Origin of the sequence: Arthrobacter silviterrae, assembly GCF_011045165.1 — a bacterium.
Classification (GTDB): domain Bacteria; phylum Actinomycetota; class Actinomycetes; order Actinomycetales; family Micrococcaceae; genus Specibacter; species Specibacter silviterrae.
Genome location: NZ_JAAKZI010000025.1, coordinates 1 through 57671, shown reverse-complemented (window position 1 = coordinate 57671; position 57671 = coordinate 1). Strand labels below are relative to the sequence as shown.

Annotated in this window: 51 protein-coding genes and 2 tRNA genes (1 of these 53 running past the window's edge); 21 read left to right on the top strand and 32 right to left on the bottom strand. The window is 63.3% G+C overall.

Annotated elements, in window-relative coordinates; translation table 11 throughout:
- The 3 genes in view from G6N77_RS13865 to G6N77_RS13855 are tightly spaced (at most 5 nt apart) and all read right to left on the bottom strand, a layout consistent with a single transcriptional unit that may run on beyond the window.
- Positions 1-481, bottom strand: partial view of an anthranilate synthase component II gene (locus G6N77_RS13865; protein ID WP_165182760.1) — the 5' portion only. The gene continues 158 nt to the left of window position 1, outside the view; only the first 481 of its 639 coding nucleotides appear in the window; its start codon is at positions 479-481; its stop codon lies off the left edge, out of view.
- Between the two features lie 5 nt (positions 482-486).
- Positions 487-648 (bottom strand): hypothetical protein, encoded by a 162-nt coding sequence (locus G6N77_RS13860; RefSeq protein ID WP_165182759.1) that lies wholly within the window; start codon positions 646-648, stop codon positions 487-489.
- Positions 649-651: 3 nt separating this feature from the next.
- A complete protein-coding gene (locus tag G6N77_RS13855) occupies positions 652-1413 on the bottom strand; it encodes a class E sortase (RefSeq protein WP_306987541.1) in 762 nt (253 codons plus the stop codon).
- A 290-nt stretch (positions 1414-1703) separates the two neighbouring features.
- Here G6N77_RS13855 and G6N77_RS13850 point away from each other — a divergent pair, with 290 nt between their 5' ends.
- Positions 1704-1958, top strand: coding sequence for a cell division protein CrgA (locus G6N77_RS13850; RefSeq protein WP_165182758.1), 255 nt, complete (start codon positions 1704-1706; stop codon positions 1956-1958).
- Between the two features lie 3 nt (positions 1959-1961).
- Here G6N77_RS13850 and G6N77_RS13845 read toward each other — a convergent pair whose 3' ends face one another.
- Both G6N77_RS13845 and G6N77_RS13840 read right to left on the bottom strand, forming a co-directional pair.
- Positions 1962-2255, bottom strand: a complete 294-nt coding sequence (locus G6N77_RS13845) for a hypothetical protein (RefSeq protein ID WP_165182757.1) — start codon at positions 2253-2255, stop codon at positions 1962-1964.
- Positions 2256-2903: 648 nt separating this feature from the next.
- Positions 2904-5519 carry a response regulator transcription factor gene (locus tag G6N77_RS13840; protein ID WP_165182756.1) on the bottom strand — a complete coding sequence of 872 codons (2616 nt, stop codon included), beginning with the start codon at positions 5517-5519 and terminating at the stop codon, positions 2904-2906.
- An 898-nt stretch (positions 5520-6417) separates the two neighbouring features.
- Between G6N77_RS13840 and G6N77_RS13835 the strand changes: the two genes are divergently transcribed.
- Both G6N77_RS13835 and G6N77_RS13830 read left to right on the top strand, forming a co-directional pair.
- Positions 6418-7092: an alpha-ketoglutarate-dependent dioxygenase AlkB family protein gene (locus G6N77_RS13835; RefSeq protein WP_165182755.1), complete on the top strand. Its 675-nt coding sequence runs from the start codon at positions 6418-6420 to the stop codon at positions 7090-7092.
- A gap of 505 nt (positions 7093-7597) precedes the next feature.
- Positions 7598-8149, top strand: a complete 552-nt coding sequence (locus G6N77_RS13830) for a flavin reductase family protein (protein WP_165182754.1) — start codon at positions 7598-7600, stop codon at positions 8147-8149.
- Here G6N77_RS13830 and G6N77_RS13825 read toward each other — a convergent pair.
- Together G6N77_RS13825 and G6N77_RS13820 are read right to left on the bottom strand one after the other, a co-directional pair.
- Positions 8146-8877 (bottom strand): rhomboid family intramembrane serine protease, encoded by a 732-nt coding sequence (locus G6N77_RS13825; RefSeq protein ID WP_306987210.1) that lies wholly within the window; start codon positions 8875-8877, stop codon positions 8146-8148. The genes G6N77_RS13830 and G6N77_RS13825 overlap by 4 nt on opposite strands.
- 264 nt (positions 8878-9141) lie before the next feature.
- Positions 9142-9684, bottom strand: coding sequence for a peptidylprolyl isomerase (locus G6N77_RS13820; protein ID WP_165182752.1), 543 nt, complete (start codon positions 9682-9684; stop codon positions 9142-9144).
- 139 nt (positions 9685-9823) lie between these two features.
- Between G6N77_RS13820 and G6N77_RS13815 the strand changes: the two genes are divergently transcribed.
- Positions 9824-10693 carry a hypothetical protein gene (locus G6N77_RS13815; protein ID WP_165182751.1) on the top strand — a complete coding sequence of 290 codons (870 nt, stop codon included), beginning with the start codon at positions 9824-9826 and terminating at the stop codon, positions 10691-10693.
- Between the two features lie 67 nt (positions 10694-10760).
- Here the strand turns inward: G6N77_RS13815 and G6N77_RS13810 are convergent, their stop codons facing one another.
- The 12 genes from G6N77_RS13810 to dnaA form a co-directional block, all read right to left on the bottom strand.
- On the bottom strand, positions 10761-11642 hold the full coding sequence (locus tag G6N77_RS13810) for a DMT family transporter (protein ID WP_165182750.1): 882 nt from the start codon (positions 11640-11642) through the stop codon (positions 10761-10763).
- 76 nt (positions 11643-11718) lie between these two features.
- Positions 11719-11794, bottom strand: a tRNA-Ala gene (locus G6N77_RS13805).
- Between the two features lie 26 nt (positions 11795-11820).
- Positions 11821-11940: a DLW-39 family protein gene (locus tag G6N77_RS20150; protein ID WP_306987209.1), complete on the bottom strand. Its 120-nt coding sequence runs from the start codon at positions 11938-11940 to the stop codon at positions 11821-11823.
- Between the two features lie 38 nt (positions 11941-11978).
- A tRNA-Ile gene (locus G6N77_RS13800) sits at positions 11979-12052 on the bottom strand.
- Between the two features lie 123 nt (positions 12053-12175).
- Positions 12176-12694, bottom strand: coding sequence for a DUF3566 domain-containing protein (locus G6N77_RS13795; RefSeq protein ID WP_165182749.1), 519 nt, complete (start codon positions 12692-12694; stop codon positions 12176-12178).
- Positions 12691-15333 carry a DNA gyrase subunit A gene (gyrA, locus tag G6N77_RS13790; protein WP_165182748.1) on the bottom strand — a complete coding sequence of 881 codons (2643 nt, stop codon included), beginning with the start codon at positions 15331-15333 and terminating at the stop codon, positions 12691-12693. The genes G6N77_RS13795 and gyrA overlap by 4 nt, the downstream gene beginning before the upstream one ends.
- A gap of 65 nt (positions 15334-15398) precedes the next feature.
- Positions 15399-17462 (bottom strand): DNA topoisomerase (ATP-hydrolyzing) subunit B, encoded by a 2064-nt coding sequence (gene gyrB / locus G6N77_RS13785; protein WP_165182772.1) that lies wholly within the window; start codon positions 17460-17462, stop codon positions 15399-15401.
- Positions 17463-17827: 365 nt separating this feature from the next.
- A complete protein-coding gene (locus G6N77_RS13780) occupies positions 17828-18421 on the bottom strand; it encodes a DciA family protein (protein ID WP_370875222.1) in 594 nt (197 codons plus the stop codon).
- A complete protein-coding gene (gene recF / locus G6N77_RS13775) occupies positions 18411-19640 on the bottom strand; it encodes a DNA replication/repair protein RecF (protein ID WP_165182746.1) in 1230 nt (409 codons plus the stop codon). Before recF ends, G6N77_RS13780 begins: the two co-directional genes overlap by 11 nt.
- A 23-nt stretch (positions 19641-19663) precedes the next feature.
- Positions 19664-20551 carry a phosphogluconate dehydrogenase (NAD(+)-dependent, decarboxylating) gene (gene gnd, locus G6N77_RS13770; RefSeq protein WP_165182745.1) on the bottom strand — a complete coding sequence of 296 codons (888 nt, stop codon included), beginning with the start codon at positions 20549-20551 and terminating at the stop codon, positions 19664-19666.
- A gap of 64 nt (positions 20552-20615) precedes the next feature.
- Positions 20616-21740: a DNA polymerase III subunit beta gene (gene dnaN / locus G6N77_RS13765; protein WP_165182744.1), complete on the bottom strand. Its 1125-nt coding sequence runs from the start codon at positions 21738-21740 to the stop codon at positions 20616-20618.
- Between the two features lie 465 nt (positions 21741-22205).
- Positions 22206-23639, bottom strand: coding sequence for a chromosomal replication initiator protein DnaA (dnaA, locus tag G6N77_RS13760; protein ID WP_165182743.1), 1434 nt, complete (start codon positions 23637-23639; stop codon positions 22206-22208).
- 557 nt (positions 23640-24196) lie between these two features.
- Here dnaA and rpmH point away from each other — a divergent pair.
- The 10 genes from rpmH to G6N77_RS13710 all read left to right on the top strand — a co-directional run bounded on the left by rpmH (position 24197) and on the right by G6N77_RS13710 (position 33894).
- The gene (gene rpmH / locus G6N77_RS13755; RefSeq protein ID WP_011776797.1) at positions 24197-24334 is read left to right on the top strand and encodes a 50S ribosomal protein L34; all 138 of its coding nucleotides are present in this window, start codon (positions 24197-24199) and stop codon (positions 24332-24334) included.
- Positions 24335-24389: 55 nt separating this feature from the next.
- Positions 24390-24827: a ribonuclease P protein component gene (rnpA, locus tag G6N77_RS13750; protein ID WP_165182742.1), complete on the top strand. Its 438-nt coding sequence runs from the start codon at positions 24390-24392 to the stop codon at positions 24825-24827.
- Complete coding sequence (yidD, locus tag G6N77_RS13745; RefSeq protein ID WP_262454197.1) at positions 24814-25209, top strand: membrane protein insertion efficiency factor YidD; 396 nt, start codon at positions 24814-24816, stop codon at positions 25207-25209. Before rnpA ends, yidD begins: the two co-directional genes overlap by 14 nt.
- An 18-nt stretch (positions 25210-25227) precedes the next feature.
- Positions 25228-26193: a membrane protein insertase YidC gene (gene yidC / locus G6N77_RS13740; RefSeq protein WP_165182740.1), complete on the top strand. Its 966-nt coding sequence runs from the start codon at positions 25228-25230 to the stop codon at positions 26191-26193.
- On the top strand, positions 26193-26723 hold the full coding sequence (locus G6N77_RS13735) for a Jag family protein (RefSeq protein ID WP_165182739.1): 531 nt from the start codon (positions 26193-26195) through the stop codon (positions 26721-26723). The genes yidC and G6N77_RS13735 overlap by 1 nt, the downstream gene beginning before the upstream one ends.
- Positions 26724-26815: 92 nt before the next feature.
- A complete protein-coding gene (rsmG, locus tag G6N77_RS13730; protein WP_205678288.1) occupies positions 26816-27445 on the top strand; it encodes a 16S rRNA (guanine(527)-N(7))-methyltransferase RsmG in 630 nt (209 codons plus the stop codon).
- Between the two features lie 260 nt (positions 27446-27705).
- The gene (locus G6N77_RS13725) at positions 27706-28593 is read left to right on the top strand and encodes a ParA family protein (RefSeq protein WP_165182771.1); all 888 of its coding nucleotides are present in this window, start codon (positions 27706-27708) and stop codon (positions 28591-28593) included.
- Positions 28594-28691: 98 nt separating this feature from the next.
- Positions 28692-29696, top strand: a complete 1005-nt coding sequence (locus G6N77_RS13720; protein ID WP_165182770.1) for a ParB/RepB/Spo0J family partition protein — start codon at positions 28692-28694, stop codon at positions 29694-29696.
- 236 nt (positions 29697-29932) lie between these two features.
- Complete coding sequence (locus G6N77_RS13715; protein WP_165182737.1) at positions 29933-31315, top strand: 3' terminal RNA ribose 2'-O-methyltransferase Hen1; 1383 nt, start codon at positions 29933-29935, stop codon at positions 31313-31315.
- Positions 31316-31317: 2 nt separating this feature from the next.
- Positions 31318-33894, top strand: coding sequence for a polynucleotide kinase-phosphatase (locus G6N77_RS13710; RefSeq protein WP_165182736.1), 2577 nt, complete (start codon positions 31318-31320; stop codon positions 33892-33894).
- 403 nt (positions 33895-34297) lie between these two features.
- On the opposite strand, the gene trxA is transcribed toward G6N77_RS13710, so the two are convergent.
- The 5 genes from trxA to G6N77_RS13685 all read right to left on the bottom strand — a co-directional run bounded on the left by trxA (position 34298) and on the right by G6N77_RS13685 (position 39742).
- Complete coding sequence (trxA, locus tag G6N77_RS13705; protein WP_165182735.1) at positions 34298-34624, bottom strand: thioredoxin; 327 nt, start codon at positions 34622-34624, stop codon at positions 34298-34300.
- Positions 34625-34640: 16 nt separating this feature from the next.
- Complete coding sequence (trxB, locus tag G6N77_RS13700) at positions 34641-35621, bottom strand: thioredoxin-disulfide reductase (RefSeq protein WP_165182734.1); 981 nt, start codon at positions 35619-35621, stop codon at positions 34641-34643.
- A 116-nt stretch (positions 35622-35737) separates the two neighbouring features.
- Complete coding sequence (locus tag G6N77_RS13695; RefSeq protein WP_165182733.1) at positions 35738-37219, bottom strand: ABC transporter substrate-binding protein; 1482 nt, start codon at positions 37217-37219, stop codon at positions 35738-35740.
- Positions 37220-37317: 98 nt separating this feature from the next.
- Complete coding sequence (murJ, locus tag G6N77_RS13690) at positions 37318-39081, bottom strand: murein biosynthesis integral membrane protein MurJ (protein WP_165182732.1); 1764 nt, start codon at positions 39079-39081, stop codon at positions 37318-37320.
- A 121-nt stretch (positions 39082-39202) separates the two neighbouring features.
- Entirely contained in the window at positions 39203-39742 is a 540-nt protein-coding gene (locus G6N77_RS13685) for an NUDIX hydrolase (protein ID WP_205678281.1), read from the bottom strand.
- Positions 39743-39867: 125 nt separating this feature from the next.
- Here G6N77_RS13685 and G6N77_RS13680 point away from each other — a divergent pair, with 125 nt between their 5' ends.
- The 3 genes from G6N77_RS13680 to G6N77_RS13670 all read left to right on the top strand — a co-directional run bounded on the left by G6N77_RS13680 (position 39868) and on the right by G6N77_RS13670 (position 42665).
- Positions 39868-41367 (top strand): CCA tRNA nucleotidyltransferase, encoded by a 1500-nt coding sequence (locus G6N77_RS13680; RefSeq protein ID WP_370875221.1) that lies wholly within the window; start codon positions 39868-39870, stop codon positions 41365-41367.
- 96 nt (positions 41368-41463) lie between these two features.
- On the top strand, positions 41464-42063 hold the full coding sequence (locus G6N77_RS13675; RefSeq protein WP_370875269.1) for a histidine phosphatase family protein: 600 nt from the start codon (positions 41464-41466) through the stop codon (positions 42061-42063).
- Positions 42051-42665, top strand: coding sequence for a PH domain-containing protein (locus tag G6N77_RS13670; RefSeq protein ID WP_165182728.1), 615 nt, complete (start codon positions 42051-42053; stop codon positions 42663-42665). Before G6N77_RS13675 ends, G6N77_RS13670 begins: the two co-directional genes overlap by 13 nt.
- An 86-nt stretch (positions 42666-42751) precedes the next feature.
- Here the strand turns inward: G6N77_RS13670 and G6N77_RS13665 are convergent, their stop codons facing one another.
- The 5 genes from G6N77_RS13665 to G6N77_RS13645 all read right to left on the bottom strand — a co-directional run bounded on the left by G6N77_RS13665 (position 42752) and on the right by G6N77_RS13645 (position 49697).
- A complete protein-coding gene (locus G6N77_RS13665) occupies positions 42752-44458 on the bottom strand; it encodes an ABC transporter family substrate-binding protein (protein ID WP_165182727.1) in 1707 nt (568 codons plus the stop codon).
- Positions 44459-44516: 58 nt separating this feature from the next.
- A complete protein-coding gene (locus G6N77_RS13660; RefSeq protein ID WP_165182726.1) occupies positions 44517-46607 on the bottom strand; it encodes an ABC transporter ATP-binding protein in 2091 nt (696 codons plus the stop codon).
- On the bottom strand, positions 46600-47526 hold the full coding sequence (locus G6N77_RS13655) for an ABC transporter permease (RefSeq protein WP_240902156.1): 927 nt from the start codon (positions 47524-47526) through the stop codon (positions 46600-46602). Before G6N77_RS13655 ends, G6N77_RS13660 begins: the two co-directional genes overlap by 8 nt.
- Positions 47527-47528: 2 nt before the next feature.
- Positions 47529-48539, bottom strand: coding sequence for an ABC transporter permease (locus G6N77_RS13650; RefSeq protein ID WP_306987205.1), 1011 nt, complete (start codon positions 48537-48539; stop codon positions 47529-47531).
- A gap of 897 nt (positions 48540-49436) precedes the next feature.
- The gene (locus G6N77_RS13645) at positions 49437-49697 is read right to left on the bottom strand and encodes a hypothetical protein (RefSeq protein ID WP_165182725.1); all 261 of its coding nucleotides are present in this window, start codon (positions 49695-49697) and stop codon (positions 49437-49439) included.
- 173 nt (positions 49698-49870) lie between these two features.
- On the opposite strand from G6N77_RS13645, the gene G6N77_RS13640 reads away from it, so the two are divergent.
- The 3 genes from G6N77_RS13640 to G6N77_RS13630 are packed head-to-tail and all read left to right on the top strand — an operon-like array spanning position 49871 to position 53766.
- Positions 49871-50947: a LacI family DNA-binding transcriptional regulator gene (locus G6N77_RS13640; protein ID WP_165182724.1), complete on the top strand. Its 1077-nt coding sequence runs from the start codon at positions 49871-49873 to the stop codon at positions 50945-50947.
- A gap of 10 nt (positions 50948-50957) precedes the next feature.
- Complete coding sequence (locus G6N77_RS13635; RefSeq protein ID WP_165182723.1) at positions 50958-52325, top strand: hypothetical protein; 1368 nt, start codon at positions 50958-50960, stop codon at positions 52323-52325.
- Complete coding sequence (locus G6N77_RS13630; RefSeq protein WP_165182722.1) at positions 52318-53766, top strand: phytoene desaturase family protein; 1449 nt, start codon at positions 52318-52320, stop codon at positions 53764-53766. Before G6N77_RS13635 ends, G6N77_RS13630 begins: the two co-directional genes overlap by 8 nt.
- Here G6N77_RS13630 and G6N77_RS13625 read toward each other — a convergent pair.
- Positions 53763-54377, bottom strand: a complete 615-nt coding sequence (locus G6N77_RS13625) for an NAD(P)-dependent oxidoreductase (RefSeq protein ID WP_165182721.1) — start codon at positions 54375-54377, stop codon at positions 53763-53765. The two genes, G6N77_RS13630 and G6N77_RS13625, sit on opposite strands and share 4 nt — an antisense overlap.
- A gap of 89 nt (positions 54378-54466) precedes the next feature.
- On the opposite strand from G6N77_RS13625, the gene G6N77_RS13620 reads away from it, so the two are divergent.
- Positions 54467-54862 carry a winged helix-turn-helix transcriptional regulator gene (locus G6N77_RS13620; protein WP_165182720.1) on the top strand — a complete coding sequence of 132 codons (396 nt, stop codon included), beginning with the start codon at positions 54467-54469 and terminating at the stop codon, positions 54860-54862.
- A gap of 12 nt (positions 54863-54874) precedes the next feature.
- Here G6N77_RS13620 and mmsB read toward each other — a convergent pair whose 3' ends face one another.
- Together mmsB and mmsA are read right to left on the bottom strand one after the other, a co-directional pair.
- The gene (gene mmsB, locus G6N77_RS13615; protein WP_165182719.1) at positions 54875-56062 is read right to left on the bottom strand and encodes a multiple monosaccharide ABC transporter permease; all 1188 of its coding nucleotides are present in this window, start codon (positions 56060-56062) and stop codon (positions 54875-54877) included.
- Positions 56059-57579 (bottom strand): multiple monosaccharide ABC transporter ATP-binding protein, encoded by a 1521-nt coding sequence (gene mmsA / locus G6N77_RS13610; protein WP_205678286.1) that lies wholly within the window; start codon positions 57577-57579, stop codon positions 56059-56061. Before mmsA ends, mmsB begins: the two co-directional genes overlap by 4 nt.
- Positions 57580-57671 lie beyond the last annotated feature (92 nt).

The following is a 57671-nucleotide window of genomic DNA, read 5'->3' as shown; positions in this document are numbered from 1 at the left end:
GTCCCATGACCACGCCGTCGGCCGTTTCAGCCGTCACTTCCAGGACCTCCGGAATACTGGCCGGCACGGCAGCCAGTGAATGATAGCGAGTTGCCGTGACAGGGCTGGGCAGCCCGGCAAACACCCCGTCACCGTGGTGGTGGACCAGGCTTGTCTTGCCGTGCATGAGCTGTTCGGCGTGCGTGACCACGCCGCCGTAGGCCTCGGCAAGGGCCTGGTGGCCCAGGCACACGCCCAGCATGGGCTTGAGGCTGTCGCCGCACCACTTGATCAACTCAATGCACACTCCGGCCTCCGCAGGCGTGCCGGGGCCGGGGGAGACCAAAACCCCGTCACGCGCGGCCGCGAGCTCAATCGCCTCGGCCAGCGTGACGTCGTCGTTCCTGATGACAGTTGTTTCGGCACCCAACTGCTGCAGGTAGCCAACCAGCGTGTAAACAAAGCTGTCGTAGTTGTCGATCACCAATATGCGTGTGGTCATGGGGTTTAGTTCCCACCAATCGTTGAATCATTTATGGGGTTGAACTGGCTGAACCAGGGGAAGACAAACTGCATCAGCACCAGTACGGCGGCGGCAATAAACAGTGCGGCAGTGAGGATGCGGAACCAAAGCGGGCCCGGAAGGTGGCGGAAGATCCAGCCGTACATGGCTTAGCCTTTCGACTTGTTGGCGGCGACCTGGGCGGCGATGGCTGCCGGCGGGCCGGCGCTGGCGGGCTGCCACGATTCCATGACGGCGTAGGCAATGATGCGTTCCTGCGTGCCAAACCGGGGGTTGCAACTGGTCAGGGTCATAAACCGCTGCGTGGGCTTGGCGTTCTTTTGCGTGGGAACGGGCAACAAAACATCGCCCTGCGTCGGCAGCACAATTTGGTCATTGCGGAAAACGTACGTGTAGTAGCCGTCCTTCGTCTGCACGTAGATCTTGTCGCCGGGCACCAGCGTGTCAATGGCGTCCAGGACGGCTCCGTGGGTCTGGCGGTGGCCCGCCACGGCAAAGTTCCCAACGCCCCCGGGCATCGTGGAGGACTCGTAGCGGCCCAGTCCCAGGGTGTCCAGCTGTGCGCGGGCCACGCCGTCCACGAGGGGCCGGCTGTAGTCCTTTCCGAACCGGGGGATGTAGGCGACGCCAAAGACTTCACCCGGCGAGTTGATGGCCGGCATCACCACTGGCGGCCCGTAATTCTTGGGCGGAGTGCCCGCGGGCTGTGGCGCGGCTGGTGTCACCGGTCCCTGAAAGTTCCTGGCGAACTGCGACACCGCGTTTTGCTGCGTGTTGCCGGCGTCTATGTTGGTCCACCACAATTCCCACACCACAAAGAGCAGCACCACCACGCCAGCGGTGATGAGCAGTTCACCCGCGAGCTGAATGAGTGTCCGGACAAAACCTCGTCTGGTCCGGGCGGCCCGCACCCGCTTGCGGTTGCGTGCCTGCCGGGACCGGGCTGCCTTGTTCCCAGCGAGCAGTTCATCCACGCCCAGGGGGGCATCAACGTGCCCTGGCGATCGAACCACGCTGGGATCCTCCTGAATGCGTCGGGTAGGGCGTGCAGACTGCGGGTGCACTATTTACAGCTAGAATTACGTCAACAATACCGGCAGTTCAGTACCAGCTACATTTTACTGTTCGACAGCGCGTAATGGACCGCCTGCCCTGCACCGGCTGCGCCGCTGCCCCCGTTCGAGAAGCCAAGGAGCTCCAAGTGCCCGAGTCAAAACCGCGTCGCCGTCCCGCCAAGGGCCCGTCAGAGACGCCGTCTTCCAAGGCACAAAAGCCCAACGCCGTCTGGTTCCTGCCCCTGATGGTCACCTTGATGCTGGTGGGGCTGTTCTGGATCATCGTGTACTACATCTCGAACGGCGCCTACCCCCTTCCGGGGGTCAACAACTGGAACATCGGCATCGGCTTCGCCATTGCCCTGGCGGGGTTCATGATGACCACCCGGTGGCGCAGCTAGGATTCAGTCGCCGGCCCCGCCGGCCTCCCCGTAGTCCCCGGTGATGTATTCACCTTTGGGGTCCTTGTCGTCGTGCCCCGGCACATCCCCAGCCGTCCCGTAGTCCGCCTCCACGAAACGGCCCTCGGCAGCCTCCGGGTCTGCTCCTTCAGTGCCTCCGCGGCCGTAATCGCCCTCCGTGTACTGGCCTTGCGATTCGGTGGCGTGGTGTCCGGGTTCCGTACCGGCCTTCCCGTATGCCCCCTGGACGTACCGTCCGCGGTCTGTTCCACGGTCCTGGGCTTGATCTTCGGCCATTGTTCGCTCCGCCTTTCGCAGCTCGTTTTCAGCGGCCCCAGCGGCTGCTTCCCTGCCCTGCGTATCTTTCAGTCTAGGCTCGTGCCCACACTTTAGACAGGGGGCGACGAGCCCCTCCCCGGCAGTCCTGCCGTCCAAGTCGCCATGGAAACACAAAAGCCCTCACCGGGGGAGGGTGAGGGCTTTTGCTCCTAACTCAGTGGCAGTCAGCTGGGGGACTATGCTGCCACTCGTTCCCTAGGGCAAATTCGGCTCTAGAGAATACTTTCCCTGCGAAGGGAACACACGGAGCATGCAACTGGGACTGGGGCTGAAGGACCGGCTGGTCCAAGGAGGCCGTCACCCTCTCCAAGGTGTCTGCAAAGACAACATTCCGAACGGGGCTATTGGAGAGGATGGCCATGTCGGGGATCGCAACCCCGACCATGGTCATGGGCATGCTTCCGCAATAAGGATTGCCGCCCAAGTGGCTCGACGCCGGACGCGGCGACCACATTGAAACATTCATGAAGCACCCCCAGTAATAGTTCCGGTGCACACTTTCGTGTTCCCTAAGGCTAGGAAGCGCCGGGACACAATTCCCGAGTGGCGACCACTCTAATTTCCCGGGCCCTCCACTCAGTCAGGGACCCAGCTACGTGTTTCAGGTCAGCGCTGCAGGTGAATGGCCGCAGTGTTGGCAGCGTCATTGTTCATCAGCTCAGCCAGCTGTTCCCTGGACTGAAGGTCAAGCTTGATGAAGGTCCGGTACAGGTGGCCCTCAATGGTGCGCAGCGAAACGTTCAGCCTGGCGGCGATGGCATTGTTGGATTCGCCCCGCGCCACCAGCACGGCAACCTCGTGCTCGCGGCGGGTCATTTGCGGCCGGTCCACGCTGTTGAACACCAGGGCGGCCAGCCCTGGCATTTGCTCGCGCATCAGCACCAGCTTGCTGGCAGTCTTGCGGCTCTTGTGCACCTTGCCCCGGTCATGGAACTTCTTCTGGGCCTGGGCTGCCAGCTCCACTGCAGTGAGTTCATAACCGTATTCCATGGCCATGGCACTGGCCTTGTCCAACATGACAGGGTCCTGTGTGCGCAAGGCCTCGGCCCAGCTCTGGAAGAACGGGGCGCCCTTGGATTCCAGCTTTTTCGCCACGTCACCGAGCCGAGGGACCACGCCGGACTCGCCGACTCGGACCAACAGCGACAATACGGTCAATTCCGTCCCGGCATAGCCTGATTCCTGGCACTCGTGCAGTATGTCGTACAGGTCCTTGACGCCGCGTTCGCGCTCACCTGCCAAGCTCCGGGCAGCGGCGGCGTAGGCCAGTCCTTCGAGGGCGTAAAACTTGCTGCCGCGATAATCGAGGGCATCAAGCCGGTCCAGGGGCAGCTGCGCCCCTTCAATATCCCCATGCATGACCCGGCAGTAGGCCATGAGTCCCAGAGCGGTGTGGAGGACCAGCCAGGGATCGTAGTCGGAAAGTGTTCCAACAGCGGGGATCAGCAGGGACAGTGCCTCGTCAATGTGCCCGCGGCGGCAGTGCATCATGGCCTCGCCCAAGTCGCGCAGGCCGCCCGAGGACAGCATCAGGTCGGGGTTGGTAAAGATCTGCGGTTCGAGCATTTTCGCCGCGGTGCCCCAGTCGCCGTCGTAGATGAAGGCTGAAACGCTACGGGCATACGCCAAAATAGAGATGTCTGGCCGGGGAAAGCCTTCAGGGCTTTCCAGTTCCCCAATCACCGCGAATGCCATCTCTGCTGCCGAGCCGATGCGCCCGATGGTGGAGTAAACCTCGCACAGCAGCGACTTCAGCTGCGTCTGGTCCACCCTGTTGGCCGTCATGGGGTGGTCCAGCAGCGCCAGGGTCCGTTCAAGTGCCGCCGTGCTGTAGCCAAGGGTCAAATCGCGCATGGCCTGGAGCGTCAAAACATCAATGTCGGCACGGGTGGACGGGTTGGCCAGGCTAACCTCGCCAAATTTGTCCTCATAGCTGCGCAGAGCCGATGCGAAGTGCACCTCATAATTGTGGTCCGGAAGAAACGCGAAGTGGGCGGCCCGCAAGGCGGCAGCGCCGTCGTCGGGCGTCACTGCCATTTCCAGGCTCTTGAGGGCAAGTGTGCAAGCCTGTGCAGCCCAGCTGTGGTTCAGGTGGGCAATGGAGCGCTGCGCCAGCAACGCGCCGGCGTGGGCCGGCCCCACATGGAGGCTGCTGATCTGAAGGGCTTCCGGCAGGCGCATCATTTCATTGGCCCGCGTGGCCGCGGCCAAAATCTGTTCATCGCTCACCGCGGCTCCGCAGTCAACTGCCCACCGGGTGAAGTTGATGAGCATATCCGAGCTGGTGCCGCCGTCGGGCACGAAAACCTTGGACACTTCGGCAAGGAGACGGCGGCTGCGTCCCACGGGAATCATCCGCCGGATGGGCCCCGCCGTGGCAGGCCGGGACAGGCACATGGTCATGGTGGAACCTGGGACTATGGCCACCAGGTCCCGCTGTTGGATGTCATCGACTGACTCGGAATCGGTCACGTCCAGCAAAATGTCCAGGGGCAGCGGGCCGGCCAGGGCCAGGATCTCGATGATGCGCCGAGACTCGGGTCCAAGATACTCCAGGTCCATCTGCAGGTAGTCCCGGGATTCGGATCCCAGCTTGTCCCCGGGATGGTCCAGCGTCCACACGCCTCCGACCTTTCGCAGGGACCCTTCCTCCAGTGCCCCCGACACCAAGCCCTTCAGGACCAGCGGATTTCCGGCGGACCTGCTCGAGAGGTAGTGGGCGGCCGACGCGGCCACCTGGCCGTCCAGAACATCTTCAAGAAACAGCCTGACATCGCTGCTCTTGAGCGGCGCCATTTCAAATCGGGCCAGATACCCGTCCCGCCACAGCTCCCGCAGATAGGTGCGGTGGCTTCCCGGCTGGTCCACCACGATCAGCTTGGTGTCGGTTGACATGATGACCTGCATAATGACGGCGGCACTTTGCTCATCCAGGTATTCGCCATTGTCCACCATGAGGAACACGTTTTCAGACTTTTCAAATCCGCTGCGGACTTGGTCCAGCAGCCCATTGAGGACTTCGTAGTAGTCGGTGCTGCGCGCCAGGTTCATGCCAACCCTCGCGTTGACCGCCCCAAAGGGAACAGACGAAAGGGCCTTGCTTGGGGAGAGCCTTATGGTGGTTGCGCCGGAGCCGAGGGCTGCTACGACCTGGCCCAGCATCCACGTCTTGCCGGCACCGTGCTGTCCCACAACAAGGACGCCCCGTGACGAGGCATCCATCAATTGCGCAACAATGTCTCCAACGTTAGCCCGGCGAGCCACAGTACCCCATTCCCCATATGCCGCCGCAGCAGAACGAACCGCCAACAGCGAGACCAAGTGCTGCCTGGACGCGAAGTGGCGCCATGGCAGGATGACCACTTGGCCTTAGTCTATGGAATGACCCGCCGTTCGTCGACGATTCGCAGCCATTTGTCCACCAAAGGTGAAAAGGCTGTCAACGATGCCGCACTCGGCCCGGGATGGTAGGGGGCTATCCCCACGCGGCAGTTGCCGGGTCGATCCCGTGGGACAGTGCATTGGCGTTGATAACCTGCCTCATCCAATGGCCCAGCCCTGGCTCAATCCCGTCATAAAAATTGGCGAACCCCTGCTCGGTGTCAAAGCCGCGCGCGAGCGGCTGCCTGCCACGACGGATCCCACCCCGCACCGAATGCGCGTGCTTGATCCCCGGCCGACAGCAGCACGCCCGTCTCGTCTGCTTTCACTAGCCGGTCAACAGAATTGGCGTTGGGCAGGGAAGGAATCTCCAGCAGGGGAACTTCGAGGTCACGCAGCAATTGCACCCGCCGTTTCCGCACCACCGGGATCCGTAGTGGGCATGACACCATCCTCCCAACCGGGGCTTGTGGCAAGTGCGTGCGAAGCCACTAGACCGGTGTGCAACAAGTCATTAACGTTCTTTCCCTGATTGTGCGGCCAAGCATTCCTCCGTGGCAAATATCCCAAAGGGAGGCGGACTACGAATCCGAAGGGAGGCCCTTGGGTCGTTGTGGAACACGCCTAGGATGGAGCCAAATGGCCCGGCGAGCTACCCCATCGACGGAATGGAAAGCTGAGCAGACTACAACAGCTGGCGCGTCCGCGATGCCTCATTCACTTTGGAAGGAACGGCCCCATGAACTACTTGTTTGGGGATGACCTCATGGAGCGGCCCCGCCGCGAGCTGGCCCCCGGGGCAGTCCACGTTCCGAACTGGCTGAATATGGAGCAGCAGAAATGGCTGGTCGCCCGATTCAAGGAATGGGCCAGCGGGCCAGTGCCCATCCGTTCGGCAAAAGTTGGCGGTCATGAAATGTCCGTCAAGACTGTCTGTCTGGGCTGGCACTGGCGCCCGTACCAATACACGCGCGACGCCGTCGACGTGAATGGCAACCGCGTTCTTGACTTCCCCGACTGGATGGTCCGGCTGGGCAGAAAGGCACTCGTCGAGGCAAGCGGAGATCCACATGCCGGCGACGACTACACCCCCGACACGGCGCTGGTGAACTACTACGACGCGACCGCCCGGATGGGAATGCACCAGGACAAGGACGAACTCTCCAAGGCCCCGGTGGTGTCCTTGTCGATCGGGGACACCTGCCAGTTCCGCTTTGGAAACGCAGACAACAGGTCCAAACCGTACGAAGACATCAGCCTTTCCTCCGGCGACCTGTTCGTCTTCGGAGGCGCCTCACGCTTCGCCTACCATGGCGTCCCCCGCATCTACCCAGGGACTGCCCCTGATGGCTGCGGGCTGGCAACCGGGCGCATCAACATCACCATGCGCGTGACCGGAATGAGCGGGCAATGAGCGACACCGGCACCACGCACCTGCCCAGCCGCCATTGACGCTCCAGCTCCGGCAGCCCGCCGGCGACACGAAATGGAGAACGCTGGCAGCCGGCGTGTGAACCTGCAGCACGCCGGCAATTATTGTTGTTCACACCTTGTCCCCATGGTTATCCACAGGATGTGGATCGTGACGGCATCGATCCGAAACTTATCCACGGACGTTGACAACTTATTCGAACTATCCACAGGCCGTATTCGAAAACCACTCCGCACCCGGTTGTTCACAAAGTTATCCACAGAAGTGGATAACTTATGCCAGATTTCCTCTTAATTGCGGGACAGTGCCGCCAGAAAGTAATCCACAGCTGTGGAATTACATGTGTGTAACTTATACCCAGTGTGAACAACCATGTGGACAAGTAGCTGTTCGACGGGTTTTCACCTTCTAGAACTACAAGTCTGTAAGTTATGCCCATGTGTGGACAAGCCTGTGGACAATTAGGCAGCCATGGGACCATGGAGGCATGGAACTCACAGAGCCGCTCGACTCCCAACGCGTATCCCCACAGGCACCCACGCAAGCGGACATCGATGAGTTTCGCCGGCTGGGCGCCGAGCAGGCCGCAGGCGTCGCCATTGTCAGCACCGTGCTGCGCGGCCGTGACTACGCCGCCACGGTGACCGCCTACCTCTCAGTGTCCTATGACCCTCCGACACTTTTGGTGAGCCTCTATGAAGGGTCCAGGATTGCCCAGGCGGTAGTCGAGTCGGGACAGTGGGCCCTGACGCTGCTCCCTACGGAGCAAAAGCGGGCCGCTAACTGGCTGGCTAGCCCGGGCACGCCAACAGAGGGCCTGCTCAACCAGATCGAGTTCAAGCGCGGGCCGGCCACCGGCTGCGCCGTCATTGCCGGCTCCCTGGCCTACTTTGAGGTCGCCACCACGGCCGTCCATGTGGCGGCCACGCACCTGCTGGTGGTGGGGGAAGTGGTGGGTATGGGCAGCGAGGCCGGGCCGTCTCCAGAGGCCTCACCACTGCTCCACTACGCCGGCGACTACCGCCGGCTCAAGCCCTAACCCACCACGTAAGGGGGAAAGGTGGAGACCTTGTAAAGGGCAAGCCCCACCATGACAAGCACGACGGCGGCCATGCCGCCCCACTGGACCACATTGCGCCGGGCGTTGGCCGGGGCGTAGGCAATGGCCACAGTGCACAGCGCGCCGGCGATCAGCCCGCCCAGGTGCGCCTGCCAGGCAATGTTGGGGATGAAGAACCCCAGTGCGGCATTTATGAGCAGCAGCACCACAATTTGGCGCAGGTCCCCGCCGCGCTTCTTCTGGACCACGAAGAGCGCGCCAAAGAGGCCAAATATGGCGCCAGAGGCCCCCACCACAGGAGTCAGCGGGTCCGCGAACATCAACAAAACTGCAACCGACCCGGCCAGCGCGCTGATGAGATAGACAGCCAGGAAGCGCAGCCGGCCGAAGGCAGGTTCCAGGGCGCTGCCCAAAATCCACAGAGCGTACATATTAAACGCAATGTGCATGACGTTCGTGGAATGCAGGAACGCAGACGTCACCATGCGCCATGGCTGGGTTTCCGTGGTGAACGGCGCGTAGGCAAAGTTCTGGAAGATGAAGTCCTTGGGGATGGCCCAGTCCAGAACAAACATGGCCACGCAGATGGCCATCATGGTGATGGTGACCACGGGACGGCCGGTGGTCACCCCGCCGCCAAAAATGGTCCGGCGCGCCCGCACGGCCTTGGCGGACTCACGGACGCAGTCCACGCATTGGATGCCCACGGCCGCACTTCGCTGGCAGTCCGGGCACGTTGGCCGGCCACACCGCTGGCAGCTCACATAGGAGACGCGGTCTGGGTGCCGTGGGCAGACTGGCGCCCCCACAGGGGTTCCCGGTGCCGGATATGCAGAGCTCATGGTGGTGGTTCCTTGGGAAGAGGCTTAAAAGTGTGTGGCCGCCGGTGCCCGGGCAGGCCCAGCCGAAAATGGCTTGGCCTGCGCGGACCCCGGCAGCCGGGTGGGTCCAAAGGGAGGTGAAGCCCGTAGCTAGAGTTGCTCGACGGTGACCGAGTTGATGACAACGTCCTCGCGCGGCTTGTCGCCGGGACCGGTGGAAACACCCTCAATGGCGTCAACGACTGCCTTGGAGGAATCGTCGGCAACTTCACCAAAAATAGTGTGCTTGCCCTGGAGCCAGCTGGTGTTGACCGTGGTGATGAAGAACTGTGAACCGTTGGTGCCGCGGCCGCCCTGGATACCGGCGTTGGCCATGGCGAACTTGTACGGGTCGTTGAAGTTCAGGTCGGGGTTGATCTCGTCGTCGAACTGGAAGCCCGGTCCGCCAATGCCGCGGCCCAGCGGATCGCCGCCCTGGATCATGAAGTCCTTGATGATGCGGTGGAAAATGGTCCCGTTGTACAGCGGCGCGTTCGTCTTCTCACCGGTGCCCGGGTGGGTCCATTCGATTTCACCGGTGGCCAGGCCAACAAAGTTGGCGACCGTCTTGGGTGCGTGGTTGCCAAACAGGTTCACCACGATGTCGCCCAGGCTGGTGTTGATAGTTGCTTTTGCGGTTGGGATAGCAGTCATGGCGACATTCTGCCATGTCAAACTGGCAAAATTCCCGCCCACGGGGGACTTTCCGCGCCGGGCGAACTCAAGGAGCATGGCAGGTGCGCCATGCGCGACGTAGGCTAAATGGTGAAGACCCTGACATCTGGAGGAAAACGTGAAGACAGTAGAACGCTTGACCCACGACTTGGAAGAGTCCCTCACCACCGGCGTGGAATGGGCCACGCCCCGTGTCGAGGCTGCCCGCGACTGGGCTGCGCCGAAGATTCAAAAGGGCATCGACAATGCCTCCCCCAAAGTTCAGGAAGGCATTCGCAAGGCTGCACAGTTCACCGCCGACGGCGTAGCTTCCGTTACGCCGAAAATCCAGGACGGCCTGGGCCGGCTTGGGCCGAGGATTTCCGATGCCTTTGACGATGCCGCTCCACGGGTCCAGGAGGCCCTGAACAGGGCAACTCCCGCGCTCACCTCCGCCAAGGACAAGATGGTTGGGGACTACATCCCGCTGTTCTCGGAAAAGTTGGGCGATGCCGCCCAGGCCGTTGGATCCGCTTTGGAAAAGACAAGTGCCTCGGAGCCGGCAAACGTGGTGGTCGCCAAGGTGGCGGGCGGCAAGCGGGCCCTGGCCAAGGCCGAAAAGGCTGCCGCTGCGGCAGCTAGGCAGGCCGCGGCTGAGCTCAAGCGGAGCCAGAAGAAGGGCGGCAAGGGTTGGATCGTGCTGGGTATCATTGCGGCGGCCACGGCCGCGGGCGTTGCCGCGTGGAAGGCATCCAAGCCGGTGCCGGACCCGTGGAAGACTCCCGTCCCTGTCACCACCCCGGCCCCCGTCGCAACCGTTCCGGCGGCAGTTCCCGAGGAGCCGCAGGCAAAGCCGGCCCCCGTGCCCGCGGCTGCCGTCAGCACCGACGGACTGGATACTGTGGACGCTGCCGAATCCGCGGCTGACGCCGGCCCGGAGGATGCAGCCACGATCCCGGAGCCGGCAGCCAAGGACACCACGCCGAAGCCGAAGGCTCCCAACAAATAGCCTTCGCCCGGCGTCAACGTTTGTGGCAAGTGGCCCTGGATCTCAGCTGATCCGGGGCCACAGCCTGTTAACCGGCCGTCGATGTCCGCTTGAGTCCTCCGCGGCCTTGGTGCAGCACCACAACGGCCAGCCCGGCAATGATCAGGGCCAGCCCCAGGTATGTCCCGGCCGGGAGCATTTCACCCAGGAAGATGCCGGCCAGCAAGGCGGCCCCGGGAATTTCCAACAGGATCATCATGGAGACCACCAGCGGGGAAATGGTCGCCAGCAAGTGGTTGAAGATGGTGTGCCCCATGATTTGGGCGGCCACGGTGACGGCAATGATGCCCAGCCAGGCTACCGGCGGAATGGCAATCAGTGGCTGCCCCAGGGCAAGGCACATTGCGAGCAGGACCACTGATGCGATGCCGTAGCAAATGCTCGAATACAGCGGCGTTGACATGCTCTTGCGGGCCCGCGACCCAGCCAGCGTGTACACGGCGGCCAGGGCGCCGCCGGCCAGGGCCAGAAGGTCGCCCACCAGCGCATCACCGGAGACGCCCACATCAAATCCGGTAATCACCACCACGCCTCCCAGGGCCACGCCCAGTCCCAGGACAATGAGGAATGGCGGACGCCGTCCCCGAAGCCACTGGAAAAGGGCAATCCAGGCGGCCTGCAGGCAGACCAGCGCTGTTGCGGCCGCTACGCTTGTCAGCTTCACGGACGTAATGAAACACGCAAAGTGCAGGGCCAGGGCAATGGCGGCAATGGCCGAAAACTTAAGTTCCGTGCGTCCCAGTGAGGCGATTGAGCCCCTGCCGCCCACCAGCACGGGTGCACCCATCGTGAGCGCGCCGAGGGCATTGCGCCAAAAGGCGATGGTCAGGGCGGGGGCGGCCGTTGCTGCCATGATCGGCCCGGATGCCGAAACACCCACAATGCCCAGAACCGCCAAGAATAAGATCACCTGTCAACAGTAGGGCACCCGGGCTGCTTCCCGAACAAAACAAAACACCCCGGCCTGCTGGCCGGGGTGTTTACCATGGTGGAGGCACGGGGACTCGAACCCCGAACCCCCTGCTTGCAAAGCAGGTGCGCTACCAATTGCGCCATGCCCCCATGGGGGTGGTTCAGTACTTTTGGAACTAGTTGACGGTGTCCGTCGCCTTGCTCCACGTTGCCTTGGCAACCTTGGAATCCTGCCACTTCCTGTTCAAGAAAACCGCAGCGCCCAAAGCTGCGGCTAAAACCAGCAACTTGCGCACTGCACACCATCCTTGACTGGGAACCGGCAATGGTTCCGTGGGCGCACCAGGACTTGAACCTGGGACCTCTTCGTTATCAGCGAAGCGCTCTAACCGCCTGAGCTATGCGCCCTCATCGGCCCTCAGCGGGCCGAGATAAAACTTTACCCCACACATTCCCCAACTCACAAATCGGCGGGTCCAACCGTTTATTGAACCCGCCAATTCGCGGAATTTGCAGTAAATTCGGGCCGATTTAGTCGTCCGTCAGGGTGACGCCGATGCCGCCCACCAAGGTGGCGGAGATGTTGTACAGCACCGCCGACAGCATGGAGAGGGTGGTCAGCAGCACCACGTTGACGACGGCGACAATGGTGGCGTAGGAGGCCACCTGGCCCAGGGATGCATACTTCATCAGGTCGAAGGCGGTTCCGCCCTCGGGTCCCTGAATGTCCGTCATGAGGGAGTTGACCTTGTCAAAGAGGCCAATGACGTCAAGCACCGACCACAGCACGATGGAGGCCACCACTGTAATGATGCCCAGAGCCACGGACAGCAGGAATGCCATCTTCAGCACGGACCAGGGCTCCACCTTGCTGACCAGCAGGCGGGCACGGCGTGCCTTCGCCTTGGGGGCCGGCTTGACGAGCGGCGGATGGGACGGGCGCTTGACCGCTGAGGGGCCCGAAGAGGTGCCTGGACGCTGCTGCGGCCGGGCTGGCGCGCCTACCCTCGGGGCGGTACTGGGCCGCGGATTCGGGTTGCTCGAGCTCAATCGGTACCTCCATTTGTTGCGTCAGGGTCGGTTAACGGTACTTCATTTACCTGATCGTTTGCTTGGGGTCCGCCATTTTCCTCGGCGCCTTCGTCGTCCGTGACTTCCTCAAGGTCGTCCTGGTCCAGTCCGCGTTCGCTGTTCCGGGCCACTTCAATGATGCGGTCATGCTTGTCCGGCTTGGCGAAGATGACCCCCATCGTGTCGCGCCCCTTGGCGGGCACTTCGGAGACATTGGAGCGGACAATCTTGCCGCCGCTCATGACCACCAGCACCTCGTCGTCTTCCTGCACGATCAAGGCGCCAACCAGGTCGCCACGGTCCTCCACGAGCTTCGCGACCTTGATGCCCAGGCCGCCGCGGCCCTGCAGCCGGTATTCGTCGACGGCGGTGCGCTTGGCGTAGCCGCCTTCCGTCACGATGAACACATAGGAGTCATCGGTCACCACGGCTGCGGCAAGCAGTTCGTCCCGGTCGCGGAACTTCATGCCCGTCACACCTGAGGTGGCCCGTCCCATGGGGCGCAGGGCCTCGTCGGTGGCGGTAAACCGGATGGACTGGCCCTTTCGGGACACCAGGATGAGGTCATCGGTGTCTGAAACCAGCTGTGCGGAGACCAGTTCGTCGTCGTCGCGCAGGTTGATGGCGATGACGCCGGCCGAACGGTTGGTGTCGTAGTCCTCAAGCCGGGTCTTCTTCACCAGGCCGTTGCGCGTGGCCAGGACCAGGTAGGGCGACTGCTGGTAGTCATGGAGCTCCATGACCTGGGCAATCTTTTCATCCGGCTGGAACGCGAGGAGGTTTGCCACGTGCTGGCCCTTGGCGTCCCGGCCGGCCTCGGCCAGCTCATACGCCTTGGCCCGGTAAACGCGCCCCAGGTTGGTGAAGAACAGCAGCCAGTGGTGTGTGGTGGTGACGAAGAAATGCTCGACGACGTCGTCCCCGCGCAGCTGGGCGCCCTTGACGCCCTTGCCTCCGCGGTGCTGCGTGCGGTAGTTGTCGCTGCGGGTGCGCTTGACGTAACCGCCGCGGGTGATGGTCACCACCATTTCCTCTTCGGGAATGAGGTCTTCCATGCTCATGTTGGGGTCGTAGCCCATCATGATTTCGGTGCGGCGTTCGTCGCCGTAACGGGCGGTGATGTCGGCCAGTTCGTCGCTGACAATGCCGCGCTGCACTTCGGGATCAGCCAGGATCCGGTTGAATTCCGTGATCATGGTTTCGAGCTGGTCCGCCCGGTCCTGGATCTTCTGGTGTTCAAGGGCGGCCAGCTTGCGCAGCTGCATGTCAAGGATGGCCTTGGCCTGGATTTCGTCGATTTCCAGCAGGGACATCAGGCCGTCGCGGGCTTCCTCCGAGGTGGAGGAGCGCCGGATCAGCGCAATGACCTCGTCCAGGGCGTTGAGCGCCTTGAGCAGTGCCCGCTGGATGTGCGCCTCTTCCTCGGCCTTGCGCAGGCGGAAGCGGGTGCGGCGGACAATGACGTCCATCTGGTGGGTCACCCAGTGGCGGATGAAAGCATCGAGCGGCAGCGTACGCGGCACGCCGTCGACAATGGCCAGCATGTTGGCGCTGAAGTTTTCCTGCAGCTGCGTGTGCTTGTAGAGGTTGTTCAGGACAACCTTGGCCACGGCGTCGCGCTTGAGGACGACGACGAGGCGCTGGCCCGTGCGGCCCGAGGTCTCGTCGCGCAGGTCGGCGATGCCGGCGATCTTGCCGTCCTTGACGAGCTCGGCGATCTTGATGGCCAGGTTGTCCGGGTTGGCCTGGTAGGGCAGTTCGGTGACCACCAGGCAGGTGCGTCCCTGGATTTCCTCCACGTTGACCACGGCGCGCATGGTGATCGAGCCGCGGCCCGTCCGGTAGGCGTCCTCAATGCCCTTGCGCCCCAGGATCTGTGCTCCTGTGGGGAAGTCGGGTCCCTTGATGCGCTGGATCAGCGCCTCAAGCAGTTCCTCGCGGGAGACGGTGGGGTTGGCCAGGAACCACTGGACGCCCTCGGAAACCTCGCGCAGGTTGTGCGGGGGAATGTTGGTGGCCATGCCCACGGCGATCCCGGAGGACCCGTTGACCAAAAGGTTCGGGAAGCGGGACGGCAGAATGGTCGGTTCCTGGTTCTTGCCGTCATAGTTGTCCTGGAAGTCGACAGTTTCCTCGTCAATGTCCCGGACCATTTCCATGGCCAGGGGGGCCATCTTGGTTTCCGTGTAACGGGGCGCGGCCGCGCCGTCATTGCCGGGGGAACCAAAGTTCCCCTGTCCCAGTGCCAGCGGGTAGCGCATGGTCCAGTCCTGGATGAGGCGGACCAGGGCGTCGTAAATGGCGGAGTCACCGTGCGGGTGGTACTGGCCCATGACCTCGCCCACCACGCGGGCACACTTGTTGAAGGAGCGTTCCGGGCGGTAGCCGCCGTCGAACATGGCATACAGCACGCGGCGGTGCACGGGCTTGAGCCCGTCGCGGACGTCGGGGAGTGCACGCCCCACGATGACGGCCATGGCGTAGTCCAGGTAGGAACGCTTCATTTCCTCCTGCAGGTCAATTTGTTCGATCTTGTCATGGCCAACTACCACGTCGCCTTCGAGGACCACTTCGCCGGCCTGTTCGCTGCCCGGATTCTCAGGTGTTTCGTCACTCATAGTCTTTTATATTCCAATCCCAAAATATGTCTGATTCGTTATATGAAGTCGGGGTGAACCCGGTCCTAGATATCGAGGAAGCGGACATCCTTGGCGTTTTGTTGAATAAAGTTCCGGCGGGATTCAACGTCCTCACCCATGAGGATGGAGAAGATCTGGTCAGCTTCGGCGGCGTCTTCCATGGTGACCTGCAGCAATGTCCTGTGGGCCGGGTCCATGGTGGTGTCCCAGAGTTCGGAGTAGTCCATCTCGCCCAGGCCCTTGTAGCGCTGGATGCCGTTGTCCTTGGGAATGCGCCGTCCGGCGGCTGCACCGGCGGCCAGGGCGGCGTCGCGTTCCTTGTCGCTGTACACATAGTCGTGCGGGGCGTTGGACCACTTGATGCGGTACAGCGGCGGCTGGGCCAGGTAGACGTAGCCGCTCTCGATCAGGGGCCGCATGTAGCGGAACAGCAGTGTCAGCAGCAAGGTGGTGATGTGCTGGCCATCCACGTCGGCATCGGCCATCAGCACAATCTTGTGGTACCTGGCCTTGTCCACGTCAAAGTCCTCGCCAATGCCGGCACCAAATGCCGTGATCATGGCCTGCACTTCGGCGTTGCCCAGGGCGCGGTCCAAACGGGCCCGCTCCACGTTCAGGATCTTGCCGCGCAGCGGCAGGATGGCCTGGGTGGTTGGGTTGCGGCCGCGGACGGCCGAGCCGCCTGCGGAGTCACCCTCCACAATGTAAATCTCGGACAGGGCCGGGTCCTTGGACTGGCAGTCCTTGAGCTTTCCGGGCATGCCACCGGATTCCAGCAGTCCCTTGCGGCGGGTGTTTTCCCGCGCCTTGCGGGCGGCCAGGCGGGCCTGTGAGGCCTGGATGGACTTGCGGATCACGTCCCGGGCGGGGCCGGGGTTGCGTTCTAACCAATCACCCAGGCCGTCCGTGACCACACGCTGGACAAATCCCTTGACCTCCGAGTTGCCCAGCTTCGTCTTGGTCTGGCCTTCAAATTGCGGTTCCGAGAGCTTGACCGAAATGACTGCCGTGAGGCCCTCGCGGATGTCATCGCCCGTGAGGTTGTCATCCTTGTCCTTGATGATGTTCTTCTCCCGCGCGTAGCGGTTGATCAGCGACGTCATCGCGGCACGGAAGCCTTCTTCGTGGGTGCCGCCCTCGTGTGTGTTGATCGTGTTGGCGTAGGTGTGGACGCTTTCGGAGAAGGACGTGGTCCACTGCAGGGCCAGTTCCACTGCCATGTGCCGGGTGGTGTCCTCGGTTTCAAAGGCAATGACGTCCTCGTGGACGGGCTCGTACTTCTTGGAAGAGTTCAGGTACTTGACGTAGTCCAGCAGGCCGTCCAGGTACTGGTACACCACCACGCGCTTGCCGGTGGCAATGTCCTTGCCCTCCGGAATCGCATCCAGGTCGGGGTCCTCGTCGTGGTTCTCCGGCACGCGCTCGTCACTGAGCGTGATCTTCAGGCCCTTGTTCAGGAAGGCCATCTGCTGGAAGCGGGCACGGAGCGTTTCAAAGTCGAACTCCACCGATTCAAAGATTTCCGGGTCCGGGTAAAACGTCTGGATGGTGCCGGTTTCCGTGGTGGCCTCGCCCTTGACCAGGGTTCCCTGCGGCTTGCCGCCGTCGGCGAAACTCATGCGCCACACAAAGCCCTTGCGTCGGATCTCGGTGTCGACGCGCCGGGACAGTGCATTCACCACGGAGATGCCCACCCCGTGCAGGCCGCCGGAAACCGCATAGCCGCTGCCGCCGAACTTGCCGCCGGCGTGCAGGATGGTCATGACCACTTCAACCGTGGGCTTGCCCTCGGTGGGGTGGATGTCCACGGGAATGCCGCGGCCGTTGTCCACCACGCGCACGCCGCCGTCGGAGGTCAGGGTGATTTCAATGTGGTCGCAGTAGCCGGCCAGTGCCTCGTCAACGGAGTTGTCCACCACCTCATAGACCAGGTGGTGCAGGCCGCGCAGGCCCGTGGAACCGATGTACATGCCGGGACGCTTGCGGACCGCTTCCAGTCCTTCCAGGACCGTGATGTCGCTGGCATCGTAGTGGGGGGCCTCGACCGGCGGGGCCGCGGCTTCGACAACCACGCCTTCCCCTGCGGGGCCACCCTGCTCCGGATTCATCGCGTTCCCCGGGTTCTCCGGATTGTTCGTTGTCACAGGCGCGTTCGACCCCTTTATAGTTAGCCCGATTGCCGCCAGCGGTAATGCCGCGGACACCCCTAAGATCAGGCATCCGGCTCATCCCGTGAAGGCACGTAAATACCGCTCCCGGTGAAGCCTCAAAAAGCATCTCAACGCCGCAGGGAGACGGTCCTGCCTCTAATTCTACCTTGCGGCTGGGGCAAACCCTGCCCAAACGTGCCTTCAGAGGCGAGAAAAGTGCCCTAGCGTGCCACAATCGCTCCACCGCTGAGGGGATGTACGCCCGCGGGGGTTCCAGTCGCCCAGCAGGGCGTTTGACACTTTTCGCGGGGCCGCGTGGCACCCTACCCGTAAGTGTCGCGCGGGCCGCGCCCCTTGACGCTGCGGAAACCCTTGCGCCAGCTCGGTGCCGCGGGCCCCAGGACCATTATTTTGCCTACGACGCCGGCCCCCAGTTCGGCGTCAAACTTCGCCAGCAGCGATGAGGAGAGCAGGCGCAGTTGCGTGGCCCAGCTGGTGGAGTCGCAGCGCACATGCAAGGTGGTGGCTTCAAAGCTTTCCGGCTGGCAGTGCGCTGCAATGTCCGCGCCCACCAGGGTGTCCCACTGCGCCATCACCGACCCCACGGCCAGCGGCGAGGTCCAGCCGCGGTCCGAAACAAGGCGGCTGACCACCTTTCCCAGCCCCTGGGGGTCGCGGCCGCCGTCCACCAGGTCCAGAAATGGCTGGCGTTTGCCCCTGGGCACTGCCTTTTCGCCCAGGCGGCTGCGCGGAATGCGCAGTTCACCACGGCTCTTGGCAATGGTTCGCATCCGGTTCAGGGCTGCCTGCGCCGCATCCACTTCCGTGACATGGTCGGTCGCGGCAGCGGCCGCCCGGCTCTTCCGGCCGGTGGCGTCGTGGCGCGCACCCGGGGTGGGGGCTTTCTCAGAGCCCACGTGCCTGCACCCCGCCCGGAATGACCTGCACATGCGCTGCGGCCAGTTCATCCGGAATGTCCCCTCCCACGGCCGCCGTCACCAGGACCTGCTCGGCACCGGCCACCATCAGGGCCAGCTTGCTGCGCCGTTCGGCGTCCAGTTCGGCAAAAACGTCATCCAAAATCAGGATGGGCTGGTTGCCGGCAATGGGGGAGTCCGCGCCCAGCACATGGAATGACGCCAGGCGAAGGGCCAACGCCACGGACCACGATTCCCCATGCGAGGCGTATCCGCGGGCGGGCGAGTCCCCCAGCAGCAATTCAAGGTCGTCCCGGTGGGGTCCCACCAGGGTCATGCCGCGGTCCAGTTCCCGGGGCCGGGCCGCGGACAGCGCAGCGATGTACCTTTTGGCCAGCTCGTCCTCGGTGCAGTTGGCCAGTTCGCCGTCTTCGGGAGGGGGCGCCGGCTGGCCGAGAATGTCGGCGCTGCCGCCGTCGTGCATGTCCTGTATCCCTGCCGGGGTGTCCAGACTGCTGCGGTAAATGGCCTGCAGCGCCTTGGTGCCATCCGTCAATTGTGCGTAGGCCTCGGCCATGTAAGGACGCAACCGTTCCACCAGGTCCAGGCGGGCAGCCAGCAATTTGGCCGCGGCCGCAGCCAGGTGTGCATCCCACACGTCCAGGGTGGCCAGCTGCCCTTCATTGACGCCGGACCGCGAAAAGTGGGCGGCCCGGGCAGACTTGAGCAAGGCGTTGCGCTGCTTGAGCACCCTGTCATATTCCATGCGCGTTGCGGCATGTTTCGGGGCCAGCACCACCAACAGCTCGTCCAGGAAACGGCGCCGGTTGGCGGGATCGCCCTTCACCAGCGCCAGGTCCTCTGGAGCAAAAAGGACGCTCCGGCAGATCCCCAGGATGTCACGGGCACGGACGGGGTTGGCCCGGTTGATCCTGGCCCGGTTGGCCCGGGAGGCGTTGATCTCCACCTCGACCATGACTTTTTGTTCGCCCCGTACCAGCTGGGCCCGGATCAGTGACCGTTCCGTGCCGATTCGCAGCAGGGGCAGATCGGAACTGACCCGGTGGGAGGCCAGCGAGGAGAGGTAGCCGATTGATTCGACGAGGTTGGTTTTTCCTAGTCCGTTGGAACCGACCAGCACTGTCACCCCGGGAGAGAGCGACAGTTCCACCTGCTCGTAGCTGCGGAAGTCGGTGAGCGAAAGATGTTCAAGAAACACGGCAGTGCCCGGCTCTTTTCCGGCTAGGACCCTGCAGGCTTGGTGGCATGCCCACCGAACTGGTGGCGCAGCGCGGAAACCATCTTCATGGCCGGGGAATTGTCCTCACGGGAAGAAAAACGGGCAAACAGTGCTGCTGTAATGGCAGGGGCGGGCACTGCATTCGCGATGGCTTCCTCGACTGTCCAGCGGCCCTCCCCCGAATCCTCAACGTAGTCGTCAATGGACTCCAGGCCCGGATCTTCGTCGAGGGCCTTGACCATCAGGTCCAACAGCCATGAGCGGACCACTGTCCCTTTTTGCCAGGCGCGGAAGGTGCCCGGCAGGTCCTGGATGATTTCCTTCTTTGCCAGCAGTTCATAGCCTTCGGCGTAGGCCTGCATGAGCCCGTATTCAATGCCGTTGTGGACCATCTTCGCGTAGTGGCCGGCACCGATGTCGCCGACGTGGACAAAGCTGTCGGCTCGATCTCCTGCGGGCCGGAGTGCGTCCAGGATGGGCATGGCCCACGCCACGTTTTCGGCCGAACCGCCAGCCATCAGGCCGTAACCGTTCTTCAAGCCCCACACACCGCCCGAGACACCCACGTCCATAAAGCCGATCTTCTTCTCAGCCAGCAGGGCGCCGTGGCGCTGGTCCTCGGTGAAGCGCGAATTGCCCCCGTCAACCAGCAGGTCACCGGCTTCCATGTGCTGGGAGAGTTCAGTAATGACAGAGTCTGTGATGTCGCCTGAGGGGACCATGACCCAGATCAGGCGCGGGGCGGGTACAGCAGCAACCAGTTCTGCCAGCGAGGGGACGTCCGTGACGTCGGGATTTCTGTCGTATCCGGTGACTTCGATGTCCGCCTCGCGCAACCGGGCACGCATGTTGAAGCCCATTTTTCCAAGTCCGACAAGTCCGATGTGCACGGCAACTCCCTTTTCTTGATTTGCTTTGTGGCTGTGGTGGAAGCTTGATTTCCTTGACGCGGGGCTACTGGGAAGGCAGCCTGACCGGCATCACCAGGTATCGGTAATCGTCCCGGTTGTCGCCGTCGACGTCGTCCTGCGCCGTCAGCATGGCCGGCTTGGGTGCGGAAGTGAAGGAAAAACGGACGTATTTGCTGTCGAAGGCATTAAGACCTTCGCTGAGGTAATGCGGGTTGAAGGCGACGGTGATTTCCTCGCCCACCAGGGTTGCTTCCAGGTTTTCGGAGGCCTGGGCATCTTCGCCGGTGCCGGCGTCAAGGGTGAGCTGTCCATCGGTGAAGATCAGGCGGACGGGAGTGTTGCGTTCAGCCACCAGGCTCACACGCCGGACAGCCTCGGCCAGGGCGTGGGTTTCAACCGTTGCGTGGATGGGCGTGTTGTCCGGGAACAGGGACCGGATTTTGGGGTAGTCACCATCCACCAGCAGCGAGGTGGTTCGGCGCCCGCCGCTCTCAAAGCCGATCAGTTCGCTGTTGTCCGAGAGGGCAATGTTGATGTTCCCGGACCCGCCGAGGGTCTTGGCAACTTCACTCAGGGTCTTTGCCTTGACCAGCGCTCCGGTCGAGATGTTGGGGGAGGTGGGGTTCCACCGGATTTCACGCAGGGCCAGGCGGTAGCGGTCTGTGGCGAGCAGGGTGATCAGGTCACCCTCAATCTCCATTTTGACGCCCGTCAGGATGGGCAGTGTGTCGTCCCTGCTGGCGGCGATAATCACCTGGGAGACGGCCTGGGCGAAGGCCTCGCCGTCAACGGTTCCGCTGAGTTCGGGGAGGGCGGGCAATTCAGGATAGTCGCTGACCGGCATGGTGGCCAGGTGAAAGCGGCTGCTGCGGCACGTCAGCGTCACCTTGGAACCATCGGTTTCAACCTCGACGGGAGCCGAGGGCAGGCTCCGGCAAATGTCTGCGAGCAGGCGTCCTGACACCAAAATGGTGCCCTCCTCCGCGATGTCGGCGGGGATTTCCAGGCGTGCTGAAATTTCGTAGTCAAAACTGGCCAGGCTCAGCGTTCCGGCTTCGGCCTTGAGCAGCAGGCCGGAGAGGACCGGCACGGGGGGCCTGGGGGACAAGGATCGTGCGGCCCAGCTGACTGCTTCGGTCAGAACATCCCGTTCGACTCGGAACTTCACGGAAGGGTGCCGCCTTTCATTGTGCGAAAAGTGTGTGGTGCCGCAGGGAACCAGGAGCCCCCAGGGGGACTGTTGGGCTTTCGTTTGGAATTACATGCTTGCAGACAGCTTAGCCCTTTGGCCAGCGGGAAATGACATTCCTGTTTGGCCGGGAGGGCCCGGTTGGCAGGGGAATGAAAATGTTGTTTGAAACGAATAATTCTTGGGATTCGTAGTGTTAATAACTCCTGTGGATACTGTGGATAACCCGGCTCGCACGCGTGATCCCGCCAATCTGCCCTGTGCACAAGGTGTGAGGCTGCTCCGCCTTGGCCTGTGGGCACCGGTGGAGAACTTTCCGCGCCATTTCGGCCATCCACAGGCGAGCCCAGAGTTATCCGCAGGACGGCCCCGCTTGTGCACTTAACTGTCCACAGACTTATCCACAGCTGTTAATTATTGGATTTTTTTTCGCCGCTGCGCGGCTCAGCCCTCACGCTGCTGCTGCTTGATCTTGTTGGTCAGCTCGGTCACCTGGTTGTAAATGGCGCGCCGTTCCGCCATAAGTTCGCGGATCTTCCGGTCGGCATGGATCACCGTGGTGTGGTCGCGGCCGCCGAATTCCTGGCCAATTTTCGGCAGCGACATGTCCGTCAGCTCACGGCACAGGTACATCGCAATTTGGCGGGCCGTTACCAGCGTCCTGGTCCGTGACTTGCTGCACAGCTCCTCCAGGGAGATGTTGAAGTACGCGGCGGTCTGGCCAAGAATCGCGGTGGAAGTGATTTCCTGGGCGCCGTCGTCGGTGATGAGGTCCTTGAGCACCATCTCGGCCAGGCCCACATCCACCGGCTGGCGGTTCAGGCTGGCGAAGGCCGTGACACGGATCAAGGCCCCTTCGAGCTCGCGAATGTTGGTGGAGATCTTGGAGGCAATGTATTCCAGGGCGTCGTCCGGGGCAGAGAGGCCTTCGCCGATGGCCTTTTTGCGCAGGATGGCAATGCGGGTCTCCAGTTCCGGCGGCTGGACGTCCGTCAGCAGGCCCCACTCAAAACGTGAACGCATGCGCTCTTCAAATCCCTGCAGGCGCTTGGGCGGCAGGTCGGAGGTGATGACAACCTGCTTGTTGTGGTTGTGCAGGGCGTTGAAGGTGTGGAAGAACTCCTCCTGCGTGGCGTCCTTGTTCGCCAGGAATTGGATGTCGTCAATGAGCAGGATGTCAACGTTGCGGTATAGCTGCTTGAAGCTGGCACCTTCGTCGTCCCGGATGGAGTTGATGAAGTCGTTGGTGAATTCCTCGGAATTGACGTACCGAACCCGAATCCCCGTGTACAACCGCCGGGCATAGTGGCCAATGGCATGCAGGAGGTGCGTCTTCCCGAGCCCCGAGTCGCCGTAAATAAACAGCGGGTTGTAGGCCTTCGCCGGCGCCTCCGCGACAGCAACGGCCGCGGCATGGGCGAAGCGGTTGGAAGCACCGATCACGAACGAATCAAAAACGTACTTCGGGTTCAGCCGGCCAAATTCCTGGGAGGTGCTAGGCAGCATGGGTGAAGGCTTGGAGGCGTTTTCGTGCCTGTCCACCGGATCATGGCGCTCCGGGCGGGGCTGGGCAGGCGGTGCCGGTTCCTCTTCCTTCGTGGGAGGGACCAGATCCGCGTTGACACTGAAAGCGCAGCTGATTTCCTCTGGAAAAACCTGCCGCAGCGCGTCCACAAGCGCTGTGTTGAGTTGCGTCTGCAGCACCTCGCGGGTCAATTCGTTGGGTACGGCCACCAGCAGCGTGTTGCCAATGAGCCCCTGGGGTTGGGTGAGGACAACGAAGCCCCGCTGCCGCGGCGAAACCCGTTCGTCTTGTTCCAGGATGCGGATGACCCGGCGCCAGGAACTACCGACGTCATTGATTTCCTCAGTGCTCATCGACTGCTCCACCTTTACTGCCGTCGGGGCCTGCCCGATCCGGCATCTCGTTATTGCACGTTCCCCACACGTGACTTCCGTTACATTCCGTGGTGCGCGCCCGCCAGGGGGGGACTGCAACGCAATCCGTCATCCACAGAGTTATTCACAACCAGTGGATAACTTGCCACGGGCCAAGCCTAAGGGATGAAAAGCCTAGAAGATAGCGAGGAAAACTGCTTGTGGATAAATGTCACACCAGGGGGCCCCGGGGCTATGCTGTCGACAGTTTGTCCACCGGTTATCCACGGATCTGTGCACAGGGGCGGCTTTGGTGCACCTCACATGCACACTCGCAGGGGGAGCTGGCGGCAGGCGGGAAAGCCGCCGCGGTTTGACTGGTGGGGGCGCCATGACCTAACGTTGTGAAGTCCCATGTGTCTGCTTTGCGCACCAGCGCGTGTTCCTTGTTCGTCAAGGAGCGAAGAGCCGGCATCCATATACTTAGCGTCGGCCTGTTCTTCCCCTTAACTTAGTTTGGGCAAGGCGCATCTTTAGATTGTCTTGGAGTAACTACCGTGAGCAAGCGGACTTTTCAGCCGAACAACCGCCGTCGTGCCAAGAAGCACGGCTTCCGTCTTCGCATGCGTACCCGCGCCGGCCGTGCCATTCTGGCCGCACGCCGTGGCAAGGGTCGCGTCGAGCTGTCGGCCTAACCAATAACTGCTTGACGTTTCGTCGGGCCTTACAGAAGTAGCGGTTGATCGCAGGGTGCTGGCCACCAGACACAGAATGCGGACTTCCGCGCTCTTCTCACATACTGTACGTTCCGGCGTCCGCAATGGACGCCGGAACTTGGTGTTATATGTGGCGTCCAGTACTCCGGATGAACCGACCCGAATCGGGTTTATCGTCTCGAAGGCCGTTGGGAACGCTGTGGCCCGCAATCTCGTTAAAAGGAGACTGCGGGAAATAGCCGTGGAAACTATTCACCGCCACCCATGTGGAATCCAGGTTGTTGTGCGGGCCCTGCCCGCTTCTGCTTCCGCCACGTGGGATGAACTTGGTGATGACTATCTGCGGGCCTTTTCCGCCGCTGCTTCCCGCCTGGCCTCCAAGCCGGGGGAAAGTGCGGGCTGGCGCAACAATGCACCGGCAGCGGTTGAGGCCAAACGAGTCGAAGGAGATGATGTCCGTGACCCAAGTTGACCTTTGGCGTCGCGCACAACGAGCCCTGGCCGTCGTCGGACGCGCCGTGTGGCATCTTCCCCGCAACATTCTCATTGTTGCCCTCAAACTGTACCGGCGACTCATCTCCCCCCTTTATGGGCAGGTGTGCCGGTTTTTTCCGTCTTGTTCGGCGTATGCCCTTGAGGCCGTCACCGTCCACGGTGCCGTCAGGGGCAGCTGGTTCGCGGTCCGCCGCATTGTGCGGTGCCATCCTTGGAACGCGGGCGGCATCGATCCGGTGCCGTCACCGGCCCACGTCCACTGGGATGATCCCGCCAAGGTCCCCTTCATTGTCCAACTGAACCACCCGGATTTTTTCCTGGCAGCTCAGGCGGAGACACAAAGCCGCCCCGCGGCTTGAGGAGAATAGAAAAGAAATATGGATTTCCTCCAGACGATTCTGACGCCCTTCGAATGGCTCGTGTCAATGATCATGGTGCTCTTCCATGACGGGCTGACCTTCATCGGGCTGCCGGCTGCTTCAGGAATCTCCTGGACGCTTTCCATCATTGGACTGGTTTTGGTGATCCGCGGTGCCTTGATTCCCGTGTTCGTCAAGCAAATCAAGGCCCAGCGCGGCATGCAGGCACTTCAGCCGGACATGAAGAAGCTGCAGGCCAAATACAAAGGCAAGACTGACCAGCTTTCACGCCAGGCAATGGCGCAGGAACAGATGGCCCTGTACAAGGAACACGGCACCAACCCGTTCTCCGCCTGCCTGCCCATGCTGATCCAGATGCCGTTCTTCTTCTCCTTGTTCCGGGTACTGTCCGGCATCTCCAAGGCCAACGCCAACGGCCAGGGCATTGGCGGCATGAGCCCGGCCCAGGTGGCGCAGTTCGACCATGCCACCATCTTCGGCGCGCCGCTGTCGGCGGCATTTCTTCCGCAGCTCCAGGGCGGGGACCTCAAGGTCTCCGTGGTGGTTCTCTCGCTCATCATGATCATTGCCATGATTGCTTCGCAGTTCATCACGCAGAAGCAGATCATGACCAAGAACATGTCAGAGGAGGCCATGCAGGGCCCCTTCATGAAGCAGCAGAAAATGATGCTGTATGTGCTTCCGCTGGTCTTCGGCATCGGCGGCGTGAACTTCCCCATCGGTGTCCTCATCTACTGGACCACCACCAACATCTGGACCATGGCCCAGCAGTTCTTTGTGATCCGCCGCATGCCCACGCCGGGATCTCCCGCGTACAAGGAATACCAGAAGCGCCGCGAAGCCAAGGGCCTGCCGCTGCTGGGTGCCTCGAAGAAGAAAATTGTCGAGGAAGAGATCGAAGAGGTTCCCGAGCCCAAGGGCCAGCGCAGCCAGCCGCAACGCAAGAACAGGAAGAAGAGATAATGCCTGCTGAAACGGAAAATGCCGTCGAGGAAACAATCCATCCCGATGTGGAAACCGGTGCCAGCCGCCTCGAGGAAGAGGGCGACATCGCCGCGGACTACCTCGAGGAGCTCCTGGACATTGCCGACATCGACGGCGACATCGACATTGAGGTCCGGAACGGGCGCACCTACATCTCCATCGTCTCCGACGAGGAAATTGAGGCCCTGAAGGGCCTGGTGGGTCACGACGGCGAAGTCCTGGACGCATTGCAGGAACTGACCCGGCTGAGCGTGCTTTCGGCCACGGGCAACCGATCGCGCCTGGTGCTGGATATTTCCGGCTACCGGGACCGACGCAATGCGGAGCTGGCCCAAATTGCCAAGGATGCGGCAGAAGCCATCAAGGGCGGGACCACCTCCGTGGCCTTGGCCCCGATGGGAGCCTACGAACGCAAAATTGTCCATGACGCCATCGCCGAACTCGGCCTGGAGTCCGAGTCCGAGGGTGAGGGCAGCGGCCGCCACATTGTCGTCACGGCCGCGCAGTAACACCGAATTTTAATCATGCTAACGGGTCCCGTTCACCTGCCAGTGGGCAGGTGGGCGGGACCACTTGTGAGGGGACTGCCGCAGTGGAAGAGATGACAGCCGAAGAAGGCGTTGCCGCAGGGCGGATCTTTGGGGACAGGCTGGAGCTGGCCAGGCGTTATGTGGGGCACCTGGCAACATCGGGCATCGAGCGCGGCCTCATTGGGCCGCGCGAGGTGCCACGCCTGTGGAACCGGCATGTCCTCAACTGTGCCGTGGTGGCGGAGCTGATTGACCACGGCGCCAAGGTGGCCGATGTGGGCAGCGGCGCCGGTTTGCCAGGACTCTGCCTGGCCATTGCGCGGCCCGACCTGTACCTGACGCTGATTGAACCGCTGGAACGCAGGGTCACCTGGCTGGAGGAAGTGGTCATGGACCTCGGCCTGGATAATGTGGAGATCATCCGTTCCAGGGCTGAAGCGGCGGTGGGAAAAGTTGAGTGCAGCGTGGTTACCGCACGGGCCGTCTCGGCACTGAACACTTTGCTCCCCTTGACCATTCCGTTGCTGGGCGGGCACGGCGAATTGCTTGCCATCAAGGGGCGCAGCGCTGCGGAGGAAATTGACAAGGCAGCCAAGGTCATCAAGAAGTTGGGCGGAGTTCAAACGGACGTGCTCATTGCCGGTGCCGAAATTTTGGCCGAACCAACCACCGTGGTGCGGGTCAAGGTGGCACGGCGCTGATCCGCCAAGCACCAGCCGGGAACCGATAGGCTAGAGACTGGCAAGCACAGCCAAAGGAAAGTGAGTGTGTCAGCGTGACCAGCAGCGAAGCAGCTTCGCAACGGATCCCACCGTTTATGTCGTTGGGTTCAGCACGATCTGACGCAACCGTGGGGCACGGGGTGTCCTTCGGAACTCGCAATGAGAATCAATCAAAATCAGTTGACTATTCCGACGCTCTCAATGTTTCACGTGAAACAGGCCCGCAGCGGGAATCGGCCATGGACGGCGGCTTCGATAAGGACAGCCCCATTGCCAGTCAGCTGCTCAGCGAAACCAAGCGGCGTGAGCGGTTGTTGGGGCGAAAGTTGCCCAAACCCTCGCGGACCCGAATCCTGACGGTGGCCAATCAAAAGGGCGGAGTGGGAAAAACCACTACGACGGTCAACATCGCCGCCGCTCTGGCGTCAGCGGGGCTGCATGTCCTGGTCATCGACATTGACCCGCAAGGAAATGCGTCCACCGCGCTGGGAGTGCCCCACCACGCCGAAATTGACAGCATCTACGATGTGCTGATTAATGACTTCGACATGTCCGACGTCGTGCAGGAATGCCCGGACATCAATAATCTGTACTGCGCTCCGGCAACCATTCACCTGGCCGGCGCCGAAATAGAACTTGTGTCCCTCGTGGCAAGGGAACAACGACTGCGACGCGCGATAGACGAGTATGTCAAATATCGTGCATCGAACGGTGAGGAGCGCCTCGACTTCATCTTCATTGACTGCCCACCCAGTCTTGGATTGCTGACAGTCAACGCCTTCTGTGCGGCCAATGAAGTCATGATTCCCATCCAGTGCGAGTATTACGCGTTGGAGGGATTGAGCCAGCTGCTCAAAAACATCGAAATGATTCAAAAGCACCTCAATTCTGATCTCTCCGTCTCGACAATCCTGTTGACAATGTACGACGGAAGAACAAACCTGGCCGCACACGTGGCGGCCGATGTGCGAGAACACTTTCCCCGACAGGTCCTTAAGGCTCTCATCCCGCGATCGGTGCGAATCTCAGAAGCCCCAAGCTACCAGCAGACGGTGATGACCTACGATCCGTCGTCCACCGGCGCGTTGTCCTATCTGGAAGCCGCTGCGGAACTCGCTGAACGCTAGACTTCAGATGTGGGAAAGCCCTGGTGCACCCACACTATTCATGACGCAACTCATCCGGCCCCACACTATGGAGGGCTCGTTCAATGGAGGACAACTCAATGACGGACAAGCGTAGAGGCCTTGGTCGCGGCTTAGGAGCCTTGATTCCCAACTCGTCCTCGGACGACGAGACGTCAACGTCGATGCCGACGCGCCCCGTCGATCTCTTCTTCCCCGAACCCAAGGGACGCAAGACTGCCCCGAGTGGCAGGAGGACGGCGCCAGCGCCGGTACCCGAACTGGTTGAGGTGCCCGGGGCCCGGTTCATGGAACTCCCTGTTGGCCAGATTCATCCGAACCGCAAGCAGCCCCGGTCCGTGTTTGACGAGGATGACATGGCGGAATTGGTGCATTCCGTCAAGGAAATTGGCGTTTTGCAGCCAATTGTTGTCAGGGAGTCGCAGGAAAAGGGTGACCAGCCCTACGAGCTCGTCATGGGTGAACGCCGTTGGCGTGCTTCGCAGGCCGCGGGGCTGGAGACCATCCCCGTCATTGTCCGGGAAACCAGCGATGACAACCTGCTCCGCGATGCATTGCTGGAGAACCTGCATCGCAGCCAGCTGAACCCGCTCGAAGAGGCAGCGGCCTATCAGCAGCTGCTGGAGGACTTTGGCACTACACACGAGCAATTGGCGGATCGCATTGGCCGGTCCCGCCCGCAGGTTTCCAATACCTTGCGCCTGCTGAAACTGCCGCCTGTGGTGCAGCGCCGAGTCGCTGCCGGCGTGCTTTCGGCCGGACATGCGCGCGCCTTGCTGTCATTGCCGCGGGCGGATGCCATGGAACAGCTGGCGCAGAAGATTGTTGCCGAAGGAATGTCGGTTCGTGCCACGGAAGAGGCCGTCCAGCTCTACCAGGTTCCCATGGACAACCACCAGCCGCGGATTACCAAGCCCAGCCCTCGGCATGAGCGCCTCGACTTCCTTGCAAGTTCCCTTGCCGACCGACTCGATACAAATGTCAAGATTTCCCTCGGGGCACGCAAGGGTAAGGTCAGCATTGAATTTGCCTCGGTGGAGGACCTCAACCGAATCATGGACGTCCTGTCGCCCGGCTCCAACTAAACTTAATTGTCAGCAATGGCAGTGTTTCACGTGAAACACTGCCATTGCCGTCTTCGGCGGCTTGTCCAGGATTGATCCTAAGCGCCAGAACCTGAACTGCATGCAGTCGCTAGAGGCCGGGTTTTCCGACTTCCCGGCCGCAACTGGCCTTCTTGACGGCGTGCCGGTTGTTTCACGTGAAACGCCCGAGCAGGGACGGTAGGGTGAATGAATCAGCCTGAACTCCTGGGGGTAGCATGCTCATCACCATTAGCTATAGTGGTCCCGAACCCGGTGACCTGGGATACCTTCTCCACAAGCACCCCGGCAGGGTGCAGAGCTACGACTTGAGTGTCGGCAGGGCTCATGTCTTTTATCCGGAATTCTCGGACGAGAGGTGCACGGCCGCCCTCATGCTCGAGTTGGATGCACTGGAGCTGGTAAGCAACCGACACATCCGCCTGGACGCCCGGAAGAGTTTGGACCACTACGTTAACGACAGGCCGTATGTGTCGTCCTCCATCATGTCCATGGCCATGGGGAAGGTGTTTAGGACTGCCATGACCGGCCGGTGCGACTCGCGCCCGGACTTGGCAGCCAGCGCCATCCCACTGGAGATTACGCTCTCCGCCGTGCCCGTCCACGGCGAGGTGGGCTTGCCGGCGAGACTCTTTGAACCCTTGGGATGGAAGGTCACTGAGCATCGGCTGCCCCTTGACCCGGCTTTTCCGGAGTGGGGAGATTCCAACTACGTGAACCTCACACTCGCGGGGTGTCTGCGCCTTCGTGATGCCCTGCGGCAGATTTATGTCCTGTTGCCCGTGATGGACGACTCCAAACACTACTGGGTGGCCGATGACGAGGTGGGCAAATTGCTGCGTGCCGGTGAGAGGTGGCTCTCCACCCATCCTGCAAGGGGGTTCATATCCAACAGGTACCTGGCCCACCGACGCAGCATGACCACGCAGGCCAACCTGCTGATGGAGAACGACCAGGACGCGACGCAGGATAAAGCTGCAGAAGCGGACCAGACTAGTCGGCCTCTCAAAGTACTACGTACCGAGGCAGTCATGGGTGCCCTGCACGAAGAGCGGGCCCGCAGCGTGGTGGACATGGGCTGCGGTGAAGGGGCCCTGCTCAAAATCCTCTTCGCCGACCCCACCATCAGCACGATTGTCGGAACAGACGTCTCCGCCCAAATGCTCGACAGGGCGGAAGAAAGGCTGCGCCTGCGCGAACTCAGTGAACGGCAACAGGAACGGCTCCAGTTGCTGCAATCGTCGGCCACCTATCTGGACGACAGGCTGCGGGGCTACGACGCCATGGTCCTCATGGAGGTCATAGAGCACATTGACCTTGAAAGGCTGCCTGCGCTGGCGGCTGCCGTCTTTGGCCATGCCCAGCCGAAGACGGTGGTGGTGACCACTCCCAACGCAGAATACAACCAGCTCTACCCAGGGCTGGCGTGCGGATCCTTCCGGCATGCCGACCACCGCTTTGAATGGAGCAGGTCCGACTTTCAACAATGGACATCGGAACAGGCTGCCCAATGGAACTACACGGTGGAACACCGGGGCGTCGGTGAACATGATGACAAATTTGGGACTCCCACTCAGCTGGCACTATTCAGGAGGGTATGACCATGAGTGAACTCGCAATCCCCGAGCTGTGCCTGGTGGTCCTGGTTGGCGCCAGCGGTTCCGGCAAGTCCACCTTCGCCGCCAGGAACTTTGGCCGCTTTGAGACACTCAGCAGTGACACCTTCCGAGGCATGGTCTCCAACGACGAGAACAGCCAGGAAGCGAGCGAGGCGGCCTTTGAGGCCCTCAACTTCGTGGCCGGCAAACGTCTCGAGGCCGGTTTGCTAACGGTCATAGACGCAACCAGTGTGCAGACGGAAGCACGCCGCCAGCTGGTCTCGCTTGCCAGGGCCCACGATGTGCTGCCTGTTGCAATTGTCCTTGACGTCCCCCTGGCCGTCAGCCTGGCCCACAATGCCTTGCGGACAGACAGGAGTCTTGAACCCCGCGTCATCAAACGGCAGCAGGACCAGCTACGCAGGTCAGCGAGAAATCTCGGCCGGGAAGGTTTCCGAAGGATACACACCCTCGGGAGCATGGCCGAAGTGGATGCGGCAAGCATCCGACGCGAACCTTTGCTCACCGACTTCCGACACGACTCCGGGCCCTTTGATGTCATTGGCGACGTGCATGGCTGCCTCGGTGAACTGCGCACCCTGCTGGGACGGCTCGGCTATCAATTGGAGCACGACAGCCAGGGACGGGCCATTGACGCGGTGCATCCCGAGGGACGCAAGGCTGTCTTTCTCGGAGACCTTGTTGACAGGGGCCCTGACAGCCCAGGCGTCCTTCGGCTGGTCATGGGCATGGTGGCCCGCGGGAATGCGAGGGCCGTGCCCGGCAACCATGAGGACAAGCTAGTGAAGGCGCTTGACGGGAGGAAGGTGCAAGTCAGCCACGGGCTTGCTCAGACCTTGTCCCAGCTGGCTGCAGAACCACCAGTGTTTCAGGACGAGGTGAGGGAGTTCTGCAGGGGACTGGTCTCCCACCTGGTTCTTGACGGGGGACAGTTGGTGGTGGCCCACGCAGGCATGGTGGAGGCATACCAGGGCCGGGCGTCGGCGAGGGTCCGGCAGTTCGCCCTGTACGGCGATACAACGGGCGAAACCGATGAGTATGGACTTCCGGTCCGGTACGCCTGGGCGGAGGACTACAGGGGCCCTGCAACGGTCCTGTACGGCCATACCCCCACTGTGGACGCCGTGTGGGTCAACGGCACCATGTGTCTGGACACGGGGTGCGTGTTTGGCGGGAAGCTCAGTGCCTTGAGATACCCCGAGCGGGAAGTGGTGGAGGTGGCAGCGGAAAGGATGTGGTTTCAGCCCGTGAAGCCCTTGGCGCCACCCCTTGTGGGCTCTCATCCACGGCCCTCGGGGACAGAGGGCCGTGTCAGCGCCGGCGACCGCGTGCCAGGGGCGCTGAAGATTAGCGACGTATTGGGCAAACAGCTTGTCAGCACCCGGACCCACGGGCGGATTGGCATTAGGGGGGAGCAGGCGGCCGGAGCGCTGGAAGTCATGAGCCGCTGGGCCACTGACCCGCGCTGGATGCCCTACCTTCCACCGACCATGAGCCCTGTTGACACCTCTTCCCTGGCGGACCACTTGGAGCATCCTGCCGAAGCCTTTGAGCATTATCGCAGGGATGGGGTGGCAACCGTCATCTGCGAAGAAAAGCACATGGGTTCCCGGGCGGTGGTCCTGCTGACGCGCAACCCCAGCAGGTTCGGGGCCCCGCGGGGGTGGCGTGGCACCGCCTACACCAGGACCGGCAGGCCGTTCTTTGATGAAACCCTGCGTGTCAGTTTCCTGGACCGGCTCGACGCGGCAACCGAATCTGCCGGGTTGTGGAAGGAACTGGGCACGGACTGGCTGCTCCTGGACGCCGAGTTGCTGCCGTGGTCCTTCAAGGCAGGCGCGATGATCCGCGAGCAGTACGCGGCCGTGGGTGCCAGTGCCACGGGGGCCCTGGCCGATGCGACACGCGCCCTTGAAATGGCGGCGGGGCACAGTGCCGACACCGGCGAGTTGCTCCAGCGCACCCGGGAGCGATTGCAGAACGCGGCCGCCTACGTGGCGGCATACCAAAACTACAGTGCCCCGTCAGACGGTCTTGACGGGATCCAGCTGGCACCCTTCCAACTGCTGGCCTCGGAAGGCACGAGCCATTCCGGACGGCCCCACGGCTGGCACCTGGAACTGGCCGACAGGCTTGCGGACGCTGATCCGGTCCTGATCCGCAGGACCCGAAGTTTGGTGGTGGATACCGGGGATCTGGAGTCCTGCGCTGGGGGGACGGCCTGGTGGGAGGCGCTGACGGCGGCGGGCGGGGAAGGCATGGTGGTCAAGCCGCAGGCGAATCTTGCAGTGACCGGAAAGCGTCTGGTGCAGCCGGGCATCAAGGTCCGGGGCAGGGAGTACCTGCGCATCATCTACGGACCGGACTACACCCTTCCCCGCAACATGGCCAGGCTCAAGGAACGCAGCCTGGCCCACAAGTGTTCCATGGCGCTCCGGGAGTACGCCCTGGGGATTGAAGCCGTCGAAAGGATGGTCGCGGGGGAGCCTCTGTGGAAGGTGCACCAGGCAGTCTTTGGCGTACTGGCCATGGAGTCCGAGGCTGTTGACCCCAGGCTCTGACGGGCCGGGTGCTGGCGAGAGGAGATGAGCTGATGCGTGCTTGAATTTTGCACGCTTGGTGTTGGCAAAGCGGACCGGCGGGAGCGTGGTGGGTTTGGGACATTGCCGTCAATGAGGAATTCCGCGGGCGAGAATACGGACGCGACCACTGGCGCCGCCCCGTGAACTTGTTTCACGTGAAACAAGGTTGGCGGCTGGCGGAAAGCCAAACAGGGACGAAACTCGGCCAAGTGTGCCGGAAGCCCAAAAATCGGCGAAAAAGGCTGCGACCTGGCCGGATTGCAAAAATCGCGAACCAGCTTTTCGCACTTAGAATCGATCTGGGAGAACTGCCTAAACAGCTGTGGGCCGGACCAAAGTCCGACCCACAGTGCCAACCACCCAACAGTGGGTGGAACAGGAATTACTGCAGCACGCCTGCAAATTCCTTTTCAAAGTACTGCTTCGGACGGGCACCGATCACAGTGCCCGTGACCTCGCCGCCCTGGAAAAGGTAAACCGCGGGAATTGAGGTGATGCCGTACTTGGCGGAGATGGCCGGGTTGGCATCCACGTCCACCTTGATGACCTCGACCTTGTCCGAGTACTCCACGGAGATCTCGTCCAGGATCGGCCCCAGCTTGCGGCACGGACCGCACCATTCGGCCCAGAAGTCGACAATGACAGGCTTGTCGGCATTGAGGACGTCTTCGGTGAAGCTGGCGTCGGTGGCACTCTTTGCATTGCTCATGGCATTTAACTTTCTGTTAGGAATCCAGCTCGGACAGGTAGTGCTCCACGTCCAGGGCAGCGACGCAGCCGGAACCGGAGGCAGTGATGGCTTGGCGGTAGGTGGGGTCAATGACATCACCGGCAGCAAAAACTCCCGGGATGGACGTTTTCGACGTGCGGCCGTCAACGGCGATGGTTCCGGCAGCGGTCAGCTGGAGGGAATCCTTCACGAGGTCCACACGGGGATCGTTGCCTATGGCAACGAAGACCCCTGTGACGGCCAGCTTGCTCTTTTCGCCGGTGACCAGGTTGTTCAGCGTGACGCCTGTGACCTTGGCATCGCCCTCAACGCTGGCAACCTCGGAGTTCCAGACGAACTTGATCTTTGGGTGGTTCAGCGCCCGCTCCTGCATGATCTTGGAGGCGCGGAGTGTGTCGCGGCGGTGCACCACAGTCACGGACTCGGCAAACTTCGTCAGGAAAATGGCTTCTTCCATGGCGGAGTCGCCACCGCCGATGACGGCTATCTCTTGCCCCTTGAAGAAAAATCCGTCGCACGTGGCACAGGAACTAACACCGTGGCCGACGAGGCGCTTCTCGCCGTCAACGCCGAGTTCGCGGTATGCGGACCCCGTGGAGATGATGATGGAGCGTGCCTTGAATTCCTGGCCGTCAGCCAGGGTTACCGTCTTGACGGCACCGTCCAGCGAAAGCGAGGCGACGTCGTCGTACATCACCTCGGTGCCGAAACGCTCTGCCTGCTTGCCGAAATTTTCCATCAGGTCCGGGCCCATGATGCCGTCGGGGAAGCCGGGAAAGTTCTCCACGTCGGTGGTGTTCATCAGCTCGCCGCCCGCGGTGACGGAGCCGGCAATCATCAAGGGCTTGAGGTCGGCGCGGGCCGTGTAGATGGCCGCCGTGTAACCTGCGGGGCCGGAGCCTACGATAATGACGTCGCGGACATCTCCGGCGGGGGTGGCTTGCGTGGTCACGGGTGGGTGTTCCTCTTCCTTCATTGCCTGGAACGCACACGTGGCTCGGTCCAAGGGCGTTCGATCATTGACAACTAAAAGGTGCGCAGAAATATTCCGTTGGGACGGGCGCAAGGTGCCCTGCTCCCGCCCCCAACAGGCTACTTGATGCTGATCTCGGCAATCTTCAATCCGTAAGGGTACGTCACGAAAGGCTGCAGCCTCGGCAACTGGGTAAAGCTGATGATCACGTACTTGGCCTTCACCCCGGCGGCTGCCTTGAGCGTGAAATCAGGCGCCGTAAAGGAGCCGCTGCCGATCTTGACAGCACCGTCCAGGGACGGCTTGCTGTTGGTCAGGATGTTGAACTGGCCCCCGGAGCCGGCAATCTGGTTGATGGTCACCGAACCCACCGTGGCCTCCTGCTGAAGCTCAATGGCCAGGTCAATGCTGTTCGTGAAGTGCGCAAAGGTGTCATCGGAGTACTCAACCGTGGGCCAGTAGGTGCCCTTGTTTCCGTCGATGGCATCTTTGAGCCGGGGAATGAACATGTCGCCATAGTGCTGGACGCCCGGCGCGTAGGTGGTGATGTCCGTCATGTCCTTGATGGCAGGCGGAACCACAACGGGTGCCGGGGCGGCGGAGGTGGCCTGCGCCGTGGAGGAGGACTGGCCGGTGGCCGTGTTCGTGTTGCCGCCATTGGCCACCGGGGTGCCATTGAAGAGGGAACCGATGTGGGACACGGCAAAGAACAGCGCCGCCACGACCAGTACGGTGACAACGATCCCCGTCAGCCAGCGGCCGCTGGTGCGGGGGGCGTTGGAATCGTCCTCCTCCAGTTCGTCCCCATAGTCGCCCGAATCATAGTTGTCGCTGGCGGCACGGAGTTCGGCCGGAAACGTCCCGGCCTTGGCGCCCTGGCCGGCGTCGGCGTTGTGGCCCTCATTGATGAAGCCATAGTCGTCCTCGTCCCAGAGCGAAACCTTGGGCTGGGCCGGGGCAGGAGCGGGGGCGGGAGCCGGTGTGGCGGCCTGGGCAATAGGTGCCGCCGCGGTGGGTGCGGGCGCCTTCTTGGCCCAAGGTGACGTGGGAGGCACGACGGCGCTGGGCGGCTTGGGTGCCTGCCTCGCCGGTGTCGACGGCACGGCTGCCGTGGGGGCGGGTGGGGCGGGGGCACGCCTGACGGGCGGTGCGGGGCGCGCAGGGGTCACGGGGCTGTTGTCCTCGTAGACATAGGGACCCGCGCTGGGGGCGGCGTCCCGGGCAGACCCAAAAATCTCTGTGCCCAGGGTGTCGGTGAAGAACGGCTCCTGGTACACGCCGGCGTCGGACGGTTCCGTGGGAACAACCAGGTCCAGCAGGTCTGCCGGGGTGGTCCGGGAGGCAATCAGGTAGGCCGAACCGTCCTGCTGGCCCAGGTCAAGAATGGAGACGTTGGACACGCGCTCCCCGGTGGCAACTTCGCGGGCGCTGTGCGTCAGGTTTTCGGAGTTGGCGGGCGCTGACACAAGGATACTGACTGGTCGGTTCAAAACCTGGTCCAGGCCGTCCAGGATGACGTCATTCTCGGCGGAGGCCAGGATTCGCCCGGTCACCTTGTAGCGGCCGCCCAGGATGGAGCCCACATCAATGGGTTGTGGCACCGAATCCTCCTTGTAACGTTGGTGGCGTGTGCCGGAATTTCCCAACATGCCGTAATTGCACTGATTCTATAGGACCATGGCGTGAAAGCTGTGGACCGCTACCGGCGCCCCGGCAGCCGGGAAAGCAGTTTGGAGCGCAGGGGCGCCAGGATGTCGTCCAGCTCATGCACGTGCAGGAGCTTGAGCATCACCACATAGACAGCCGCCATGACACAGCCCACGGCCGCCAGCGTCACCACGGCGGCGGCGATGGAATGCCACATGAACCCCTGGGCGGACTGGCCGCCCAGCAGCATCAGCACGAATTCCCCGGCCAGCCCGGAAACCAGGGCGGCCGCCAGGAAACGCATGTGCGCCTGCAGGATCAGCCCGCCGCCATAGTCACCCAGGCGGGCGCGCAGGAACAGGTGGCTGACCACAGGTCCCATGATGTTGCTGACGGTGTAGCTGCAGGCAATGCCGTAAATGATGAACGGCGCCGGCAGCAGGGCTGCCAGCAGGGCCGTCCCGAGTCCGATGCAGACCATGATGCACTGGATGACGAAAGGGGTCTTGGCGTCCTCCTGGGCGTAAAGGACCCGGTTGAGGATGAAATTGATGCTGTAGGACGGTGCCCCGATGGCCAGGATGGCCAGCACAATGGCGATCTGGCGCCCTGCAAACTCCTGGTTTCCGCCAAAAAGCATGCCGAACGGGCCGGAAAGCACAATGAGGGCCACGCCGGCAAAAACGGTGGCCACGCCCGTGGTGCGCAATGCGCGGGAGAGGGAGCTGCGCAGCCCGGAGAAGTCATGGGCGGCCGCGGCCCGTGCCATGGCCGTGAACATCACCGTGGCAATGGACAGGGCAATGATGGAGTGCGGCATGATGTAGAGTTCCACGGCGCGGTTCAAGGCGTAGACACCTGGAATGGCCGAGTCCGCGACGGTGCCGGAATCCGGCTTGCTGCCGGTGGGGATGGTGGCGATCTTGAGGATGAGGATAAAGCTCAGGTTGCCGATGACCATGGTGCCCATGGTCCAGCCGGCGATCCGGGCCGTGGCGCCCAGGCCCGTGCCGCGCCAGCCGAACTTGGGCCGCAGCCCCAGGCCGAGCCGCTGGACGGGAATCAGCAAGATCACCGACTGGACCACAATGCCCAGTGTTGCCGTGCCGGCCAGCAGCCAGCTCTGGCCCGCCGTCCAGTTGTCCACGGTGTGGGGTGTGCTGGCGGAACTGCCCGCCACTGCGATGAAAACCAGCAGGCCGGCAATGGCCACCACATTGTTGAGCACGGGCGCCCAGGCGTAGGCCTTGAAGGCGTTGTGGGCGTTGAGCACCTGGCCCAGCAGGGAGTAGAGGCCGTAAAAGAAGATCTGCGGCAGCAGGAACATGCCAAAGGTGATGGCCAGTTTCAACTGGCTGCCTGAATACGTGGTGGACAGCGAGGTGATCGGCGCCACCAGCACCACCACCAGGGCGGTAACGACGAACAGGCCGGTCACGCCCAGCGTCAGCAGCCGTGAAATGAAGTCGGTGCCCTTGTCCGGTTGTTTGCTGGCCTTGATGATCTGCGGGATCAGCACGGCATTGAACACGCCGCCGGCCAGCAGCATGAAGATCAGGTTCGGCAGGTAGTTCGAGCTTTCAAAGAGGTCGCCGACAGTGGTGCCGGCCACCGCGATGCCCAAAACTATGCCCTTGATAAAACCCAGGATGCGGGAGGCCAGCGTGCCCACGGCCATGGAGGCGCTGGAACGGGCGGCCTGCGCCTGCGTTTGCGGCTGGCCGGCGCCGCGGGTGTTCGCAGCCGCGCCCGCACCGCCAGCTTCCAGGCCGCCACCGAGGCCGCTGCGGCGTACCGGGGCGTTCGACGGCGGCATGCTGGGTTTGGGAGGGATTCTCACCCGATCTACGTTAGACATCATCCCCATCATCTCATTGGCACCCGGATGGGAGCTGCATGCCGGCAAGGCACCAAGGAGCGGCGGCGGGGATTGGCTGCTAGAAGTATTCGGGCAGCAAGTCCTGCGCCAGGTCGGTGATGCGGCGTTCGTTCGGGAAGGACAGTTTGAGCGCCAGCTCGGACAGGGGAACCCACGCGACGTCCACGGCCTCGTGGTCCGGATCATTGTCAATGGTCAGCTCGCCGCCGGTGGCCCGCAGCAGGAAGTGGTGGACTGTCTTGTGGACCCGGTGTCCGCTGACGGTAAACCAGTAGTCAATGCTGCCCAACGGGGCCAGGATGTCCCCGGCAATGCCGGTCTCCTCCTCGATCTCCCGAACAGCTGCCTCGGCGTAGTTCTCCACGCCTTCCGGATGGCCCTTCGGCAGGCACCATTCAAGGCGGCCGCCGCGGTTGATCCGGGCAATGATCGCCACCCGAAGGCCCGTGCCGTGCTGGTCGACCACCACACCGCCGGCGGAAATTTCCTCCACTGTGGGGAGCTGGCTGTTCGACCCCTGCATGGCGGGCGCGTTGTGGCTGCCCATTGCCGGTGGCAATGGGCCCCTTTTCGGCGCGCGCGGCACTGGGTGGACCATGCAGTCCACTCTAGCTATCTTTGGGCCGGGATGATGACAGGGCGGATCAGCCTGTTTGCTGTGCCGCCGCTTCGCCCCGACGGCTGGGACGGGGAAAAGTCTGGCATTCTTAAGGGACTATGGAAATGGTGCCAGATACCTCGAATTTAGACCCGGTCGTCCTTGAATTGGGCGGCCTCTTTGCCGATGCCGGCTACGAACTTTCCCTGGTGGGCGGGCCGGTCCGCGACCTGTTTCTGGGTCGCACGTCACCGGACCTGGACTTCACCACCAATGCCACGCCGGACCAGATCCTGGCCGTGGCCGCGAAGTGGGCGGATTCGCACTGGGAGATGGGGCGGGCGTTTGGCACCATCGGCTTCCGCAAGCGCAACCGCAACAAGGAGGTGCTGCTCATTGAGGTGACCACCTACCGGGCTGAGGCGTACGACCCCGAGTCGCGCAAGCCCGCCGTCGCCTTTGGCACGTCCCTGGAAGACGACCTTGCCCGCCGCGACTTCACCACCAATGCCATGGCCCTGCGCCTGCCCGGCCTGGAACTCGTGGACCCCCACGGGGGCGCCAGGGACCTGGCGGCCGGCCTGCTGCGGACCCCGGGTACGCCCGAACAGTCCTTCTCTGATGACCCGCTGCGCATGATGCGGGCCGCCCGCTTCGCCTCCCAACTGGGCCTTGGGCTGCACCCGTCCGTCCTGGCCGCCATGAAGGACATGGCCGGGCGCATCAGCATCATCTCCGCTGAACGGGTCCGCGATGAACTGGTCAAGCTGATTTGCGGGGCCCAGCCGCGCGCCGGCGTCGACATCCTGGTGGAGACAGGCCTGGCCGCCCTGGTGCTGCCCGAAGTGCCGGCCCTGAAGCTGGAGACCGACGAGCACCACCGACACAAGGATGTCTACCAGCACTCCCTGCAGGTCCTGGAGCAGGCTGCTGCCCTGGAAACCGGCCCGGACGGTCCGGTGCCCGGCCCGGACTTTGTGCTCCGTTTTGCCGCGCTGATGCACGACGTCGGCAAGCCCAAGACCCGCCGCTTTGAGCCGGGCGGGGCCGTGAGCTTCCGCCACCACGACCTGGCCGGAGCCAAGCTGACGGCAAAGCGCATGAAGGCGTTGCGCTTTGACAATGAGTCCATCAAGGCTGTTTCCCGCCTCGTGGAGCTGCACATGCGCTTCTACGGCTACGGGGACGCAGGCTGGACGGACTCGGCCGTCCGCCGCTACGTGGCAGACGCCGGACCCGTCCTGGAGCGCCTGCACCGCCTGACCCGTTCGGACGTGACCACCCGGAACCAGCGCAAGGCGGACAGGCTGTCCTTCGCCTACGACGACCTGGAGCAGCGGATTGCCGTGCTGGCCGCGCAGGAGGAGCTCGACGCCATCCGGCCGGACCTGGACGGCGGGGCCATCATGGCCATGCTGGGCCTGAAGCCGGGCCCTGTGGTGGGCAGGGCGTACAAGTTCCTGCTGGAACTGCGCATGGATGAAGGCCCGCAGTCGGCGGAGCAGGCGGAAGCTGCCCTGCACGCGTGGTGGGCGGGGCAGCCGGAGTCCCAACCCGACGCCCAAGCCGACGCCCAAGTCGACGCCGGACCCGCCGACCAGGACGCTCCCGCGGACGACGCCTGAGGCGCGAACCGCCTCCCAATCCCTTCAGCCCACCCAACAGAACAGGACCCCCGCATGAGCAGCTCAACTCCCGTTGAACCGGCAGGCTCCACCCCCCTGACCCACATTCCGGTCCCCGGAGGACCCAAGCTGTGGCTGCTGCGCCACGGCGAAACCGAGTGGTCCCGCAGCGGTCAGTACACGGGCCTGACGGACCTGCCGCTGACAGAGGTGGGCGAAGAACAGGCCCGCTCCGCCCGCGCAGCCCTGGCCGGCACAAGCTTTGACCTGGTGCTGACCTCGCCGCTGCAGCGAGCCAGCCGCACCGCCGAACTCGCGGGCTTCCCCGACGCGGAAGTGGAGCCCAATGCAGTTGAATGGGACTACGGCGACTACGAAGGCATCAACAGCGCCGTGGTGCGCGCGGAAAACCCCGGCTACCTGATCTGGGACAGCGGCGTGCCCAACGGCGAGACGCTGGACCAGGTGGCTGCGCGCGCGGACCTCATCGTGGCCCGGGCACGCGGACCCCTGCCGGACGGCACCATGCCGGCCAATGTGCTGCTGGTGGCCCACGGGCACTTCCTGCGCATCCTCACGGCGCGCTGGTTGGGGCTCGACGCCGGCCAGGGACGCCACTTTGCCCTCGGCACGGCCAAGGTGTGCACCCTGGGCTGGGACAAGAAGACGCCGGCCATCGAGCAATGGGGCCTGTAGCCGCCTCGCTGCACTCCACGCCCACCAGGGCCCTGGCCGTTGTGGCGTGGCTGTTTTGCGCCTTCTTCGCGCTCAACCTGCTGATGACCGGCACTCCGGCGGGCATCTGGCACTTCCTGCCCTGGCTGCTGCTGGTGGCTTGGGCGTTGTTTGTGCTCTTGTGGCGCCCACGGTTGGAGGTGCGGCAGGGCGGGCTCGCGGTGGTCAACCTGCTGCGCGAGCACACCGTTCCCTTCGGCGCGTTGCGGGCGGTGCGCGTGGCGCAAAACGTCAGCCTGGACACCGCGTCCGGGCGCATCGTGAGCTGGGGCGCGCCAGGCGCCGGAAAGCTGGGGCCGAAGATGCTCACCGGCACGGGTGGCGCCCGCACCATGGCTTCCTTGCCGTGCACCCAAGCGGCCGTCGAGGCGGCCTGGGACGCTTGGGAGCGGGCCCAGGCCGATGGGAAACACCTCGGGAAGCACGACGGCGGCGCTTCCTCCGCGGGTGGCTCCGCCTCCCAGCCCGGCCCGGAGCAGTCGGTGACCCGCCGCTGGAACGTGCCGGTCGCCGTCGTCGGTGTCCTGTTGCTGCTACTTTCCTTGGCGGGCACCGTCACCTGACTTAAATGGTTTCGTCCGGGCCCAGCCACCGGATGGCGGCCGGGCCCGGACGAAACCGCAGGGCCCTTTATCACGTACGGGTGTGGCTAGGCCTTCCAGCCCACCGTGGTCCAGTCGATGGACTGGAACTGTGCGGCACCGTAGTTGACCAGGCCGTTCTTCACGCCGAACGTGATGGGACGGGGGGTCAGCGGGATGACGGGGACGTAGGCAAAGATGGCCTTGTCGATCTCATTGGCCAGCACCAGGCGCTTGGCCGGGTCCAGTTCCGCATTGGCGGCAGCCCACATCTCGCCCAGCTTGGGGTCGGTTAGGCCCGTGTAGTTCTGGCCGCCTTCTGCGGGGTAGAAGATGGATTCTGCCGAAGAGATCGGGAACGCCGTCCCCTGCCAAGCGAAGCTCACCATCTCAAAGTTGGACTTGAGCACGTAGTCCGAGAAGAACTTGTCCGCAGGAACGGTGTTGTTCTTCAGCGTGATGCCCACGGCCTTGAGGTTGGCCTGGACTTGCTTGAAGGACTGCTCGGACACCGGGTTGTTGGCATCCAGGGTGTACGTCAGGACAAGTTCCTTGCCGTCCTTGGCGTAGACGCCGTCGGAGCCCTTGGCATAGCCGGCCTCCTTGAGGAGGGCAGCGGACTTGGCAACGTCGTAGCCAATGGCTGACGTGCCATTGTCCTGGTAGCCCTTCTGGCCGGGCATGAAGATGTAGCTGTTCATGTTGGTCACCGGGGCGCCAATGGGGCTGAGGCGGCTGGCGGACATGGTGTCGCGGTCAATGGCGTGGGCCACTGCCTGGCGGACCTTGACGTCGGCCAGCGGCCCCTTGGAACCGTTCAGGGTGATGTGGCTCCAGGTCACGCCGCCGGACTGCTGGACGGAGCCGTCGGTGCGCTTCTTGGCAGTGTCGTAGTTGTCCTTGCTGGTGCCGATGATCAGCGCGTCGATTTCCTTGTTGGCGTAGGCCTGGGCCAGGCCGTCCCGGGAAACGACCTTCATCAGGATCTTGTCCAGCTTCGGCTTTTCGCCCCACCACTTCGGGTTCGGGGTCAGCGTGACGATTTGCCCGTTGGTGTCCACGTTGGAAACCTCAAACGGACCGTTGGAGGGCATGGGCTTGGTCTTGTAGCCCGTGTTGAACGCCTTGGAGTCGGAGGCGATGGAGGCGGGCATGATGGAGCCCTCGCCGCCGAGAATGGAGGCCCAGTCGGCGTTTTTGTTCTTGAACGTGATCTTGAAGTTCTGGTCGGTGTCTTCCTTGGTGACCGAGGCAATGTCCTTGTAGACGTTGTCGGCGGCGATCTGGTAGGCCTTGTCCGCGCCGCTGTTGGCCTTGAAGGTGGCTTCAAAATCCTTGTAGGTCATGGGCGTTCCGTCTTGCCACACGGCCTTCGGGTTGAGCTTGACCTCAATGACCTGCGGGTCTTGGCTGACAACGCTGACATCGCTGGCGTAGTCCTTGTTGACCGCCCAGGTGCCATCCGCGTTGATCTTGACGGGACCGCCGGAGGTGGGATCAATGATCTGCCCGGCGGCGGCGTTGGCGCCGTCGGCCTGAAGCATGTTCCAGTTGTCAGGCAGCTGGTCCACGGCCAGGGTCAGCTGGCCGCCATTCTTGACGGCGGCGTAGTCGGCGGAAACCCAGGCCGTGGTGGGCAGGGTTGCCGTTTCGGAGGCGCCCTTGCTGTTGTTCACGCTGGGTTTGGCATTGCCGCCGCCGCCGGCACTGCAGCCCGTGACGGCGAGGGCCAGGGTTAGGACGCCGGCTCCCATCATCTTCTTGATGTGTTTCATTGTTTCCTCCATTGTGGTGTTCCCCAGCGGGTGACGGGGGCCGTGCTTCTTGAGATGGTCATGGTTGGCTCGTTGCGAGTGTCATGAGGTCGATGTGTTCGGAATGGTGGCAGGCCACGGAGCTGCCCTGGACCTGGCGCCGTGCCGGGTCCAGGGTGCGGCATTGTTCCTGGCCGTCCTGGTCCATGAGCTGGTACAGCGGGCACCGGGTGCGGAAGTTGCAGCCGGCAATGTCCTCCGTGGGGCTGGGCAGCTCGCCCTGGAGGATGATCCGCTGGCGGCTGCGCTCCAGGGTGGGGTCGGGGACCGGGACGGCGGACAGCAGCGCCCTGGTGTACGGATGCTGCGGATGGTCGAAGATTTCGCTCGACGGGCCGCTTTCCACAATCCGGCCCAGGTACATGACGGCCACATTGTCCGCGATCTGGCGGACCACGGCGAGGTCGTGGGCCACAAACAGGTAGGACAGCCCCAGTTTTTCCTGCAGGTCCTCGAGCAGGTTGATCACGCCCGCCTGGATGGAGACGTCAAGGGCTGAGACGGGCTCGTCCAGCACCACGATCTTGGGATCCGTGACCAGTGCCCGGGCGATGCCTATGCGCTGGCGCTGCCCGCCGGAGAATTCGTGCGGGTAGCGGGACGCCATGGACGGATCCAGCCCGACGAGCTCCATGACATCCCGCACCCTTCGGGACCGTTCCCTGGCCGGCACGGCGTGAACAGTAAGCGGCTCGGCAATGATGTCCTGGATGGGCAGGCGCGGATCCAGCGACGCCATGGGGTCCTGGAACACCACCTGGATGTCCTGGCGCAGTGTGCGGCGCTCCTTGGCGGACATGGTGGACACATCGCGGCCGTTCACGGTGACCTGGCCCGACTGCGGCTTGGCCAGCTCCAGGATTTCCATGATGGTGGTGGACTTGCCGCAACCGGATTCGCCCACCAGGCCCAGCGTTTGGCCTGACTTGATGTCAAAGCTGACGCCGTCCACGGCGCGCACCTTGCCAATGGAGTGCTTGAAGACGGAACCCTTGGTGAGGGGGAAGTGCCGCACCAGCTGGTCCACCGCCAGCACCGTCTTCGGCGCCACCTCGGCGCGTTCCTCCAGGGCAATGGGCGCCGGAACCGGGTACAGTGCGGCGCGGTTGAGCGCGCCCCCGGAAATCTCCTCCACGCGCAGGCACGCCGATGCATTGAGCGGGTTGCCGTCAATGCTGGTCAAGGGGGGTTCGGTGGTGCGGCAGGCGTCAATGGCCACGGGGCAGCGAGGGGCAAAGGGGCAGCCCGGGGCCAGGTTGCTGAGCTGTGGCGGGCGCCCCTCCAGCGGGACAAGCCGGGTGTGGCCGGCAGTGGCCAGGTTGGGCATGGAACGCAGCAGCCCAATGGTGTACGGCATGGTGGGGGCATGGAACACCTGGTCCACGGTGCCGGTTTCCACAATCCGGCCGGCATACATGACCGCGATTCTGTCGGCGTTGCCCGCCACCACGCCCAGGTCGTGGGTAATGAGCACCACGGCGGCGCCCGTGAGGTCCTTCGCCTTCTGCAGGACCTCCAGGATTTGCGCCTGAATGGTGACGTCCAGTGCAGTGGTCGGTTCATCGGCAATGATCAGGCGCGGGTTGTTGGCGATGGCGATCGCGATCATGGCGCGCTGCCGCATGCCGCCGGAGAATTCGTGCGGGAAGGACTGGGCCCGGCGCTCTGGATTGGGAATGCCCACGATCTTCAGCAGTTCCACGGCGCGGGCGTTGGCGGCCAGCTTGGACAGTGCCCTGTCGTGGAGCTGCAGGGCCTCGGCGATTTGGGCCCCGATGGTGTACACCGGGGTCAGCGCCGAGAGCGGGTCCTGAAAAATGATGGAGATGCCCTCACCGCGCAGCTTTGACAGTTCCCTGTCGCTGCGTCCCAGCAGCGAACGCCCCTCGAAGAGGATGTCGCCGCTGATTTGCGCGGAAGAGGGCAGCAGTCCCATGACGGCCAGCGAAGACACGGACTTGCCGGAGCCGGATTCGCCCACGATGCCCAGGAATTCGCCCTTGTCCACGTGGTAGTTGACGCCCCGGACGGCGGTGACGGAGCCGCCCGGCTGGGGAAAGGTGACCGACAGGTCACGGACCTCCAGGAGGTGGTTGCTTTGACTATTCACGGTTGACTCCGGAGGTTGGGTCCACGGCGTCGCGCAAGGCGTCGCCAACAAGGCTGGCGGAGAGCACCGTAAATACGAGGATGGCGGCCGGGAAGACAAACAGCCAGGGGCGGGTGGCGGCCGCGCTTTGGCCGGAGGCCAGCAGGGTGCCAAGGGAGACGTCCGGGGCCTGGATGCCGAAGCCGAAGAAGCTCAGGGTGGTTTCGCTGAGGATGGCCCCGCCCACGCCCAGGGTGGCGTCAATGATCAGCAGCGAGGAGACGTTGGGCAGCACGTGGCGGCGGATGATGGTCCAGGTGTCCACGCCCATGAACCGGGCCGCCTTGATGAAGTCGCGTTCACGCAGGGACTTGGTTTGCGCCCGTATCACCCGGGCCATGATCATCCAGCCGAAGCCCGCCAGCAGGAAGATCAACGCCACCCAGGACAGCGACTTGAAGATGGGGCTGAGCAGGATGAACAGGAACAGGCTGGGCAGGACCAGCAGGAGGTCGATGACCCAGACTATGGCCTTGTCCCACCAGCCGCCCACGTAACCGGCCACAGCCCCGACAACGCCCGCAATGATGGCTGCCAGGGGGCCCACCAGCAGCCCGATGATGAGCGACTTGCGCAGGCCGACAATGGTTTGGGCGTAAATGTCCTCGCCAATATCGCTGGTGCCAAACCAGTGCAGTGCCGTGGGGCTGGAACCCATGTTGAAAGTGTCCAGGTCAGAGGCGTTCCAGGCGTTGGGTGCCAGCCCAAAGATGGCCCACAAAACTATTGTGCCGAGACCGATGATGCCCACCCAAAAGCGCGGCGTGCTGCGCAGGCGGGAGAGGACAAGGCGGAAGCGGGAGACAGGCTTCGGGGACTGGATGACTTCGGGGTTCCCTGCTGCGGGGTCTGCAACGGGAATTTCGTCAAGCATGGACATGGCTACACCCTCACTCTCGGGTCAAGGGCGGCATAGACAACATCGGAAAGCGTTCCGGCGATCAGGATCAGCACGGCATTGAACAGCACGGCACCCGTGAAGGCGTTGATGTCGCTTTGGGTGATGGCGTTGACCAGCATCTCGCCCATGCCATGCCAGCTGAAGACCAGTTCAGTCACTGCAGCGCCGGCCAGCACTGTGGCGAAGGAATAGGCGAAGTAGGTGGACATGGGGATCAGTGCCACGCGGACGCCGTGCCGGACCAGGGCGGAGCCCCTGGTGCGGCCCTTGGAGCGGGCCGTGCGGATGTAGTCGGCGGAGAGTACGTCCAGCATGGCGCTGCGCTGGTACCGGGAATAGCCGGCGGCACCCATGAGGGCCAGGGAAATGGTGGGGAGCAGCAGGTGCGCGGCCCGGTCCCAGAACTGGACCCACCAGCCGCCGTCGAGCCCTGCCGTGTATTCGCCCGTGAAGTTGATGAGCTGCACGCCCAGGACGTTGTTGAGCAGGGTGGCCAGGATCATGAGCAGGATGCCCAGCACGAAGGACGGCGTGGCCAGGATGGTGAACGAGGCATAGGAAATGGCCTGGTCACTGAATTTGTACTGCCGCACCGCCCCCCACACGCCAATGGCCACGCCGACGATGGCGGCAATGATGGTGCCCAGAATGAGGAGGCGGAGGCTGGTGCCGGCCCGCGCCGTCATTTCGCTCACCACGGTGGTGTTGTGGATGGTGTCGCCCAGGGAGCCGTGGGTCACCAGGTTGACCACCCAGGTCCACAGCCGCTCGATGACGGGCGTGTGGGGGTTGACGCCCAGCCCGGTCAGGATGGAGTTGATGGTTTCATCCGAGGGCCGCGGGTTGCGGCCAAGATACCGCCCCGCCGGATTCAGGATGGTGCTCGCCAGGAGATAGGCGCTCAGGGTGGCAATGGCGGAGAGGATCGCGTAATTGATGAAGCGTTTTACTATGAAGCCGATCATGGGTTCAACCCCCACGGATCCGCGCATGGGGCATCGTTAAGACGATGCGCCATCCGCCGGTTGGGTCGGTGCAGTGGCAAAAAATCATCCTTAGTGCTGGTCTGTCACTACGGCCAGGGGTGGCGGCCGTGCGAAGCAGGGGTCGTTCGTTCCCTTGGGCGAAAATGGAAGCGAAGTCCCGTTCCCCCTTTATGGTGCCCAATGTACTCCAGGTCACAGCCGCCCGTGTGGCCGTGGGGTGTGGGAAGGCGGCCGAGGCATACCCGCCGGTAACTTATCTTTGCTCCAAACGGTGTTCAAACCCGCGGAATCCCGGGGGCCGGGCCAACGCGTTCCGGTGCCCGGTGCGGGCAGGAATGTAATGAAAGAGTTATCCGCCGCCTTGCGCGTGTCATGCCCTTCGGAGGTAGTGTCCCGCGCGCAGGCGGGGCGTCCGCTGGGCCAGGGGCCAGCTGTGAAATCGGCTTCCGGACGGGGCTGCAAATGGCCCGCAAGAAATATTTACATTAACTTTCCCCATGGGCTGGCCAATACCCCATGAAATGCTGTACGTTTACTATTAGTCCCGATGAGTTCACTTGGGATAACCGCTTTAGGTTAGGGCAGTGCTCAATGAAAGGAGGCCATGATGATCACCATTATTACGACCGGAGTCAATGATTCCCGGCCAGCCTCCGCGTGGCACGCGCTCAAGGCGTCGTAATCCCTTAAGGAGATTACGTACGCATCCGGGACGCTTTGCTGAGGCTTCCCGAGAACGGCCAATCCCGCTGAGGACCCACCCTGTCCCTGTCCGGACAACAGCCTGACGCGGCTCCGGCCTGGAATGGGGCGTTGCACCCGTCTGCGCCGCTTGGCCACCCTTCGGTTGATTCCGGAATCAATGCACAAAACAATTCGCGCTCTTTTGTGCTCTTGTAGCGCCTATTTTCGTGAGGAAACAATGGCTTTATTTGTTGCGCCAAAAAATAGTTTGTCCAATAGCTCATTAGTGGTGGAAAGGGGGTGTTTCAATTGAAGGAAAAGCGTTCTTTGCCGTCCGTCAGGAGAGTGTTCTTCGCCCCCGTGGACATGCAAAAGTTCAATGAGATGCGCGAGCAGCAGCAGCGGCAGATCCTCCGGATAGACCTGTTCAACATCCGGTAGGTGCCCGCCGTCCATGAGAGGAGGCCGCAGGATGACCATTACTCGTTCTGCCCACGTGACCCAGTACCCGCAGGGACAGCACATGCCGCCCCTGCCAGCGAGCAACAGCCCGCGCCGCCCGGCGCGGGCTGTTTGTTGTGCGCCGTGGGAATGTTTCTGTGAGAATTGGTTGAACTTGGGCTACCCTGCCTGGACCGGAGAAAAGGCTGATCATGGGTGAAAGCGTGAATCCGGGCTTGCGACCGCCCGTCATGGAAGACGTTGCCGCCAGGGCCGGCGTTTCCCACCAGACGGTTTCGCGGGTCATCAACAGCCTGCCCAACGTCAGTGAAAAGACACGCCAGCGCGTGGAAGCGGCCATCGTTGAACTCGGCTACCGCCGCAATACCGCCGCCCGGCAGCTGGTGACGCGGCGCTCGGAGACGTTGGGGGTGGTGGCGCACAGCATGGAGCAGTACGGCCCCTCCCACATTCTGCTGGGCATTCAGGAAGCCGCGCACGCCGCCGGATATGCCGTCAACTCGGTGGGCCAGGCGGATACCGGCGGAGCGGCCATCATTGAAACCATCGAATACCACCTTTCCCACCAGGTGGACGGGCTGGTGGTCATTGCCCCCAGGGAAGCCATTGTGCGTGCCATTGAACGGCTGAACCCGGGCGTGCCCATTGTGGTGATTGGTGACATTGGGTCCTCCGGAGTGCACAGCGTGGGCGTGGACCAGCAGCGCGGCGGGTGGCTTGCCACGCGGCATCTCATTGACCTGGGGCACCGCACCATCGCCCACATCATGGGTCCCACGGACTGGCTTGATGCCAAGGCCCGCCGCCGCGGCTGGGAGGGCGCCCTGGCCGATGCCGGGCTGGAGCCCGGGCCGCTGCTGGTGGGTGACTGGAGCGCCGAGTCAGGCTACGAGGCGGGCAGGAAACTTTTTGCAGGCAAGGGGTGCACGGCGGTGTTTGCCGGCAATGACCAGATGTCGCTGGGCCTGATGCGGGCAGCCCACGAGCTGGGCCTGCGAATTCCCGAGGACTTGAGCGTGGTGGGTTTCGACGACAACCCCGACTCCGGCTACTTCTTTCCGCCCCTGACCACCGTGCGCCAGGATTTTGCCGAGCTGGGCCGCCGTTGCGTGGGGATGATCCTGGATGGCATTGCCGGCAGCGATCCTCTGTTCTCTGTGCGGATCCAGTCGCAGCTGGTGCAGCGGGCCAGCACGGCCCCCCTGCCGCCCGCGGCAGTCACAGGTACCAGCGCAGCGATCGAGGGAGCAGAGGGGTCAAGCCGGTAGGCTCGTGTCCATGCAGGATTCACGGGCCGCGGGACCGTCGCAGGAAGATTCCATCGTTGTGCCCTCACGCAGCGATCCGTTGCTGGCGGCCATGGTTGAGTCTGTGGGCGGCCCCCTGGGCCGCCGCACGGAGCCCGGCCGGAGCCGCCCGGGCTTCTTCACGGTGGAACGGGTCCTGGTTATCATGGCGGCTGTCTCCGCGCTGCTTGCCGTGGTGGCCAAAAACCATTGCCGGGTGTCCGGTTGGACCACGCCTGACCAATACTCCACCGTGTGCTGGTCACAGTTTCCCAATTCCATTCCCACGGGCTGGCCCGGCTCATGGTTTCCCTTTGTCAGCACCGGCTCCACCTTTGACGGTTCGCCGGTGTCCGGCTTCGTGGCCGGTGTGGCCGCCTGGCTCACCGGTTTCGCCGGAACGGGCACGGCGCGAACACTGGCCTTCTTTGACGCCAACGCGGTGCTGGTTGCCGCGGTATGGATCTTTACCGTGGTGGTGGTGGCGCGCACGGCCGGCCGGCGGCCGTGGGATGGTGCCATGGTTGCGGCCAGCCCGCTGCTTTTGCTGACGGCCTTTGTCAGCTGGGATTTTTGGGCCGCAGCCCTGGTGGGCCTGGGCATCCTCCTCTTTGTCCGGCGCAACACGCTGTGGTCCGGGTTGGTGCTGGGGGTGGCGGCAATGGCCGCCCCGTACGCCATCCTGGTGCTCCTTGCCGTGCTGGTCCTGGGGATCCGGACCAGGCAGGCCACGGCGGCACTGGAGACGCTTGCCGCCGGGGTGGTGGGCTGGCTGCTGGTGCTGGCCCCTGTCATGGCGCTGGATGGTTCCGCCTGGCGGCAGTACATGGGCGGCTTCCTCAGCGGCACGGCCACCGAGTCCTCCATCTATGGCGGCTGGAACCTGCTGGCTGCCCGCATTGGCCTGCCCGGGCTCGACGGCGGCGCCGTCAACGGCCTGGCAGCCGCGCTCTTGGTGCTGGTGGTCCTTGGCGTGGTGGCGCTCGGCCTGTATTCACCTGCCCGCCCGAGCCTGGCGGAGCTCTCAGCCGTCGCGGTGGCGGGGCTTTTGGTGGTGGACAAATTTGCCCAGCCGTGGCATGCCGTCTGGCTGCTGCCCCTGCTGGCGCTGGCCCTGCCCCGCTGGCGGCCGGTGCTGCTGTGGCAGGCCGCGGTGGCCGTGCACTTCATTGCCCTGATGTTGTTCCAGAGCAAGGTCCTGGGCAACATCAGCGACCAGCACGCCATCGACACACCCTACTTCGTCCTGGCGTCGGCCCTGGCAGGTGCGGCCAGCTGCGCTTTGGCCGCGCTCCTGGTTCGCGGGCTGCTGCAGCCTCGCCATGGCCTGCCCCGTCGCGTTGGCGCCCGCCATGGTTGACGTGGCAGTGGTGGGTGCCGGGCCCAACGGCCTGGCCGCTGCGGTGACCATGGCCCGGGCTGGGCTGTCCGTTGCGCTGTACGAGGGCGGGGCCACCGTTGGCGGGGGGACCCGGACGGCGGAACTGACCCTTCCGGGCTTCCGCCATGACGTCTGCTCCGCCGTGCACCCCATGGCGCTTGCCTCGCCGTTCTTCCGGGCCTTTGGCCTGGCCGGGAGGATCGAGCTGCTGGTGCCGGAGATCTCCTACGGCCACCCGCTCGACGGCGGACGCGCGGGCGTGGCGTACCGAGACCTGGAGCGGACGGTTGATTCGCTGGGCGCGGACGGTCCCGCCTGGCGGCAGCTCATGCGGCCGCTGCTGGAGCGCCTGGACGGTGTCATTGACTTCACCCAGCACGGCCTGCTGAGGATTCCCAGGGATCCGCTGGCCGTGCTCCGCTTCGGGCTGCGCGCCGTGGAACAAGGCACGCCGGCGTGGCAGCTTCGTTTCCGGGAGGACGCCGCCCCGGCCATGCTGGCCGGCGTGGCGGCCCATGCAATCGGCAGGCTGCCCAGCCTGGCCACCGCTGGCGCGGGGCTGTTGTTGGGGGCGCTTGCACACGCTGGCGGATGGCCGGTGCCGCGGGGCGGTTCGCAGGCCATAGCGGACGCCATGGCCGCCGACTTCAGCGCCCACGGCGGAACCATTGAGTTGGATGCACCTGTCACGGACATCGCAGCACTCCGGGCGGAGACGGGAGCACGCGCCATAATTTGCGATCTCACGCCCAGGGCCCTGGCACAGCTTGCAGCCAAGGAATTGCCGGAGCGTTATATGCGCAAGCTGGCATCCTTCCGTTATGGTGCCGGAGTCTGCAAGGTGGACTTTGCGCTTTCCGGACCCGTGCCGTGGAGCAATGCGGAGCTGCTCCGTGCCCCCACCCTCCACCTGGGCGGTGCCCGCCGGGCCATCGCGACGGCGGAAAACGCCGTCCTCTCGGGCGGCAACCCACCGGACCCGTATGTGTTGGCGGTGCAGCCGGGGGTGCTGGATGCAACGCGGGCACCGCTTGGGTGCCACACCCTGTGGGCCTACACCCACGTGCCTGCCGGTTCCAGCCAGGACGCAACGGCAGCCGTCACGGCCCAGCTGGAACGGTTCGCCCCGGGCTTCCGGGACCTGGTGCTGGCCTCCCAAGCCTCCACCGCGCAGGACGTTGCCGCGCACAATCCCAATTACATTGGCGGCGACATCAGCTCCGGCGCCGTGACGCTGGGGCAGTTGCTCAAGCGCCCCGTGGTGGCCCGGGAGCCGTGGCGGACGCCGTCGCCCGGGCTGTACCTGGGCTCAGCCTCCACGCCGCCCGGCCCTGCCGTGCACGGGATGGGCGGCTGGCTCGCGGCACAGTCCGCCCTGCGCCACACCTTTGGGCTGCCGGCCCCCGACCTCCGGGCTTAGTTGGCCACCGTAAAGCGCTGCCGGAGGTGCTTGGGGGCCTCGAGTTCGTCCACCATGGCCACGGCAAAGTCCTGGGTGGAGATATGGTCCCCGGCGGGCGAATCGCTGCCCACCATATAGCTGCCCGTGCGCTGCCCGGGTGCAATTTCAGGGGCGGGAGCCAGGACGGTCCAGTTGACGTGTTCCGGCAGGGCCTTGATCGAGTCCAGCGCGGCGGCGGCGGTCAGCGCCTCCGCGCGGTAGGCGTCCGGGAAGCCCGGCAGGTCCAGCAGGCGCGTTCCGTCAACCGTCAAGGTGCCGGCGCCGCCCACCACGATGGTTCGCGTGCCGCCCACGTTCGCCAGGGCCGAGGCGGTGGCATCAAGCCACAGCTGGTGGTCCCCGCCGGTGCGGCTCGGCCCGGTGGCGAGCACGACGGCGTCGTGCGAGGTGGCAACCGAGGCGAGCGTGCCGGCGTCGGCCTGGTCGGCGGTCAGGACCGCGGCGGCGGGTGAGCCGGGGACTTCCCGGCCGGAACGGGAAATGGCGGTGACTTCGTGGCCGCGCCGCAGGGCCTCGGCCACGAGCTGCGAACCGACCATGCCGGTGGCTCCGTAAACTGCGATCTTCATGGGAACTCCTTGTATTGGTATCCAATGGGAACTGGTGGCACAATACTATTCAGAAGATACTGGGCATTACAAAGAAACTGGGTTACCAAATGGATACTAAAGCTGCCGGCCGGGTGGATTTTGTTGGCGACGTCATGGATCCGGCTTGTCCGTCGCGCGTGGTGTTTGCCCGGGTGGGGGACAAGTGGGCGTCGCTGGTCATCCAGGTGCTGGCGGAGGGGCCGCTTCGATTTTCCGAACTGCGGGCGCACGTCCAGGTGGTGACCCCGAAGGTGCTCACGCAGGTCCTGCGGGCCCTTGAGCGGGACGGGCTGGTCACGCGGACGGTCTTTGCGCAGGTGCCCCCGCGCGTGGACTATGAACTGACACCGCTGGGCCGAACCCTGCTGGGCCCGCTGTCGGAGCTCCGCCACTGGGCGGAGCACAATGTGGCGGCCATGCTGGCGGCCCGGGACGCCTACGACGACGCCCAGGACCGCCTCTAACCGCGGGCCGGGCTACTTGGTGGCAGCCTTGGCACGGCGCTTGTTGAACACGTCAAACGCGACGGCGGCCAGCAGCACCAGGCCCTTGATCAACTGCTGGTACTCGGTGCCCACCCCCATGATGGACATGCCGTTGTTGAGGATGCCGATGATCAGGCCGCCTATGATGGCGCCGACCACCGTGCCGATGCCGCCCGTTACGGCGGCCCCGCCGATGAACACGGCCGCGATGGCGTCAAGCTCGAAGCCGTCGCCGGCCTTGGGGTTTGCGAGGTTGAGCTGGGCGGTAAAGACCAGGCCGGCCAGCGCGGAGAGCACGCCCATGTTGATGAACAGCGTGAAGGAGACCCGCTTGGTGTTGACGCCGGACAGCTCGGCGGCGTGCATGTTCCCGCCAATTGCGTAGATGTGCCGGCCCCACACGGAGTTGGCCATGACGGCGGAGTAGCCCACCATGAGCACCCCCATCACGATGAGGACGATGGGCGTGCCGCGGTAGCTGGCCAGCAGGAAGGTGATGAGCAGGATCAGCCCCGCGGTGAACACCATCTTCAGGACAAACCAGGGGAGCGGCTCGTCTTCAAGGCCGTGCTTCTTGCGTGAGGCACGCTGCTTCATGTCGGAGAGAATCATTCCCGCCGTGGCCAGGACGCCCAGGATGACGGTGAGCGGCTCCAGCAAGGACGTGCCGCCGCCCAGATCGGGCAGAAAGCCGCTGCCCAGCGCCCTGAATTCGTCCGGGAACGGGGAAATCTGCTGGTTTTGCAGGGCGATCTGGGTCAGGCCACGGAAGGTGAGCATGCCGGCCAGGGTGACGATGAAGGACGGAATGCCGAAGTAGGCGATCCAGAAGCCCTGCCACATTCCCACCACCGCGCCCAGCACCAGGCAGGCAACGATGGCAAGCCACCAGGGCATGTGCCATTGGGTGATCATGACGCCGGACATGGCACCGACAAAGGCGACGACGGAACCTACGGAGAGGTCGATGTGTCCGGCGATGATGACCATCACCATGCCCACGGCCAGGATCAGGATGTAGCTGTTTTGGACAATGAGGTTGGAAACGTTGATGGGGGCCAGCGTGATGCCGTTGGTGGTGATCTGGAAGAAGATGATGATCACAATCAAGGCAATGAAGAGCCCGATCTGGCGGAGCTGGCCAGTCAGGTAATGCAGGGCGGAACTAACTGCGGTCATCGTGCGTCCTGGTCCTTTGCTTGGGTCATGAACTGCATGAGGTGTTCTGCCGTGGCCTCTTCCCGGGGAACGTTGGCCGTGATTTGGCCCTCCGCCAGGGTGTAGATCCGGTCGCAGATGCCCAGCAGTTCGGGCAGTTCTGAGGAAATGACGACGATGCCTTTGCCTTCGTCGGCGAGTTTGTTGATGATGGTGTAAATCTCGTACTTGGCGCCAACGTCAATGCCGCGGGTCGGTTCGTCAAGGATCAGCACGTCGGGGTTGGCGAACATCCACTTGGACAGGACCACTTTTTGCTGGTTTCCGCCCGAGAGCTTTCCGGTGATGGAGGCAACGTTGGGTGCCTTGATGTTCATGCTTTTCCGGTAGCCGTCTGCCACCAGGCGTTCCTTGTTGCTGTCCACCCAGCCCCAGCGCGATAGTTTGGACAGGGCCGCGCCGGAAACGTTGCGCATGATGTTGTCGAGCAGGTTCAGCCCGTAGTGCTTGCGGTCCTCGGTGGCGTACGCGATGCCGTGCTTGATGGCGGCGGAGACTGTGTTGGTCTGGATCTCAACGCCTTCCTTGTACACGCGGCCGCTGATTCGCGTTCCGTAGGCGTGCCCGAAGACGCTCATGGCCAGTTCGGTCCGCCCGGCCCCCATCAGGCCGGCAATGCCGACGATTTCACCGGCGTGGACGTTGAAGCTAACGTTCTTGACCACCTGACGGGTCTGGTCGACGGGGTGGTAAACCGACCAGTCCTCCACGCGCAGCAGCTCGGCGCCAAGGCGGGGGGTGTGCTCCGGGTAGCGGTTGTTCAGCTCCCGCCCCACCATCCCCTTGATGATGCGTTCTTCCGTGATTTCATCCGCGTGCATGTCAAGGGTTTCGATGGTGCGGCCGTCGCGGATGATGGTCACCTTGTCCGCCACGGCTTTGATCTCGTTGAGTTTGTGGCTGATCATGATGGCGGTTATGCCCTGGCCCTGGAGGTGCTTGATCAGCTTGAGCAGGTTGGCGGAGTCGCCGTCGTTCAGGGCCGCAGTCGGCTCGTCAAGGATCAGCAGCTTGACCTGCTTGGACAGCGCCTTGGCGATCTCCACCAATTGCTGCTTGCCCACGCCAAGGTCGGCAACCCTGGTGGTGGGGTGGTCATTCAGCCCCACGCGCGCCAGCAGCTTCGACGCTTCCAGGTTGGTCTTGTTCCAGTCCACGAAGCCGCGGGTGGAGAGCTCGTTTCCCAAGAAGATGTTTTCGGCGATGGACAGGAAGGGGCTCAGCGCAAGTTCCTGATGGATGATGACGATCCCGGCCGCCTCGGAGGACTTGATGTCCTTGAACTCGCACAGCTTGTCCTCAAAGTGGATTTCGCCGTCGTAGCTGCCGGCGGCGTAAACGCCTGACAGCACCTTCATGAGGGTGGATTTTCCAGCGCCGTTTTCACCGCAGATGGCGTGGACCTGGCCGCGCTCCACCTCCAGGGACACTTCCTGCAGGGCCTTGACTCCGGGGAATGTCTTGGTGATGGCACGCATGGAAAGGATGGTGGGTGTCACAGTCGTCCTTTGTTTTGCAGTGGTGTAACAGGTGGTTCGGTTGCCGGCGCCGTGGCGCCGCCCGGGTGGGC

What these genes read in the sequence shown, in the direction of transcription:
- G6N77_RS13820 (WP_165182752.1), bottom strand. Translation starts at nt 9,684, where the DNA reads ATGACTGCTATCCCAACCGCAAAAGCAACTATCAACACCAGCCTGGGC.
- dnaA (WP_165182743.1), bottom strand. Translation starts at nt 23,639, where the DNA reads ATGAGCACTGAGGAAATCAATGACGTCGGTAGTTCCTGGCGCCGGGTC.
- G6N77_RS13860 (WP_165182759.1), bottom strand. Translation starts at nt 648, where the DNA reads ATGTACGGCTGGATCTTCCGCCACCTTCCGGGCCCGCTTTGGTTCCGC.
- G6N77_RS13715 (WP_165182737.1), top strand. Translation starts at nt 29,933, where the DNA reads ATGCTCATCACCATTAGCTATAGTGGTCCCGAACCCGGTGACCTGGGA.
- rsmG (WP_205678288.1), top strand. Translation starts at nt 26,816, where the DNA reads ATGACAGCCGAAGAAGGCGTTGCCGCAGGGCGGATCTTTGGGGACAGG.
- G6N77_RS13665 (WP_165182727.1), bottom strand. Translation starts at nt 44,458, where the DNA reads ATGAAACACATCAAGAAGATGATGGGAGCCGGCGTCCTAACCCTGGCC.
- G6N77_RS13685 (WP_205678281.1), bottom strand. Translation starts at nt 39,742, where the DNA reads ATGGTCCACCCAGTGCCGCGCGCGCCGAAAAGGGGCCCATTGCCACCG.
- gyrB (WP_165182772.1), bottom strand. Translation starts at nt 17,462, where the DNA reads ATGAATCCGGAGCAGGGTGGCCCCGCAGGGGAAGGCGTGGTTGTCGAA.
- G6N77_RS13835 (WP_165182755.1), top strand. Translation starts at nt 6,418, where the DNA reads ATGAACTACTTGTTTGGGGATGACCTCATGGAGCGGCCCCGCCGCGAG.
- G6N77_RS13670 (WP_165182728.1), top strand. Translation starts at nt 42,051, where the DNA reads ATGGGGCCTGTAGCCGCCTCGCTGCACTCCACGCCCACCAGGGCCCTG.
- G6N77_RS13620 (WP_165182720.1), top strand. Translation starts at nt 54,467, where the DNA reads ATGGATACTAAAGCTGCCGGCCGGGTGGATTTTGTTGGCGACGTCATG.
- G6N77_RS13635 (WP_165182723.1), top strand. Translation starts at nt 50,958, where the DNA reads ATGCAGGATTCACGGGCCGCGGGACCGTCGCAGGAAGATTCCATCGTT.
- G6N77_RS13625 (WP_165182721.1), bottom strand. Translation starts at nt 54,377, where the DNA reads ATGAAGATCGCAGTTTACGGAGCCACCGGCATGGTCGGTTCGCAGCTC.
- G6N77_RS13735 (WP_165182739.1), top strand. Translation starts at nt 26,193, where the DNA reads ATGCCTGCTGAAACGGAAAATGCCGTCGAGGAAACAATCCATCCCGAT.
- G6N77_RS13680 (WP_370875221.1), top strand. Translation starts at nt 39,868, where the DNA reads ATGGTGCCAGATACCTCGAATTTAGACCCGGTCGTCCTTGAATTGGGC.
- G6N77_RS13640 (WP_165182724.1), top strand. Translation starts at nt 49,871, where the DNA reads ATGGGTGAAAGCGTGAATCCGGGCTTGCGACCGCCCGTCATGGAAGAC.
- G6N77_RS13650 (WP_306987205.1), bottom strand. Translation starts at nt 48,539, where the DNA reads ATGCGCGGATCCGTGGGGGTTGAACCCATGATCGGCTTCATAGTAAAA.
- G6N77_RS13630 (WP_165182722.1), top strand. Translation starts at nt 52,318, where the DNA reads ATGGTTGACGTGGCAGTGGTGGGTGCCGGGCCCAACGGCCTGGCCGCT.
- yidC (WP_165182740.1), top strand. Translation starts at nt 25,228, where the DNA reads ATGGATTTCCTCCAGACGATTCTGACGCCCTTCGAATGGCTCGTGTCA.
- mmsA (WP_205678286.1), bottom strand. Translation starts at nt 57,579, where the DNA reads ATGCGTGCCATCACCAAGACATTCCCCGGAGTCAAGGCCCTGCAGGAA.
- G6N77_RS13830 (WP_165182754.1), top strand. Translation starts at nt 7,598, where the DNA reads ATGGAACTCACAGAGCCGCTCGACTCCCAACGCGTATCCCCACAGGCA.
- murJ (WP_165182732.1), bottom strand. Translation starts at nt 39,081, where the DNA reads ATGCCGCCGTCGAACGCCCCGGTACGCCGCAGCGGCCTCGGTGGCGGC.
- trxA (WP_165182735.1), bottom strand. Translation starts at nt 34,624, where the DNA reads ATGAGCAATGCAAAGAGTGCCACCGACGCCAGCTTCACCGAAGACGTC.
- G6N77_RS13840 (WP_165182756.1), bottom strand. Translation starts at nt 5,519, where the DNA reads ATGGATGCCTCGTCACGGGGCGTCCTTGTTGTGGGACAGCACGGTGCC.
- trxB (WP_165182734.1), bottom strand. Translation starts at nt 35,621, where the DNA reads ATGAAGGAAGAGGAACACCCACCCGTGACCACGCAAGCCACCCCCGCC.
- G6N77_RS13655 (WP_240902156.1), bottom strand. Translation starts at nt 47,526, where the DNA reads ATGTCCATGCTTGACGAAATTCCCGTTGCAGACCCCGCAGCAGGGAAC.
- G6N77_RS13725 (WP_165182771.1), top strand. Translation starts at nt 27,706, where the DNA reads ATGGACGGCGGCTTCGATAAGGACAGCCCCATTGCCAGTCAGCTGCTC.
- mmsB (WP_165182719.1), bottom strand. Translation starts at nt 56,062, where the DNA reads ATGACCGCAGTTAGTTCCGCCCTGCATTACCTGACTGGCCAGCTCCGC.
- gyrA (WP_165182748.1), bottom strand. Translation starts at nt 15,333, where the DNA reads ATGAGTGACGAAACACCTGAGAATCCGGGCAGCGAACAGGCCGGCGAA.
- G6N77_RS13720 (WP_165182770.1), top strand. Translation starts at nt 28,692, where the DNA reads ATGACGGACAAGCGTAGAGGCCTTGGTCGCGGCTTAGGAGCCTTGATT.
- G6N77_RS13645 (WP_165182725.1), bottom strand. Translation starts at nt 49,697, where the DNA reads ATGGTCATCCTGCGGCCTCCTCTCATGGACGGCGGGCACCTACCGGAT.
- G6N77_RS13710 (WP_165182736.1), top strand. Translation starts at nt 31,318, where the DNA reads ATGAGTGAACTCGCAATCCCCGAGCTGTGCCTGGTGGTCCTGGTTGGC.
- G6N77_RS13845 (WP_165182757.1), bottom strand. Translation starts at nt 2,255, where the DNA reads ATGGCCGAAGATCAAGCCCAGGACCGTGGAACAGACCGCGGACGGTAC.